This is a genomic window from Allomuricauda sp. CAU 1633 (assembly GCF_017313225.1).
Classification (GTDB): Bacteria; Bacteroidota; Bacteroidia; order Flavobacteriales; family Flavobacteriaceae; genus Flagellimonas.
Genome location: NZ_JAFLNE010000004.1, coordinates 403701 through 461371, shown reverse-complemented (window position 1 = coordinate 461371; position 57671 = coordinate 403701). Strand labels below are relative to the sequence as shown.

The 57671-nt window shown below is 41.7% G+C and carries 58 protein-coding genes and 2 tRNA genes (2 of these 60 cut by a window edge); 29 read left to right on the top strand and 31 right to left on the bottom strand.

The genetic code is table 11. The features are described from left to right. Together J0X14_RS14210 and J0X14_RS14205 are read left to right on the top strand one after the other, a co-directional pair. On the top strand, positions 1–795 hold the end of the coding sequence (locus J0X14_RS14210; protein WP_207098457.1) for a hypothetical protein. It extends 1425 nt beyond the left edge of the window; only the last 795 of its 2220 coding nucleotides appear in the window; its start codon lies off the left edge, out of view; it ends in the stop codon at positions 793–795. Continuing rightward, positions 792–2921 carry a hypothetical protein gene (locus J0X14_RS14205; protein WP_207098456.1) on the top strand — a complete coding sequence of 710 codons (2130 nt, stop codon included), beginning with the start codon at positions 792–794 and terminating at the stop codon, positions 2919–2921. The genes J0X14_RS14210 and J0X14_RS14205 overlap by 4 nt, the downstream gene beginning before the upstream one ends. Here the strand turns inward: J0X14_RS14205 and J0X14_RS14200 are convergent. Next, a complete protein-coding gene (locus J0X14_RS14200) occupies positions 2856–3089 on the bottom strand; it encodes a hypothetical protein (RefSeq protein WP_207098455.1) in 234 nt (77 codons plus the stop codon). The two genes, J0X14_RS14205 and J0X14_RS14200, sit on opposite strands and share 66 nt — an antisense overlap. Before the next feature lie 91 nt (positions 3090–3180). Here J0X14_RS14200 and J0X14_RS14195 point away from each other — a divergent pair, with 91 nt between their 5' ends. The 11 genes from J0X14_RS14195 (at position 3181) to J0X14_RS14145 (ending at position 11318) form a co-directional block, all read left to right on the top strand. After that, positions 3181–3672, top strand: a complete 492-nt coding sequence (locus J0X14_RS14195) for an NUMOD4 domain-containing protein (protein ID WP_207098454.1) — start codon at positions 3181–3183, stop codon at positions 3670–3672. A gap of 11 nt (positions 3673–3683) precedes the next feature. Next, positions 3684–3980: a hypothetical protein gene (locus J0X14_RS14190; protein ID WP_207098453.1), complete on the top strand. Its 297-nt coding sequence runs from the start codon at positions 3684–3686 to the stop codon at positions 3978–3980. A gap of 86 nt (positions 3981–4066) precedes the next feature. Next, a complete protein-coding gene (locus J0X14_RS14185) occupies positions 4067–5851 on the top strand; it encodes a hypothetical protein (RefSeq protein WP_207098452.1) in 1785 nt (594 codons plus the stop codon). Further along, a complete protein-coding gene (locus J0X14_RS14180) occupies positions 5848–6393 on the top strand; it encodes a hypothetical protein (protein ID WP_207098451.1) in 546 nt (181 codons plus the stop codon). Before J0X14_RS14185 ends, J0X14_RS14180 begins: the two co-directional genes overlap by 4 nt. Before the next feature lie 3 nt (positions 6394–6396). Continuing rightward, the gene (locus tag J0X14_RS14175) at positions 6397–8166 is read left to right on the top strand and encodes a hypothetical protein (RefSeq protein WP_207098450.1); all 1770 of its coding nucleotides are present in this window, start codon (positions 6397–6399) and stop codon (positions 8164–8166) included. Continuing rightward, entirely contained in the window at positions 8166–8723 is a 558-nt protein-coding gene (locus J0X14_RS14170; RefSeq protein ID WP_207098449.1) for a hypothetical protein, read from the top strand. Before J0X14_RS14175 ends, J0X14_RS14170 begins: the two co-directional genes overlap by 1 nt. Position 8724: 1 nt before the next feature. Continuing rightward, complete coding sequence (locus tag J0X14_RS14165; RefSeq protein WP_207098448.1) at positions 8725–8955, top strand: hypothetical protein; 231 nt, start codon at positions 8725–8727, stop codon at positions 8953–8955. Then, positions 8955–9116, top strand: coding sequence for a hypothetical protein (locus J0X14_RS14160; RefSeq protein ID WP_207098447.1), 162 nt, complete (start codon positions 8955–8957; stop codon positions 9114–9116). The genes J0X14_RS14165 and J0X14_RS14160 overlap by 1 nt, the downstream gene beginning before the upstream one ends. Before the next feature lies 1 nt (position 9117). Then, positions 9118–9528, top strand: coding sequence for a DUF5675 family protein (locus tag J0X14_RS14155; RefSeq protein ID WP_207098446.1), 411 nt, complete (start codon positions 9118–9120; stop codon positions 9526–9528). Between the two features lie 280 nt (positions 9529–9808). After that, positions 9809–10819, top strand: a complete 1011-nt coding sequence (locus tag J0X14_RS14150) for a hypothetical protein (RefSeq protein ID WP_207098445.1) — start codon at positions 9809–9811, stop codon at positions 10817–10819. After that, positions 10806–11318: a hypothetical protein gene (locus J0X14_RS14145; RefSeq protein WP_207098444.1), complete on the top strand. Its 513-nt coding sequence runs from the start codon at positions 10806–10808 to the stop codon at positions 11316–11318. Before J0X14_RS14150 ends, J0X14_RS14145 begins: the two co-directional genes overlap by 14 nt. A gap of 207 nt (positions 11319–11525) precedes the next feature. Here the strand turns inward: J0X14_RS14145 and J0X14_RS19130 are convergent, their stop codons facing one another. Together J0X14_RS19130 and J0X14_RS14140 are read right to left on the bottom strand one after the other, a co-directional pair. Further along, entirely contained in the window at positions 11526–11660 is a 135-nt protein-coding gene (locus J0X14_RS19130; protein WP_262897103.1) for a hypothetical protein, read from the bottom strand. Between the two features lie 260 nt (positions 11661–11920). Continuing rightward, positions 11921–12853 (bottom strand): IS1595 family transposase, encoded by a 933-nt coding sequence (locus tag J0X14_RS14140; protein ID WP_207098443.1) that lies wholly within the window; start codon positions 12851–12853, stop codon positions 11921–11923. Between the two features lie 80 nt (positions 12854–12933). On the opposite strand from J0X14_RS14140, the gene J0X14_RS14135 reads away from it, so the two are divergent. Further along, entirely contained in the window at positions 12934–13140 is a 207-nt protein-coding gene (locus J0X14_RS14135) for a hypothetical protein (protein WP_207098442.1), read from the top strand. Here J0X14_RS14135 and J0X14_RS14130 read toward each other — a convergent pair whose 3' ends face one another. Beyond that, positions 13141–13353, bottom strand: coding sequence for a hypothetical protein (locus tag J0X14_RS14130; protein ID WP_207098441.1), 213 nt, complete (start codon positions 13351–13353; stop codon positions 13141–13143). It abuts the gene before it with no gap. Positions 13354–14306: 953 nt separating this feature from the next. Between J0X14_RS14130 and J0X14_RS14125 the strand changes: the two genes are divergently transcribed. Together J0X14_RS14125 and J0X14_RS19125 are read left to right on the top strand one after the other, a co-directional pair. Beyond that, positions 14307–14771 carry a hypothetical protein gene (locus J0X14_RS14125; RefSeq protein WP_207098440.1) on the top strand — a complete coding sequence of 155 codons (465 nt, stop codon included), beginning with the start codon at positions 14307–14309 and terminating at the stop codon, positions 14769–14771. Between the two features lie 148 nt (positions 14772–14919). After that, positions 14920–15045, top strand: coding sequence for a hypothetical protein (locus J0X14_RS19125; RefSeq protein ID WP_262897102.1), 126 nt, complete (start codon positions 14920–14922; stop codon positions 15043–15045). A gap of 205 nt (positions 15046–15250) precedes the next feature. Here J0X14_RS19125 and J0X14_RS14120 read toward each other — a convergent pair whose 3' ends face one another. Both J0X14_RS14120 and J0X14_RS14115 read right to left on the bottom strand, forming a co-directional pair. Further along, positions 15251–16612 carry an RtcB family protein gene (locus tag J0X14_RS14120; RefSeq protein WP_207098439.1) on the bottom strand — a complete coding sequence of 454 codons (1362 nt, stop codon included), beginning with the start codon at positions 16610–16612 and terminating at the stop codon, positions 15251–15253. A 98-nt stretch (positions 16613–16710) separates the two neighbouring features. After that, positions 16711–16784: transfer RNA gene (locus tag J0X14_RS14115), tRNA-Met, on the bottom strand. Positions 16785–17014: 230 nt separating this feature from the next. Here J0X14_RS14115 and J0X14_RS14110 point away from each other — a divergent pair. Further along, complete coding sequence (locus J0X14_RS14110) at positions 17015–17398, top strand: START-like domain-containing protein (RefSeq protein ID WP_207098438.1); 384 nt, start codon at positions 17015–17017, stop codon at positions 17396–17398. Between the two features lie 54 nt (positions 17399–17452). Further along, positions 17453–18298 carry an aminotransferase class IV gene (locus tag J0X14_RS14105; RefSeq protein ID WP_207098437.1) on the top strand — a complete coding sequence of 282 codons (846 nt, stop codon included), beginning with the start codon at positions 17453–17455 and terminating at the stop codon, positions 18296–18298. Here J0X14_RS14105 and J0X14_RS14100 read toward each other — a convergent pair whose 3' ends face one another. The 5 genes from J0X14_RS14100 to J0X14_RS14080 form a co-directional block, all read right to left on the bottom strand. Then, positions 18299–18859: a YqgE/AlgH family protein gene (locus tag J0X14_RS14100; RefSeq protein ID WP_207098482.1), complete on the bottom strand. Its 561-nt coding sequence runs from the start codon at positions 18857–18859 to the stop codon at positions 18299–18301. 126 nt (positions 18860–18985) lie between these two features. Beyond that, on the bottom strand, positions 18986–19258 hold the full coding sequence (locus J0X14_RS14095; protein ID WP_207098436.1) for an HU family DNA-binding protein: 273 nt from the start codon (positions 19256–19258) through the stop codon (positions 18986–18988). 177 nt (positions 19259–19435) lie between these two features. Then, a complete protein-coding gene (fmt, locus tag J0X14_RS14090) occupies positions 19436–20401 on the bottom strand; it encodes a methionyl-tRNA formyltransferase (protein ID WP_207098435.1) in 966 nt (321 codons plus the stop codon). Then, on the bottom strand, positions 20379–22274 hold the full coding sequence (locus tag J0X14_RS14085) for an ATP-dependent DNA helicase RecQ (RefSeq protein WP_207098434.1): 1896 nt from the start codon (positions 22272–22274) through the stop codon (positions 20379–20381). The genes fmt and J0X14_RS14085 overlap by 23 nt, the downstream gene beginning before the upstream one ends. After that, a complete protein-coding gene (locus tag J0X14_RS14080) occupies positions 22274–22843 on the bottom strand; it encodes an AAA family ATPase (protein WP_242528036.1) in 570 nt (189 codons plus the stop codon). Before J0X14_RS14080 ends, J0X14_RS14085 begins: the two co-directional genes overlap by 1 nt. Positions 22844–22924: 81 nt before the next feature. On the opposite strand from J0X14_RS14080, the gene J0X14_RS14075 reads away from it, so the two are divergent. The 3 genes from J0X14_RS14075 (at position 22925) to murA (ending at position 25263) form a co-directional block, all read left to right on the top strand. Then, positions 22925–23212 (top strand): DUF493 family protein, encoded by a 288-nt coding sequence (locus J0X14_RS14075; RefSeq protein ID WP_207098432.1) that lies wholly within the window; start codon positions 22925–22927, stop codon positions 23210–23212. 83 nt (positions 23213–23295) lie between these two features. Beyond that, positions 23296–23940, top strand: a complete 645-nt coding sequence (locus J0X14_RS14070) for a DUF4290 domain-containing protein (protein ID WP_207098431.1) — start codon at positions 23296–23298, stop codon at positions 23938–23940. A 15-nt stretch (positions 23941–23955) separates the two neighbouring features. Further along, positions 23956–25263 carry a UDP-N-acetylglucosamine 1-carboxyvinyltransferase gene (gene murA, locus J0X14_RS14065; RefSeq protein WP_207098430.1) on the top strand — a complete coding sequence of 436 codons (1308 nt, stop codon included), beginning with the start codon at positions 23956–23958 and terminating at the stop codon, positions 25261–25263. Between the two features lies 1 nt (position 25264). Here murA and J0X14_RS14060 read toward each other — a convergent pair whose 3' ends face one another. From J0X14_RS14060 to J0X14_RS14010, 11 genes are all read right to left on the bottom strand, one after another. Next, a complete protein-coding gene (locus J0X14_RS14060) occupies positions 25265–25681 on the bottom strand; it encodes an SRPBCC family protein (RefSeq protein WP_207098429.1) in 417 nt (138 codons plus the stop codon). Between the two features lie 10 nt (positions 25682–25691). Further along, positions 25692–26072 (bottom strand): DoxX family protein, encoded by a 381-nt coding sequence (locus tag J0X14_RS14055; protein ID WP_207098428.1) that lies wholly within the window; start codon positions 26070–26072, stop codon positions 25692–25694. A gap of 11 nt (positions 26073–26083) precedes the next feature. Continuing rightward, a complete protein-coding gene (locus tag J0X14_RS14050; RefSeq protein ID WP_207098427.1) occupies positions 26084–26581 on the bottom strand; it encodes an SRPBCC domain-containing protein in 498 nt (165 codons plus the stop codon). Continuing rightward, positions 26581–27039: an SRPBCC family protein gene (locus J0X14_RS14045; RefSeq protein WP_207098426.1), complete on the bottom strand. Its 459-nt coding sequence runs from the start codon at positions 27037–27039 to the stop codon at positions 26581–26583. Before J0X14_RS14045 ends, J0X14_RS14050 begins: the two co-directional genes overlap by 1 nt. Continuing rightward, positions 27011–27352, bottom strand: a complete 342-nt coding sequence (locus tag J0X14_RS14040; RefSeq protein WP_207098481.1) for an ArsR/SmtB family transcription factor — start codon at positions 27350–27352, stop codon at positions 27011–27013. Before J0X14_RS14040 ends, J0X14_RS14045 begins: the two co-directional genes overlap by 29 nt. 129 nt (positions 27353–27481) lie before the next feature. Beyond that, a complete protein-coding gene (locus J0X14_RS14035; RefSeq protein WP_207098425.1) occupies positions 27482–29452 on the bottom strand; it encodes a tetratricopeptide repeat protein in 1971 nt (656 codons plus the stop codon). 178 nt (positions 29453–29630) lie between these two features. Then, on the bottom strand, positions 29631–30635 hold the full coding sequence (locus J0X14_RS14030; protein WP_207098424.1) for a pirin family protein: 1005 nt from the start codon (positions 30633–30635) through the stop codon (positions 29631–29633). Positions 30636–30637: 2 nt separating this feature from the next. Beyond that, positions 30638–31522, bottom strand: coding sequence for a VOC family protein (locus J0X14_RS19075; protein WP_242528035.1), 885 nt, complete (start codon positions 31520–31522; stop codon positions 30638–30640). Positions 31523–31532: 10 nt separating this feature from the next. Further along, positions 31533–32966, bottom strand: a complete 1434-nt coding sequence (locus J0X14_RS14020) for an amidohydrolase (RefSeq protein WP_207098423.1) — start codon at positions 32964–32966, stop codon at positions 31533–31535. A 99-nt stretch (positions 32967–33065) separates the two neighbouring features. Next, positions 33066–34382, bottom strand: a complete 1317-nt coding sequence (locus J0X14_RS14015) for a cryptochrome/photolyase family protein (protein ID WP_207098422.1) — start codon at positions 34380–34382, stop codon at positions 33066–33068. 5 nt (positions 34383–34387) lie between these two features. Further along, on the bottom strand, positions 34388–34885 hold the full coding sequence (locus tag J0X14_RS14010; RefSeq protein ID WP_207098421.1) for an SRPBCC family protein: 498 nt from the start codon (positions 34883–34885) through the stop codon (positions 34388–34390). A gap of 188 nt (positions 34886–35073) precedes the next feature. Between J0X14_RS14010 and J0X14_RS14005 the strand changes: the two genes are divergently transcribed. Further along, positions 35074–35922, top strand: a complete 849-nt coding sequence (locus tag J0X14_RS14005; protein ID WP_207098420.1) for a DUF2911 domain-containing protein — start codon at positions 35074–35076, stop codon at positions 35920–35922. 46 nt (positions 35923–35968) lie between these two features. Here J0X14_RS14005 and J0X14_RS14000 read toward each other — a convergent pair whose 3' ends face one another. From J0X14_RS14000 to J0X14_RS13975, 6 genes are all read right to left on the bottom strand, one after another. Further along, entirely contained in the window at positions 35969–37681 is a 1713-nt protein-coding gene (locus J0X14_RS14000) for a sodium:solute symporter (RefSeq protein WP_207098419.1), read from the bottom strand. Between the two features lie 110 nt (positions 37682–37791). Next, the gene (locus tag J0X14_RS13995) at positions 37792–40323 is read right to left on the bottom strand and encodes a PIG-L family deacetylase (protein WP_207098418.1); all 2532 of its coding nucleotides are present in this window, start codon (positions 40321–40323) and stop codon (positions 37792–37794) included. Between the two features lie 105 nt (positions 40324–40428). Further along, positions 40429–41385 carry a septum formation inhibitor Maf gene (locus J0X14_RS13990; protein WP_207098417.1) on the bottom strand — a complete coding sequence of 319 codons (957 nt, stop codon included), beginning with the start codon at positions 41383–41385 and terminating at the stop codon, positions 40429–40431. Positions 41386–41418: 33 nt separating this feature from the next. Beyond that, positions 41419–42015, bottom strand: a complete 597-nt coding sequence (locus J0X14_RS13985) for a Maf family protein (RefSeq protein WP_207098416.1) — start codon at positions 42013–42015, stop codon at positions 41419–41421. Beyond that, positions 42008–42535 (bottom strand): KdsC family phosphatase, encoded by a 528-nt coding sequence (locus tag J0X14_RS13980; RefSeq protein ID WP_207098415.1) that lies wholly within the window; start codon positions 42533–42535, stop codon positions 42008–42010. The genes J0X14_RS13985 and J0X14_RS13980 overlap by 8 nt, the downstream gene beginning before the upstream one ends. Beyond that, positions 42519–43280, bottom strand: coding sequence for a Rossmann-like and DUF2520 domain-containing protein (locus J0X14_RS13975; protein ID WP_207098414.1), 762 nt, complete (start codon positions 43278–43280; stop codon positions 42519–42521). The genes J0X14_RS13980 and J0X14_RS13975 overlap by 17 nt, the downstream gene beginning before the upstream one ends. Positions 43281–43416: 136 nt before the next feature. Here J0X14_RS13975 and ccsA point away from each other — a divergent pair, with 136 nt between their 5' ends. The 4 genes from ccsA (at position 43417) to bshB1 (ending at position 50106) form a co-directional block, all read left to right on the top strand. After that, a complete protein-coding gene (gene ccsA / locus J0X14_RS13970; RefSeq protein WP_207098413.1) occupies positions 43417–46587 on the top strand; it encodes a cytochrome c biogenesis protein in 3171 nt (1056 codons plus the stop codon). 172 nt (positions 46588–46759) lie between these two features. Next, the gene (locus tag J0X14_RS13965) at positions 46760–48172 is read left to right on the top strand and encodes an MATE family efflux transporter (protein WP_207098412.1); all 1413 of its coding nucleotides are present in this window, start codon (positions 46760–46762) and stop codon (positions 48170–48172) included. Positions 48173–48208: 36 nt separating this feature from the next. Next, the gene (locus J0X14_RS13960; protein ID WP_207098411.1) at positions 48209–49375 is read left to right on the top strand and encodes a trans-sulfuration enzyme family protein; all 1167 of its coding nucleotides are present in this window, start codon (positions 48209–48211) and stop codon (positions 49373–49375) included. Between the two features lie 8 nt (positions 49376–49383). Further along, complete coding sequence (gene bshB1 / locus J0X14_RS13955; RefSeq protein ID WP_207098410.1) at positions 49384–50106, top strand: bacillithiol biosynthesis deacetylase BshB1; 723 nt, start codon at positions 49384–49386, stop codon at positions 50104–50106. Here bshB1 and J0X14_RS13950 read toward each other — a convergent pair whose 3' ends face one another. Further along, positions 50107–52203 carry a tetratricopeptide repeat-containing sensor histidine kinase gene (locus tag J0X14_RS13950; RefSeq protein WP_207098409.1) on the bottom strand — a complete coding sequence of 699 codons (2097 nt, stop codon included), beginning with the start codon at positions 52201–52203 and terminating at the stop codon, positions 50107–50109. 315 nt (positions 52204–52518) lie between these two features. Here J0X14_RS13950 and J0X14_RS13945 point away from each other — a divergent pair. Next, a tRNA-His gene (locus tag J0X14_RS13945) sits at positions 52519–52594 on the top strand. Positions 52595–52724: 130 nt separating this feature from the next. Here J0X14_RS13945 and J0X14_RS13940 read toward each other — a convergent pair. Both J0X14_RS13940 and J0X14_RS13935 read right to left on the bottom strand, forming a co-directional pair. After that, complete coding sequence (locus tag J0X14_RS13940) at positions 52725–54260, bottom strand: putative metal-binding motif-containing protein (protein ID WP_207098408.1); 1536 nt, start codon at positions 54258–54260, stop codon at positions 52725–52727. 225 nt (positions 54261–54485) lie between these two features. After that, entirely contained in the window at positions 54486–56042 is a 1557-nt protein-coding gene (locus J0X14_RS13935) for a M28 family peptidase (RefSeq protein ID WP_207098407.1), read from the bottom strand. Positions 56043–56154: 112 nt separating this feature from the next. Between J0X14_RS13935 and J0X14_RS13930 the strand changes: the two genes are divergently transcribed. Together J0X14_RS13930 and J0X14_RS13925 are read left to right on the top strand one after the other, a co-directional pair. After that, positions 56155–57081: a dihydrodipicolinate synthase family protein gene (locus tag J0X14_RS13930; RefSeq protein ID WP_207098406.1), complete on the top strand. Its 927-nt coding sequence runs from the start codon at positions 56155–56157 to the stop codon at positions 57079–57081. 126 nt (positions 57082–57207) lie between these two features. Continuing rightward, a protein-coding gene (locus J0X14_RS13925; protein WP_207098405.1) for an NAD(P)/FAD-dependent oxidoreductase crosses the window boundary here: on the top strand, positions 57208–57671 show its 5' portion. The gene runs 793 nt beyond the window's last position; the window shows 464 of its 1257 coding nt (coding positions 1–464); it begins with the start codon at positions 57208–57210; its stop codon lies off the right edge, out of view.

Sequence of the window (57671 nt, the reverse complement as noted above, 5' to 3'; positions counted from 1 at the left end):
GGTAAAAAGACCACCACCTATATCCAGCCCTCATCAAAGGTCAAACGTAAAGCGTTGAAGGACAATTTTTATCGAACAATCATATTGGGAAGTGACAAGGGAGGCAGCAAGTATGAAGAGGTGGCCGGATTACAGTCAATTTCCGGAAGGGCCAGCTGGTCAACAGTGAACAATAAAAGTGAGGCGGAATACAAAAGATTAAGCCCTTATAGGTTAGGGGATGTAGATATTGAACTTGCAAGGAGAAAACCATACTCCGATTTCCCGGATGTTGACACACAATATGACAGTGATCTAATGGTGCTGGACTGCAAAAAAGTTGGAACAGGGTATTATTTAAAACTTTGGCAAGATGTTTTTGAGTCCGCACCAAAGAACGTCTACAGGGTCGATACGGCCTTCAATCTTGAATTTACCCCTGCAAGGTTCTTTCTCAACCACTCATCCGAGATAAATGTGGGGCTCTACCACCACAGCCAAGAGAGCGTCTACTTTGATTCGAGCAACTGCAACAGTTCATTTGAAAGTAAAAAATCAGGCGAACTCTTGTTAAGGGAGGACGCGCCCATACCACATTCAAGGCTCGACCTTCCAAAGATACGTCCGGTAAGTGTTGATTTTAACCTTGAAGTGGACGAAGAGCTTGAAGAAAGGATATTGGGTGAAACGGGCGGTATCCCCAATTGGTTCGGGGTGGTTGCTGTGGATACGGGACTTGGCATCGAATATATGAGATTGGTCATGGTCGATACCAATAAAGAAGGAAAACATAAACTGGTAGAGGCATTCCTATGAGCACTATAAAACTTACATTCCAGACACAGGCACTTGATTTCAGCCCACTGACCAGGGGCAGTGTGACCATTATCCACAATGATGGGAACATGGACATCCCATTGACATTGACCCTTGACAGCATCTCGGTTTACAAAAGGTTTTTAGAGGTCGCTTGGGTGGACGGGATGAGTGAGGAGGACGAAGATCAGGCGAACAATTATCGACTGTCCTTCAACAGGGACTATAAGGATGTCGGAGGGGTCAAGAACCTTGGGGCAACTGTGGACGGGAACGAAGTGACCATAACCGCAAAGACAGGGACCTTTTCGGCCGGAAGTTCATACTCAGGGAATGTTCTGATAGTGAATGGGTTCACCATTGACAACACAACAACGGTATTGAATCCTATTATAACAGCAAACCTTACAGGGAACGGTGACTGTACCAATGTGGAGCACTCATTGACGGCGACCGAAGGGACATCTCCATATATTTTAAAACAGGGGACTACGGTAATAGATGCCGCTTGGGACGGCACTGAAGAGCTTGTCGATGTTACAAGGGAATCGGGACAGGTGTCTTTCAGTGTAACTGACTCGAATGGATTGGTTACCTCAAAGACTGTCATTGTCCCCAGAAAACTGAAGCCCGGAGAGTTCAAGCAGAGGATAACACAGGGAATAGGTTCATCGGATGTCCTGATAGAGTCGGTAAATCCCGTGTCCAACACTGAGCCCATAGAATACTCATTGGATGTTCAGGGAACATTGACGGGGGGCAATTACCAGTCGAGCAATGTCTTTGCAGGGGTGTTGCCCGGATTTTACGAGCTGTTCATCAAGGACAAATATGATTGTGAGGTAACCAAGACCATACAGGTCACTTCTTATCAGGATGCCACCGAAGAGCAGAACCCTAGATATTTTGATGTTCCAAAGGGCAACTCAATCATCATGTCCGAGTGCGTTGCATTTGATAAAGATATAAGACCCAACTACAACAACACCCTATCATTAAGTGAGCTTTCGGACATCAATTATAGGGTGGTACAATATTTCGACCCAACAGATTTTGAGCCGATTCAATTTAAGTCAAGTTATCCGTACCATGTGGCAACGCTACATAAATCCAATGGAACGAAACAAGACCTCTCCATAGTATTGGTACAGGAAAACCTAGGGAGCAAGGAGAAGGTCGATTGCGAGCTTTTCCCGCTTGACGGTCGGACAGCGGTGTATTTTGACGGTGGCAACGAATACGAACCCGATACAACAACGGTCATAGGAGCATCCGATTATACACAGTTCCTGCCTTCGTGGGCAGTGGAGGGCCAATTGGTGACAATAGACGGACTTGGAGTGAACGAGATTGTTGAATTGGGCTATGATTCCACATTACAACGGGGGTATTTTGTAATTGACGTCTATACGGCATCCTCGACCAGCGGACTTGTACAAGTGGTCTGGAACATACAGGATTACAATGTGTTCGAGGTGTACGTGCCATTTGACAATATGGTCAGGGGCAGGGTGACCATTGAAAAAGGGTTTTCCTTTTCTGAAATCGACGGGAACAAATGGATAAGTGAATTGCTTGAGGCTAAAGAAGTTGAAAAGGACGACCTATTGATTGAATGGAGCAGCACCAAGAACCAAAGCGATATAGTCTTTTTCTCAGGGGTAAAGTTCAAAAAAAGGATAAAGGGAAAATTCAGGCCGATTTTCCCCAATTCATCAGAAATATCGGAGGGAGATTCAAGGGCCTATTCACTTGACCAAGAACTGTATCAGCACTATAGGTTGGAACTCCAAAAGCTCAGCGCAAGGGAAATTCACCAAATCCTGATAGCCAGTAAAACGGACGGTTTCAAGGTGAACGGGGAAAACTTGATAAAGAAACAGGATGTCGAGCCTGAGATATTGGGGGAATCCAATATGTACTCATTTACCTGTGATTATGCGTACGGCGGAAACAATGCAGCGGTTCAACCTGACTCACTTGCACTCAATAGCAGTACGGGAGTTGTTGGGGGCGGAGGAACCGGAAAACCAGGGGCACCGCCAACCTATGACGACAAGTTAAGGGTCAATATCGGAGGCGGATTCATTACGGTCTCTGAGGATTTTATCTCCGTCGATGAATAAGGTTCGGTTGTCGTGGTAGTGGTGGTGAACCGAGTTATCGATGTATTTGGAAGGTCGGTAAAAATCATCTTCCTGTTTTGTGAACAGATCAAAAACATAGGTAAAAAGGAAGTAACCAAGAACACCTCCAGAGAGGATAAAAAGAAAAATAAGGACGAGTTCTATCATAACAGGTCAATGACTTGTAAAGATATGAAATAAAACTGTTTAAAAACTAATTTGGAATTAGTCTAAGTCCAAATAAATTAATTTTGAAGATATGGAGATTTGGAGGAATATAACTGGTTTTGAAGGAGATTATCAAGTTTCCAACATGGGCAGGTTGAAGTCAATAAAATTCAGAAAAGAGGTGATATTAAAGCCCCGAGATAGAAAAGGGTATGACAGTTATATCCTTTATGGTCATGAAATTCCTAAAACAGTAAACGGACATGTAATTGTCGCCAATGAATTTTTAGATAGACCAAAAGGTAAATTCATTGTTGTAGACCATATAAACAATAATAAAAAAGACAATAGGCTAATTAACCTGAGATATGTGACCGCTATAGAGAATGTAGCAAGATATTACAGGAAGAAAAAAGGTTCTGTTGGTGGGCAAAAACATTCTTCAGGAAAATACCAGTCCACGATTTCATTTAATGGCAAAGACTTCTATTTAGGCATTTTTAAGACAAAAGCAGAGGCTGTGGCCATATACCAGAAGAATTTAGAAAGGGTTAAGAAAGGCATAGCCCCATTACAAACTTAAAAAAGATAAAATTGGCAGCGACCCCAGAAGAAAAGGCGATAATACTGAACAATCAATCATTGATTCAGCAAATAATGTCGGGCACGGTGGCAATTACTGCACTTTCCGGCACACAAAAAAGACAGGTGATAGAGAACGTTTTCCCCAACGGGGTGGCGATAGACGTGAACGACCCCAACATCAAGGTAGGGGATTCCGTGTTCGGTGAGAAAGCGGGCATCAACTCAGGGAAATGGTTCTTTGGGGTGGTCACCACCGCACCCCCTACGGCAGATGGGCACATAACCTTTAAATACAGGGTGATATAATGAAAAGGATATTTTTAATAGCGGTCTTGTTGGTTGGATTTATTTCCAATGCACAGTATTTCGAGGACGGGCATGTCGATGTGCCGATGACCACAACGGAAATGAATGCCATAGCCAGTCCTATTGAGGGACAGACAATCTCGAACTCAACCACTAATTCAAAGTGGGTATACCTGAACGGTGAATGGCGGGAAGCAGGGGGAGGAAGCGCAACGACCGACGCATCCGAACTCACTTCTGGGGTATTGGCGGACGGAAGGGTACAGGAAACCAATGTTACACAGCACGAGGCGGCGATTTCCATAACGAAGAGCCAGATAAGCGATCTTGGGACGTACATCCCCACTTCCGATATAATAGACGAGGACGACATGACCTCGGACGATGATACAAAAGTCCCCACACAACAGAGCGTGAAGGCGTATGTCGATGCAAATTCAGGGAGCGGAACAGCGGAAAATGCCGTTGTCAACATATTGGACGGAGCCACCATTACATTGAATTACAGTATTTATGAAGAGGGGAATGCATTAAAAGAATATGTTCTTATAAAATCAAATACTGGAACTGCATCAACATTTACAATAGATACATTTTCAAATGAGGCTTTTCCAAACGGCACAAGATTTACCGTTATAAATAATGATGATGACCCGCTTACATTTGACCCTGTTTCAGGAGTGAGCATAATAGGGCCTGATGGCGCAAATCTAGGCGATGGAGTAGCATATAACGCCCCAGCAAACTCAACTGGTATATTGACAGTATCTGGAACAAATGTTTGGACTTATCAATACACAGGGCCAAGTACAGGCGGCGGCTCCGGTGATGTTTCAGCGGCATCCAACTTCGGAACGGACAATGTGCTCATAAGGGCCGATGGGACAAGTAAAGGCGTTCAGGCATCGGGGATCACGATTGATGACAGTAACAATGTGACAGGGGCAACAAATTTAGCAACGCTCACAGGCTCACAGACATTGACCAACAAGACATTGAATGCCGCCAACAACACCATATCCAATATAGGGAGTGCGGAGATAACCAATGCTAGTATTGCGGTCGCTGACATTGCCAATGGGACGCATGGACTTTTGGGATGGGCATCGGGAGGGGCAGCATTTAACTACACAATGGCAAGTGCTTTTCAATCTCTTTATTCAGAGGCTTCGCTTTCCACGTCAGCCCCCGCTGCGGCCGACCTTTTTGTTTGGAGACAGTCATCGACCCCTTCAAATGTCAATTTTGCGACACTCACACAGTTACAGACCATAGATGCAAGCGGATTTGTTGGAAACCTCACGACCGATGACGACACCCTACAGGAGATAGCGGATGCGGTGGATGCATTGGCAACGGGCGGAACGGACGACCAAACTGCAAGCGAGGTCAACATAACCGATTCAGGGGCACACTACACGGGAACTACTGTAGAGGCAATGGGTCAGGAAATCGGGGATTCATTGGCAGTCAAGGTCACCATACACCCTGATAGCGGGCTTGTCCCAAGGTTCGGACTTGGGGACGATACGGATTTGGCAGGGGCGACCATAGAGGACAGGGATGTTTTTTTCTGCACCACCTGTGATGTAACGCCAACCTTTTCAGGGACAACAATACCCCTTAACAGCAACCTCCAAAAGGACGATTCGACAACTGACACCGCCACTTGGACATTGGGGTCGGATGTGAGGAACGGGGCAACGGTCGAACTTGTGATAGATATTGCAAGTGAACCCGCGCCTTTTTCAAGTGACACAGGCGTTACGGAGATACCCGGTACAACTGGATTCCAAGCAAACACGCTTCAAGTGCTCACATTAAAGGTGATAGCCGATACGGTCTATTATTTCTATACATCTTTGGAATGAGAAACATTGTCTATATAACATTTTTGTTATGTGCTTTTTCCCATGCACAGGTTCCAGACCTTTTATTGGCGAGCCAGCAACAGGCAAGCGCTTCCAGTTATGTGTACAATGAGCAGGATGCTGCGGACCCTAACAATGAAACTGATTCTGTAGGGGCAAATTGGAGTAGCGACCCCACCATAGACATCACAAGCTCAACAGGTCAGGCAGACAATGGGACGTACTCCCTTAACATAGACTGTAACGCAACCGCTTCATTGGATGTGGCCTCGTTGACATTGGTAAATGTGGACAACGGGGACAACGTGACCATATCGGGAAGGATATATGAGAACCAGGGCAACTGGACGGTAAGATTGGAAACCGCAAACGGATGGGACTCCGCTGTCAACGATTCAGGTTTCACGGACAATACATGGGTGGATTTCTCGGTAACGGGAACGGCAGACCAAGACGACCCTGTTGTGGATTTCAGGGCACCTTCAACGGCTGTTTCCGGCTTTGATATTTTCATTGACGCGATAACCGTTACAAAAAACTGAAAAATGAGGTATTTACTTTTCTTTGTTCCATTTATCTGTTTCTCCCAGTTCTATACAAGTTCAGGGGAGAGGTTACAGGTCTATGGAAGCAGTGGAAGGGTGTCAAGTTCATCGATTTCCTATACCGTTCCGCCATCAGGCCCGACACCGGGAGCGGCAAGAACCGCGATACCCGATTACACAGGGCTTACCATAGTCGATGTTGCGGCGACCTATGGATGGAGCGCAGGGGACATGACATCTGCGATAAATTCAGCGATAGCGGCCAATGATTCGCCCGGAACACCAGTCGTTCTGAAATTTGACACCGATAACGGCTCAACTTGGGAGATAGATAGTCCTATAAACGTCTCTGACGTATCAGACCTATATTTTCAGTTTGACAGTGGCCTTACCCTACAACAGGGGGACGGGGAATGGGGAGCTGGTTCCCCCGATGACCTTTTCAGGTTCGATGATGCCGATAATTTACGGTTTTATGGCTACGGCGCGACACTCCACATGGAAAAGACGGATTTTACCTCTGGCGAGCACGCACACGTTTTCATAGCCGATAATGGAAACGATGTGGAACTTTGGGGGCTTACCTTGGAAGATTCCGGGGGTGATGGTATCTATGTGAACGAATGGACGAACTTTAAGTTGATGGATTTGGTATCCGACAACAACTCACGTCAGGCACTCAGTATCATAAGTGGGGCAAACGGGGAGGTCAATGGATGTTCATTGCAGGGAACCCAGCCCAACGGAGTGGGGGCTGCAGCAAACGGCCCTTGGGACGGTCTTGATTTTGAGCCAAACCCGACAAGCAGCACATTCGATAATATCTTGGTAAAGAACATCGATATGATTGACAATGATGCGGCCTTTCTTGATTTTGCTTGGGGCAACTATGACGGTGACGGGAACGCACTTGATATAACCATAGAGGACTGTTACGCGAGCCTGAACCACCAGAACCCTTGGACAACGGGAACAGGGGAGATACGGTTCACCTGTGCTTCCGACATGACGGGAACGGTGGATTTTACAAGGGTGTTCATTGATGGTTCAACCTATCCTGGAATCTACTCTATAATGGAAGCTGATGGGCCTTCGTTCACCTATGAGGACGTTGTACTGTACGATACCAACTCAACGGCCACCACCGCCTCTATAAGGTTCAGGAGGATAGGCGCGCCCTGTAGCGATGAGAATACCCTTGGGGGGTTTTTCTTCGATAACCTTACCATCTACAACAATGTGGATGATGATATAATTGATGTTGGCGACCTTGGAGGCGGCGATGTTTTCAAGAACGTGACGGGGAATATAAAGGGGATCACGGACTATACCTCAAACACGATAAGCTATAAGGACTCCTATGATTCGGGCAACAATGTGAACGTAACGTTATCATTGGACATGGACTCATCCCCACCAAGTACTACACTCAGTATAGAAGCGACCACAGCGATAGGTGCGGAAGATACCCAGAACGATATTGTGTTCACGGTGACAAGGACTTCGAGCGAGGTTGACTATGCACTTCCGTTCAGGGTGGCTTATTCCGGAACTGCCGATAACAGGGACGATTACCACGGATTACCGAGCGGTTTTGTGATACCCGCAGGGGCGAGCACCTTTGAGATAACGGTAGTACCAAGGAACGATGAATGGACGAACCCTTCCTCTGAGGGAGATGAAACGGTGATAATAACATTGCAGACAATGACCGATGCCTATACGATAGGAACGGCATCCGATACTGCAACGATAAAGGAAACTTTGTAATGTACGGGACAAGGCTTAGAACGGTTGTATTTGCGCTTTGCGCCATCTGCTTTGGAGTGGCAATGGCAACACTGGACTATGCGGGCAGTTGGTCGCAGTACGCACTTACTGCACTTGGTTTTTTACTTGTCATAACATTGCTGCCCGTGGTGTTCATGTTTTGGGAAAGGGCGTTGCAGCATCCACGGAGATATGATGTTTTCTATAAGATTGGTCTGAATATAAGGTTGGAACATCTAAATAGGTTCACGGCAATATGTTTTGGATTGGTATTGGCGACACCCGTCACCTATACTGAAATGTTCGACAATTGGGTGGGGATATGGATAACGAACCTCCATTTACTTTTTACTGGACTGGCGGTGGCGGGGATATATTTCGAGGTGATAAGGTATTATAAAGGGGCTGGAAAATGGTTCTTTTCGATAATGATGAACCTTGCGGTCTTCAACTTTATATGTGCGCTCTGGATTAGGCACATGAGTGTTGGATGGGGCGAGACGATTATAATGGTGGTTGCGGTGATGCACTACCTGAACACCAATAAAAAAGAGTGATATGACGAAGATAAAAGAACAATGGGGGGATTACTCCTTTAGGGAAAAGGTTGCGATAGTGATAGGTACGGTAGGTTTGGGGATACAGGTCTTTAGGTATGCTACTGACACACTTTCAGAAAATACAAGTGTCGAGGTCTTTGCCTTTGTCGCCTGTTTTCTATTGATGTTCGCCCCTTATGTAATAGTGAAGATAATCAAGGCCAAGAAAGGCTTAAAGGACGAGGAATAATGGAAAAGTTGGGAATTGCATTGATTGGATTATTGGGCACGCTGTTATCGTTCATGATTGACAACGGGGACATACTTTTCAATTCCGCAAGATGGATTCCCGTAACGCTTTCCACGCTCTATATCATTTGGAAGTGGAACAAGGAAAGGAAAAAGAAATGATATGGTAAAAGGCATTCTTATACGGCATACGCACGAGGATAGGCAAACATTGTCCAACCTTTTCCTGTTCGATGGTGACGGGCTTGATTTTTCCTGTAAGGCACTTGAACTGCCCGATGAAGGGAACGAACGGAACGTAAGTAGGATTCCTTCGGGAAAATATACTTGTAAGAAACGCACAAGCGATAAGTACGGCCAACATTACCACGTCACGGATGTTGACGGACGCAGCCTTATCCTCATACATGCGGGAAACTATTACACACAGACAAGGGGCTGTATTCTCGTGGGACAGGACTATTACGATATAAACAACGATGGGTATATGGATGTCACCAGCAGTAAGTATACCATGAGGCTTTTGTTGGATTTTGCGTTCGATGAATTTGAGCTTACGATAATCGACCTATGATAGACGAACTGGAGGACATAAAATGGCAGTCCTACCAAGAGGGCGATGAACAAGGGGCTATGGCAATACAAACAGCCATTGATGAGATAATGACAGAGAACCGTTATGCAGTTTAAGGCAAAAGTTACACCAGTCCCCAATAAAGAGGACTATTACGACCTTGATATCAGAACCTATAAAGGTGAGATAATCGGAAGGTTCGAGAGGTCTGAGATAAGGCACTTAATGGAAATCCTTGACAACGGAATAAATGTCGGGTGCAAATAAAACACCCCGTATAATGCTTTCCGAAGAGGAATACGACCTTATACAAGGGATACGCAACGCAGGGAAGGAGCACGGGATTGGACTCAACCATATCCCCGATGGATGGCTGAAGAGCAAGAAATCGTCCCTCCGCTTCAAGAACCCGATGTACGGCCTTGAAACGGACTTGGAAACGGTAAGGGAAGCCCTTAAAGGTGAATTTACCAAGACCTATGAATATAGGGAAAGTTCCTTTAAAAAAGGTGAAGCCGCGTTAAAATGGGCCGACCTTCATTTTGGGGCGTACATCAGAAACTTGGTATTGACACAGGACTTTGATTCCGACATTCTCTATAACGGACTGATGGAAAGTGTGGATTATGTCAATACGATGCTCTTTGAAAAGGTTCATGTACATATAGGTGGGGATTTGATAGAGTCCTTTAGCGGCCTGAACCACATAAACAGCTGGATGAGCATGGACCCGTCACAGATAGGCGCAAACTCCGTTAAACTGTGCTGTGAGATGCTCGATAAGGTTCTTTCACAGACATTCAATTTGGGAAGTATAAAGATAGTGGCCGGAAACCATGACAGGACAAGTAAAAATAACGATGAGGATGTAAAGGGCGGTGCGGCCGAACTCATCGCTTGGGGACTTCAATTAAAAGGCTATGATGTGGAGTTCCATCCCATGATAATAACGCACGAGATCGAGGGCATAAACCACATCAATCTCCACGGGCATTTCGGGATAAGCAAAAGGCCAACGGAGCAGATACTTTGGAAGTACGGAAAAAAGGGAATGTTCAACTATATCAGCGAGGGGCATCTGCACAGTATAATCCAAAAACTGACGACCAACCAAAGGAAGAACTTCAAGACGCTGAAGGACGATGCGATTGACCATAGGAGAAGCCATTTGCCACCGTTCTTCACGGGAAACTATTACTCGGAGACATTGGGATTCGACACCAATGCGGGATATGAGGTCGTATGGGACAATGGAAAAGGCAAACCAAATGTGTTCAATGGAAGTGTATAGGGTATTTAAACGATTTTTTGTGTTATCGCTGTTATTGGCGATAGTGGGCTGCGGCTCAAAGAAGAAGTCATTGGAGGTACATAAAGAGGAATCCAGGGAGAAAAAGGACTTGAGCGTTTTTGAGCGGAAGGATGTAAACTCAAACGTTTACTTTTCGTCTGATCTGTCAACCTATAGGTTTACACCGGTAGACCCAAAAAGACCCATCAAGATAAACGATATGGAGATTGATAATGCAGTTGTGGAGGTTTCAAGGAAAAAGGACACTTTGCAAAAAATGCAAAATACTAATACCACAATAAAAATGAGCGACAAAGGCGAAACTAATAGCTCAAAAGAAGAAAAGAGAGTGAATGTAGAGACTGAGGGAGCGGATGAAGTGAGCAATGACATCAAATGGAGTGTTTGGGGGATTGCGTTTATAGTTCTGTGTGTTTTATTGGTTATGTTCTTTGGTAGGATAAAATCAGGTGTTAAAAAGTTCAGGGAGTGGTTTTAAATTGGCACCTATATACAATATGGGACAGGATAAAATGATTTTCCTGTGTTTTACCGTGAAGTAATTTTTTTTGGCGGAACCTCCCTTTGTGGTTAGATGCCCACTGATTCAGGCAACCAGAGCAACGGGGTAACCTACGTACCCTACGAAGGGACTACCGCATTTTAATGAGCGTTGCGACACTTCTCCAATTCAAGCTAACATTGGTCAGTTATCGCCCTTCTTCTTATCAACGGATACCTTCAGTACATCTTCCAACGTTCCGTTGATCTTCAGCTTCTTTTCGTACTTTTTCTCTTTATTTGTTTCTTTCCTATCGTTATCTTTCTTCTTTTCTTCCATACGTCTAATTTACGATCTTCACAAATATTATTGATAACTCTTTGATATTTTGTTTATCAATTGTTTTTTATTGTTGCTCCCTATGTTTATTTTTGGTGTGTTCTTGTCGTTTTAGTTCCTGACAAAACATTGGTAGGGAAGTGCCGTTTCCCTTACTTAGGGTGTTAAAACGCAAACAAGTAGACCCTTATACTTCATAATTGCGTAGCACCCAAAACATTGAATCAAAAGCCCCAATAAAGGGGCTTTTGTCTTTGTTGTTATAAAGTAAGTCTTTTATATGAAAGAACTCTTTCCGCATCTTCCAAGAACCCGTCAAACCTTTCCTGCGGCGTAAGTTCCCTAGTATTGAACCTAGCGGCAAATTCATCAAGGTAACGGCTTACGTGCTTATCACTTACTTGATGGTAGATACCATAGATACCACGCTTTAGGATGCTCCAAAAGTTCTCGATTGTGTTCGTGTGTACATCACCATCGACATATACATTAAGGGCATGGTTAACGCTCCCATGCGTATAGGTCTTATGTAATTTCTTGTACACTGATGATTGGTCGCTATAAACAGTTGAACCTTCGGGAACGTGCTTTTTGATGAATGATACCATATTCTTGGCATCTGCTCTAGGCACATACTTCAAAATAACTTTACCGTTGCGCTCGATAAGCCCTACGATCACTTTTTTGGATTTATACGGCTTACCCTCGTTTGTAAAATTCAAGTCCTTGTCAGAGCGTCTTTTGTTGTGGTGCTTATTCTGTTCCTTGCCACCGATATAGGCTTCGTCAGCCTCTACCATTTTGCCCTCTCCCAACATATCAGGGGATTTGCTCTTTAGCATTTCACGGATTCTATGAAGAACGAACCACGCAGTCTTCTGGGTTATGTTCAATTGTGTTGCCAATTGTACGCTGCTTATACCTTTCTTACTAGTGGTGGCCAAATAGATGGCAGCGAACCAAATACGGAAGGATATTTTACTGTTCTCAAAGATGGTTCCAACTTTAACGGTAAACTTCTTGTGGCATTCCTTGTCACGACATTTCCAACCCCTGTTTGTCTTATATGGATTGGTACAGCCACAATGCGGACAGGCAGGCTCATTGCCCCAACGCAAACGCTCATAATATTCTATGCAAGTTTGTTCGTCCTTGAAGTAATCTAAAAGCTGAATGAGTGACTTGAAATCCATCTGTTTTAATTATATATACAAATATACTCGAATATATTGATATATACAAATATTATCGAATTATTTTGTATTTTTGACCTATGGCTACATACAAGGAACAGCAAAAGGACAAAAAATACTATGTTCTCATTGAGGATGGTGTACCTTTAGGTACGTTCGGGAACCTTAAAAAGGTTGTTGAGTTTATGGTCGGGAAGGAATTTCCCAGTTATTGGACGTTGGTAAGGAAAGATGAAAATCCAATACATATCAACCAGTACTCAATCTACAAAGTACCACATCATTAACTACTTTACCTTTTGGAAATAGTAGCTTTTCTTTAAATGGTCAATATGCTCAATGACCTTCTCATCTTTAAATTTCTTTTGATAGTACGGATAGCTTTTAACCTGAGTGACAAGTTGGCTCATGGTTCGCACGAACTCTGATAGCGATGTCGAAGCGTGTACCACTTTATTGTCATTTATAGCCACATACAGGTTTCGTACTTGTTTGTTCATTTGGTGGTTAAACCAACAAAATTACAAATTATCAAGATATTTAATAATTATTATCATATATCTTGATATTTAATATTATTTTGTTGTAACTTTGTGACACAACAATTTGGATATATTGTTGTGCGTTCTTTATTTTTACACCCTTCGTGTCATTTTACACGTTGGTTTTGGAAACAAAAAAACCCAGTGCTGACACACCGGGTTTAAATAAAGAGGGTTGAAACATGCTAAGCCTCAGCTAGGAACAGCTAATGAGACTGCCTTCGCCCCCTCTTAAAAAAGGTAGACTGCTTATGGAAGTTGCTTCAAACACAAATTGAGCATTGCTTCTTACACAGTCCACCAAACTTAATGAGCGCCCCCATACAACAGGGGCAATGGTCTAAGCAAAATACTATTGTTCAATTGCTTAGAGAACTGCACCTACCAAGTGTAGGTTGTGGTTTGGGTTTTAACCTTCACTGGGGCACTTTTAGTGCCTCTTGAGGTTCTTACCCTAACACGTACAGTTTTCGTAGATGTCCTGGTCGACTTACGCATAACTAAAACGGGTTTTTTAAATTGGACAATGTCGGATACGGACTTTCCGCATCCCTTACAAATGGGTACGCTCCAACGTGCCCATTTGCATTTTATAAAGAACACTTCATATCTAAAGTGTTTAATGTTAAGCTTGAAATTTGCCGTACCAAGCTAGACCCTGATACAAAATTTAGAAAAATTTGTTAAATCTTAAAGGGTGTTTTGTCAAAACGAGGACAAAGTTTTTAACACGTGCTGTTGAAATCTTGGGCAAGCCATTATTTTAGTTGGGTTCAGTAGAAATGGGAGTTGATAGATAAATGACACTGTTTTTTAAACATACCTTTCGGTATTGTATAAAATACCTCCTAACCTGTATAAAAAATCAATAAATTCGAGGACATTCATTTGTTATGTCCAATCACACCGAATTGTTATCCGCTGTATTTGAAGCCGTAAGAAAACATGGAAAAATGCATTATACTGAACTACGTACAAAAGTGGAAGGTTATAGTTTGACGGAAATTGATTCAGCACGAACGGAATTAAGGGATAAATACAAACTCTTCAATATTACAAACCAAGACATATTGCTTTCTGCTGAAGGTGAGAGATATAAATCCTTCAAACAATATCTGAGGACAAAAAATAGAAGGTTCACACCATATCAAATATCATATCTTACTTTTTTTGTTCTTTTTGGACTATTTGGTGCCTACCAAACCTTTTTCGCTACCCCATCCCTGAAAGAGTTCAATTCTTTGAAAAATGATGTAATCTCTCTAAGGACTCAGCTTGATCTGCTGAGTGCTGAATATGATTCTGTTTTATCTCGCTTAGATTCTCTAATTTCTTCTTCAATCCAAGACCCCAAAAAAGAAACCATATCGCCATAATCAAAGCGGCATGAGCCATTACAAACCAAAAAGTCACCCTTTCCCCTAAAAATCTCCTTTCATTTTCCATCATCTAACATTTAGTTTGTCCCATATTGTATATAGGTGCCTTTAAATTGTTAAAAAAAATAACAACACCCCAAGCAATATGGATAAAAAAGCAGACGCAATGGTTGCTGTTTCCGGTGAATTATATTTAATCAAAATTATGTTGTTCAATTTATGGATACCAACACATCCTAAAAAAGCACCAAAAATAAGTATGAATGTGTAAATAATTTCCATAATACCTATTGTTTTTCCATTTAATTGCAATCAGGGTATCTGCAACCATTGTACAAGGGACAGCTTTCCCCAAATCTTTTTATGTGGGAACAACCATACAGTCCGTCCCTTTCGTCTTCCTGCATGATCTCTATCAATAATTGTTTTTGTTCTTCCTTTTCCATGTTGTTATCCCTGTGATGGGGAGTTAAAAGTTATTTCCAAATAACATCTTTTTTCCAGTCTCCTGCCATTATGCACCCGTAGGGCATTATTCTATCCACAACCTCTCCCAACCCAAACTTATTCATTTGCTCTTGTACATTTTCAGCATTCTTATAAGCTGAAGGAAGTTCTGTAATATCAATGTTGCCACTAAAAAACCTTACATCCAATCCTTGGGTTTCCTCTTTAAAAATACTTTCTATAGTTTGCCCTGATTTCTTTTCCTTGTGGGCTTTCCTACTAATATTTCTTCCCGCGCCATGAGGGGCGAAACCTAAGTTAGTATCAGTGGAATTTCCTTTTACCACTAAGACTGGTTGGCTCATATTCAATGGAATCAATCTCAATCCATTATATGAATCAGGAACAAACTTGTCATCCAATGGAGTTGCTCCCTTGGCGTGATAAAAATGTTCACCATCCTTAAAAACTGAATTATGTTCGTTCCAAAAAGTTTCTTTTGTTTGGTGTTTTACTTTGTCAAGGGTTTTGTTGTGTATAACCGAATGGTTCAACTTTGTCCAATCCCTGATTATTTGAACGGCATCCCAATATAGCTTACCTTCTGTTTCAGTAAATGGAATCCAAGCATTTCTTTTTAAGGTTCTTGGCGATAATTCTTTTCTGTATCGTTCAGCAATTGACATACCTTTTTTATATACACTTGCACCAAATCCCCTAGAGCCGTGATGCGTTACCATGTATGTATCTCCAGTAGTTTCAGAAACCCCAACAAATAAAAAATGGTTTCCATCACCTTGTGTGCCTAAATGGGCACACGCCTTTTCAATATAGTCCTTAGTAAAGAAATTATCTAAAATCCGTTCATATAAAGAACTATTCTCTAAAATTCCTGAAAAATCCTTATAACCTTTCCTTCCTCCTGGGCCAAAATGGGTTATTGAATGTGCTGCGTCAAGAACTTTCTTAGGTTCTATCTTTCCGAAATTTGTAGCAAAAACAGAACAGCACATATCAGACGAGTGCATTGATGGATGTATTGCGTTTTTAGCAACGGCAACTCCGCCAACAGGAATCTGCCCTTTTTCTCCAGTAGGACAAGCATCAGGCATAATTGAGCCGTTAATCAATGTTGGGGTCTTCATTAACTCATCCATTGTCTCAATAACTTGATTGATATTATCAAGCTCCTCTTTATTATCAGCTTCTATATTTCTATAATAACTAACAGGCTCGTTAAACGGATGCACAGGAGCAGAGGGCTTAACTTCCTCAATTAATGAAATAAGGGAATCCCCGCTTAAATTTTTATTATTGGCCTGTTCAATAACATAGCCAAACCATTTAGCGGGTTTATAACCCATTCCAATCAATGTATTCCCGTCAATCATAACAGTTAAAAATACAAAAAAGCAGGGAGAAAAAGAAGGAAAGTTTCACAAATGTTGCACAAAAAAACCCTAACTGTCTGATAGTTAGGGTATTTCCGTAGCGAGAGAGGGACTTGAACCCTCGGCCTCCGGGTTATGAATCCGACGCTCTAACCAGCTGAGCTACCTCGCCTTATCATGGGTTGTTTTTAAAAATCGCCAAAAAGAGAATCTGACGCTCCCTGCCCGAACGTGCCGTTCGGGTAACCGCCTGAGCTACCTCGCCATGATTCGTTTTAGCGGGTGCAAATATAGAGTTTAATTTTTGCTGAATCAAAATTCAGGATTAATTTATTATTTGATATTTATTTTTTTATCTTCCCAAATTATATCTATTGTTGAAAAGGATTAATTGCGCGCTACATGAGTGATAAGGTTAAATTTGAAATTGAATTTGTTATCCAAGCTTCCCCACAGTTGCTTTACCAATATATTTCCACCCCATCCGGTTTATCTGAATGGTATGCCGATAATGTAAATTCTCGAAGCGAAATATTTACATTTATTTGGGATGGAGCCGAGGAGCAGGCCAAAATGCTAAAACGAAAAAGCGAAGAGTTTGTAAAGTTTACTTGGATTGAGAATGAGGATGATTCGTTTTTTGAAATGCGCATTATTGTAGATGAAATTACCAAGGATGTTTCCTTGTTCATTACCGATTTTGCCGAAGAGGATGAGGTCGATGAGGCCAAAATGCTTTGGCAGAACCAAATTTCGGATTTAAAGCAAGTCCTGGGTTCCACCTAAAACGGATTCTCAACTATACCGTATCTTTGATCCCGATTAAAATCGGGATTTTTTATGATCAATTGTAATGGCTCGCTCTTTCCAGAAGAAAAGGAAATACTGACCTATGCTAATAGAGGATTAAAATACGGTGATGCGCTTTTTGAGACGTTACGCTGTGTAAATGGAACTCTTTTCTTTTGGGAAGACCATTATTTTAGGTTAATGGCCTCCATGCGTACGCTTCGTATGGAGATTCCCATGGAATTCACCTTGGAATTTTTGGAAGAAGAAATCAAAAAGACCATTACCAAAAATGAGTTAGAGAATAAGGCTGTCCGAGTAAGATTGACCATTTATCGGAATGAAGGTGGATTGTATTTGCCCGAAACCAATGCTATTTCCTACCTTATTGAGACCACTCTTTTGGATTCTCCGTTTTATATCATCAATGAAGGAGATTATGAGGTGGAGCTCTTTAAAGATTACTATGTAAACAAGGATTTGTTGTCCACGCTGAAGACCACCAATACCATTTTAAATGTGGTAGCCAGCGTTTATGCCAAGGAGAACGGTTATGCCAATTGTCTTCTCGTGAATACCGACAAACAGGTGGTGGAAGCTATTAACGGCAACCTTTTTGTAGTAAAGGGAGATACTATAAAAACCCCTCCTTTGGGTGATGGTTGTTTAAATGGCATTATTCGTAAAAAATTAATGGAGGTTATTGAGGCAACCGAAGAATTTCAGATGGTGGAAGAATCCATTTCACCCTTTGAACTGCAAAAGGCAGATGAACTTTTTATTACCAATAGTATTTTGGGCATTCAACCCATAAGCAAATACCGGAAGAAACAGTTTGCAAATACAGTGGCTAAAAAATTAGTGGGAAAATTAAATGCAAAGGCCAGAATGACCTAGTTAATTAAGGGATGGATTTTCAGGGGAATTGGACCACAATAAATAATCCCCGCCCAATTCAACCATTTTTTCTTTCCAAAAGGCTATCGATGATTTCTCAATGATACCACTTTCATATTCATTTTTCACCACCACCCATGATTTGGATAGTAATTCTTGGTCCAACTGTTGCGAGCCCCAACCCGAGTAGCCCAAAAAGAATCGGATATCCTGTTCGGTGATCACCCCATTATTGATGAGCTCAACGGTTTTCTCAAAATTGCCTCCCCAAAATATCCCATCTGAAATCTCGATGCTGTCATGAATCAGGTCGGGAACCTTGTGGATAAAATAGAGATTATCCTGTTCCACGGGCCCTCCATTAAATACTTTAAACGGGATGGTAATTTCAGAAATAAGGTCACAAATGGTGTAATCCAAAGGCTTGTTGAGGATAAATCCAACAGAGCCCTCATGGTTGTGCTCAGCAAGTAAAACCACAGACCTGTTAAAGGAAACGTCTCCAGTAAGCGAAGGTTCCGCAACAAGTAACTTACCTTTTTGGGGCTTATGGCTCACCATTTCCATAGAGTTAGTATTTCAAATCGTTGTATAATATACAATTTTTCCAAAAAAATTGAAATGTCCTAAAATAAAAAAGCACTTCTCTGCGGAGAAGTGCTTTACTTATAGTATAAAAATAATTGATTAGTTTACTGCACCGCTCAATTCTGCTCCTGCCTTGAACTTTACAACGTTCTTAGCTGCAATTTTGATGGTTTGTCCAGTCTGTGGATTTCTACCTTCTCTGGCGCTTCTTTTGGAAACTGACCAAGAACCAAAACCTACTAGAGAAACTCTGTTCCCTTTTTTTAGTGATCCCTCTACATTTCCCAAGAAAGATTCCAATGCCTTTTTGGCTGCTGCCTTAGTGATGCCAGCATCAGCTGCCATAGCATCGATTAATTCTGTTTTGTTCATAATGGAATTAAATTAATTGTTGTTAAAATAATTTTAATGCTGAACAAATTTATATGGATTTGCTATTAACGCAAGTAAAACCTAGGGAAATAGGGGTTTTTGTTAATAACTTGAAACGTTTGTTGATAAAGTCGGAAAAAAACGACAACTTTTAGCCAGCCCAATCATAGCAAGGGGTTAGCAAAGGTGTGCTGTTTCATCAAGGTCAAGACCATTTAAAACCGCTGAAGTTTCCATTTTTCGTTTCCCGGGCAGTTGTATTTCCAACAAATGCAAATAGCCATCCGAAACTGCAACCTTGAGTGTTTTTTTATCAGCAATCAGCTTTCCAATTTTAGCATTGTGCCGAATCGGTTCTTTCTGGGTTGCATAGATTTTGATGGACTCCTTTTTACCATGGTTTTCTAAAAAGGTCCAAGCAGTTGGGTATGGACTCAATCCCCTTATGAAATTATGGATGGTGTCCAGTGAAGCATCCCAATCTATTCTGCATGTGTCTTTATGAATCTTTGGAGCGGACTTCAAATCTTCAAAATGCTTCTGTGGCATACTGGATACTTTGCCCGAAGCAATCTGTTTACAGGTTTCCACAACAAGTGCTCCACCGAGTTCCATCAAACGGTCATGCAAACTACCCACATTATCGTCTTCGGTGATTTTCTCCGTCTTTTGAAGAATAATACTGCCCGTATCAATTTTCTCGTCAATAAAAAATGTGGTCACACCCGTTTCTGTTTCTCCATTGATGATGGCCCAATTGATGGGAGCTGCGCCGCGATATTGGGGAAGGAGGGAAGCATGCAAATTAAAGGTGCCATACTCAGGCATCTGCCATACCGCCTTGGGCAACATGCGAAAAGCCACCACTACCTGCAAATTAGCCTTAAGGCTTCTGAGTTCTTCAAGAAAGCTTTCGTCTTTAAGATTGGTAGGTTGCAATACCTTTAAGTTATGCTGAACGGCAAATTGTTTTACCGCAGACTCCTGTACTTTTCTGCCTCTGCCCGCAGGTCTGTCTGGGGCGGTGATGACCCCTACAACATCAAAACCTGCATCAACGATGGCCTTTAAGCTCGCCACCGCAAAATCCGGGGTACCCATAAATACGATTTGCAATGGATTATTCTCTGAGGGTATATTCATTCATTTCATTTAGTTGGACCACTTCGTCCTCAAGTAGTTGTTGCAAGACTTTTAAAAGTGTCTTTTCATCTGCTCCTGTTGCTTTTTCCAATTTTCTGGACGTACTCGGGGCAATCCGCAATAGACCTATCACCCGTTCCTCCAGTTTAATGGGAGAGCCCTGCTTTTCTTTCTTGGTGCAAATATCGCATGTACCGCATTTTTCAGCAGCGTTTTCACCAAAATATTTCAACAAGTATACACTTCTACAGACCTTTTTGTTTTTAATATAGCCCAGCATGGCCGCCATATTATTTTGCTTCACCTGATTGAAATCCTGCACCTTTTTGGCAAAAGGGTTTATGGTGTGGTCATCCTCTCGGGGAACCAAAAAGGTGATTTCCAAATCACTAGTTGTGTTTTTATACTCGGCAATGCCGTCCTTTTTAAGTTGCTTCAGTATTTTTTTGAGGGATTTTTCATTCTCACCGGTCTTCTTGGAAAGGAGATGAAGGTTGATTTTGGTCTCATACTCCGTAATGCCCCCATACGTTCGCAATATGGTTTGAATGATGGGTGCTGTTTTGCGGTTTTTATCCAAATACTCAAAAATGCCTGCTTTTGAAGCCACAAATTGCAAAGTGGTTTTTTCTTGAAAGTTCTCCGATAAGGCAATGACTGAGTTCTGGTCCAAAATACGAAGCGCATTATAAGCCATGTTTGGATTGAACTCATATCGTTTACAAAACGCATTGAACTTAAAGGCTATGGGCTCCAATACCAATTCCCCGTAGGAAATCTGAAAAAAGGTATTCAGCTTGGAATATACTTTTTTGATGAAAGCGATATCGGGCAAGGAAGATAAAAATTGTTGTTTGGCTCGTTCCTCATCCTCCTTGGTAGTGATAGTAATAGCGGTGGATGGTTTTCCGTCTCTACCAGCACGTCCAGCTTCTTGAAAATAGCTTTCCAGACTATCGGGAATTTGATAGTGGATTACCAACCGAACATCAGGTTTGTCCACGCCCATTCCAAAGGCATTGGTGGCCACCATTACGTTTACCTTTCCTGCCAACCAATCCCTTAGTTTTTTCTCTTTTTCAGATTTTGAAATCCCTCCATGGAAAAAAGAAGCTTTAAAACCGTTCTTGTTCAAAAATTCTGAAAGGGAAACTGACATTTTCCGAGATCGGACATAAACAATGGAACTCCCAGGAATCTTACCCATGTATTTTTTAAGCTGATAGAGCTTGTCTTCCGTCCGCTTTACTTTAAATACAATGTTAGATCTGGAAAACGAATCTTTATAAATGCTAACATCTTCCAGTTTTAGATTTTGAACGATGTCATCCACAACTTTGGGCGTTGCTGTGGCCGTTAAGGCAATCATGGGGATGTTGGGAATAAGCTCCTTTAAAATGGAGCACTCCAAATAAGCGGGTCTAAAATCATTGCCCCATTGCGAAATACAGTGGGCCTCATCAATGGCAATGAGGTTGACGTCCATTTCCTGTATACGCTCTTGAATCAGGGATTGCTGCAATCGTTCCGGTGAAAGGTATAGAAACTTATAATTTCCATAGAGACAATTGTCCAATAGGTCGTTGAGTTCCGTAAAAGGGATTCCACCGGTGAGGGCAATGGCTTTTATCCCCCGAGCCTTTAATTGATTTACCTGATCCTGAATCAATGCCACCAATGGAGAAACTACAATGCATAGACCTTCCATGGAAAGTGCTGGAACCTGATAACAAATGGATTTCCCACCTCCGGTGGGCATCAAGGCCAGAACATCTTTTCCAGAAAGTACCGTATTGATAATGGTTTCTTGAGATCCCCTAAAATCATCATGACCCCAGAATTCCTTTAAAATAGCTTTGGTTTCTTTCCGCACTAAAGTTGATTAAGGGTTTCCAAAACAAAGTCAATCCGTTTTTGGATTGCATCTTTTGGCACTGAGATGGGGTGGTAGCCAAATTGGGTATAGGTGTTCATCAATGCATGATGTATGCGCTCTGCCTCTTCATAGGTTTCAAAACGTTCTCCATCAGACACATAAATTTCCTCCCAGGGCGGTACTATGAACACGATATCATACCGATGATCTATACAAATATCAATAAATTCCTTTCCATAGGTTTGTCCAAAAAAATCCATATAAGCAAGAACATCAGGAATACCACGGTCAAAAAAACTTATGGGAACCTTGGTGCCCAACGATTCTTTATAATGTTTGGCCCTGCCGTGCAGCAAATCCCTATTGAACTGCATAGCGTCATCAACAAAGACCAGGGGATTGGACACAAAATCAGTGGAATTTCCATCCTGTTTGGCCTTTGAGGTCATGTCCCGAATAATTTCATGGAAACAATGAAACCCCCTATTCTCCAATCCAGTTATGATGGAGGTCTTACCTGTTCCCGGAGCCCCTGTTATGACTACTTTGTTCTTTCCCAAACACATTAATTTAACACTACAAAGTAATGAAATAGCCCCAAAGAAAAAAAATTGCAGGTTAAGCCATATATTTGTAAAAAAATAGGCATGGCGAAGGAGAATACGGATGAGTTTTATGAGAGGCTTAGAGAGCAACTGTTGGAAAATACCAACTGGCCTTCAAACTACCTTTATAAATTCATTGTTCCAACAGATGAAGATCGTATTGCACAGATTCATGATATTTTTGACAATACTGGCGCAGTAATCGAGTCCAAAAAATCAAAAAAGGGCACCTACACCAGTCTTTCCATAACAGTGCATCTAAAGAATCCGGATGAGGTAATCTTAAAATACAAGGAAGTTGCTGTTGTGGAAGGGGTAATTTCCCTTTAAATCCGCAGATTGCCATAATTTTATTATTTTGCAGACGTTATCGGATAGACTTCCCGTTAATTTAATTTCATAAACATTTTAATTTGAATACAGTAGAGAACTTAGAATATAATACAGAACGTTCACAGCTTATCATTCCTGAATATGGCCGTCATTTCCAAAAAATGGTGGACCATGCTGTTTCCATTGCGGATAGGGATGAGCGCAATAGAGTGGCTCAGTCTATTATCAGTGTTATGGGGAATCTTCAGCCCCACTTGAGGGATGTTCCTGATTTCCAGCATAAATTATGGGATCAATTGTTCATTATGTCCGATTTTAAATTGGATGTGGACTCTCCCTTTCCCATTACTTCCCAAGAAGTACTGCAACAACGTCCCGAGCCATTGGAATATCCACAGAATCATCCTAAATACCGATTTTATGGAAACAACATCAAACGGATGATTGATGTGGCGGTAAAATGGGAAAAAGGTGATATGCGTTCCGGCTTGGAATATGCCATAGCCAACCACATGAAAAAATGCTACCTGAACTGGAACAAGGACACGGTGGAGGATGTGGTTATTTTTGGACACTTGAAGGAGCTGAGCAACGGCGAGATTGATTTGGCTGGTGATGGTGAGAACTTGACCGAGAGTGGGCAATTCCTGAAGAACAGACAGTCCAAGTCCAACCGAAGCAACAATGGACAAAAAGGAAAACGCGGCAGAAAAAAAAGGTATTAAATTCCAAAGCAATACATGGGAACATTTCGAATAGAGGGTGGACACCAACTTCATGGTGAGATAACACCCCAAGGAGCAAAGAACGAGGCACTTCAGATTCTTTGTGCCGTACTGCTATCCGAAGAAAAAATCACCATAAACAATATTCCAGACATCCTGGATGTCAATAAACTCATTTCCCTTCTGGAAGATTTGGGGGTCAAAATCCAAAAAAAGGGTAGGGGTTCCTACACATTTAAGGCAGATGACATCAATTTAGAGTACCTGCAATCCTCAAAATTCAAAGAAGATGGCCGTGGTTTACGCGGTTCCATTATGTTGGTCGGTCCCCTTTTAGCCCGATTTGGAAAAGGATATATTCCAAAACCTGGTGGCGATAAAATTGGGAGACGTAGACTTGATACCCATTTTGAGGGATTTATTAAACTAGGTGCAAAATTTAGGTACAACAGGGAAGAGTACTTTTATGGTGTGGAGGCCGACAAGCTTAAAGGCACCTATATGCTTTTGGATGAAGCCTCTGTGACCGGTACCGCAAACATTATAATGGCTGCGGTTTTGGCCGAAGGCACAACCACCATCTACAATGCGGCATGTGAACCCTACCTGCAGCAATTATGCAAGATGTTGAACCGAATGGGAGCAAAAATCTCAGGTATTGGCTCCAATTTGTTGACTATAGAGGGTGTTGAACAATTGGGAGGTACAGAGCACACCATGCTGCCCGATATGATTGAAATAGGCAGTTGGATTGGTTTGGCCGCCATGACCCGAAGTGAGCTGACCATTAAAAATGTGAGCTGGGATGATTTGGGGCTTATTCCGGCGGTTTTCAGAAAGTTGGGCATTAGTGTAGAAAAAAAAGATGACGATATCTTTATCCCCAAACATGAAAAAGGATATCAGATACAGAATTTTATTGATGGCTCCATCCTTACCATTGCAGATGCGCCATGGCCAGGTCTGACCCCTGATTTATTGAGCATCATTCTTGTGGTGGCCACTCAGGCCAGGGGAGAAGTGCTTATCCATCAAAAAATGTTTGAAAGTCGTTTGTTCTTTGTGGATAAACTGATTGATATGGGAGCGAAGATTATTCTTTGTGACCCACATCGCGCTACGGTTATCGGGCACGATTTTAAATCGACTTTAAAGGCCACAACCATGGTATCTCCAGATATTAGAGCAGGGGTTTCCTTATTGATAGCAGCCCTTTCGGCCAAAGGCACATCAACCATCCATAATATTGAACAGATAGACCGTGGCTACGAAAACATTGACGAGCGCTTAAGAGCCATTGGTGCCAATATTGTTAGGGTATAGTTTAGTGTGATTCAGTGTATTTTTTGAAATTGTTTAGAATGGCCTGCCAACCATCTTTTTGCATGTCGATGGGGTTTTCCTTCTCAGCATCAAAAGTTATGGTCACTTTGGTTTTACTATTGGATTCCTCAAAAAGAATAATCGTTTTTCTTCCATCTCCAAGGGTGAAAACTATCTTATTTTTAGGAACGACCTCGTTATAAACAGCTTCAAAATCAAATCCGAAGCTGCCATCCTTGGCTTCCATTCGGGCAATGTATTTTCCACCTTTTTGTAAATCATTCTTAGCCGATGGGCAATGCCAGCTGTCATCGGCAAAATTCCATTGCGTAATGTGTTCAGGATTGGTATAAAAGTCCCAAACCTTATCCAAATTGGCAGTTATGTTGGTGTTTATGGTAATTTGTGGTGTTTCCATTTTTTCTGAATTAAGAGTATATGATTGGTCGGTATTTGGACCAGTTTTCAACGATAACCCATAGGTTAATAGCGGCAAATATGAGAGCTATGGGCAATCCTGAAATGTGGGTAATAGTATTTGTCAACAATATTCCCACCATTACAGGGAGAATAACAATGGCCCCAAGTGCCCTGGTTTTGTCGAAAATAAACAGGAAGCCACCTACAATTTCCACGAGGGCTACCAAAGGCATCAACCAACCAATGGTCATAATGGCCTGCATCATTTGCATAAGGCTTTCCGGGAGGTCTTCTGGAACGGGCATGTAATTAAAAAATTTGTTCAATCCTGCGTTAATGAACATCAAGCCAAACAATATGCTGAGTACTTTTGTTATTTTTTGTTTCATGGTTTTATAGTTTATGAATTTGACAATACCGTATCCAATCCAGACAAAGCCATAGAAAAGCCTTCTTTGAAGCCCATTTCAATTATTTTTTCCAAATCTTCCAGACTTTCGTGCGTAATGGTAATGTTGACCAAGGTGCTGTTTTCTTGATTCTCAAAATCCAAATTCCATTTGGATTGGGGAAATTCATCATTTTTGTTTCCATCGGAATCGCAAAATGCATCCGTAAACTGAAAATTGGTTTTAGGAGAGATGGAAGTAAAGTCGGCCAAAGCCCAATGCTCCTCACCATTAGGGCCACACATGGCATAAAGTCGGGTTCCCCCAACTTCAAAATTCATGGATTTGGTTTTTGACACCCACGGTTTTGGAGCCCACCATTGATCTAAAATTTCAGGTATTGTAAAGGCATCCCAGACCACATCGTTCACTGCGGCGAACTCTCGTTTTACGATAACCGTACTATTGGTCTTGTCGACAGTAAAATCAAATAACAGATTTGTGTTCATCACATTGGTTTTTGTTTAGATAAATAAGTTGCAAGTTTTTCTAGGTTTTGTTTTAAGCCCTCATCCGCTTTATGCGCTTTAATAACAGTTTGGAGCATTTTAGCCGTATCGAACACTACTGTCCAATCAATTATTGTTTCCTCTTCCTTGGCTTCAAATAACACAGTTGTTATAAAGTGGGGATTGAAATGTTCATAGACAATTTTTTCAAAGGGGACAATTTCCTTAAAAACACTTCTGTTCGGATAATTTTTGCCATCGGGCCCATGCATTATAAAATTCCACTCACCACCATCCTGAAAATCCATTTTGTGGATGGTATTGGTAAAACCACTGGGTCCCCACCATTGTGCAATGTGCTCAGGTTTTGACCATACTTCCCAAACTAATTCAATAGGAGCTTGGAGCGTTCTTGCTATATGTACCGACCTATTTTGTGTTTCCATTTTTTCTTTCATTTTGAATTTTAGCTAAATACTTGTCAAGGTTGTCAAATCGGTCTTCCCAAATCTTTTTAAACTGCTCCAACCACAGATCAATTTCCTTCATTTTATCAATCCTCAACTCATAATGAACTTCTCGCCCTTCCTGATTGGAGGCTACAAGATTACATTCGTCAAGTATGCGTAGATGCTTGGAAATGGTGGGGCGGGCTGCATCAAAATTCTGTGCAATTTCCCCAGCCGTCATAGTTTGGGTGGCCAATAACACCAAAATAGCTCTCCGGGTTGGGTCTGCTATGGCCTGAAAAGGATCTCGTCTAAGTTTCATCATGAAAAGTTATAGAAATATGAAGCTATATGGCTACAAATATATACGAAGTCATTTGGCTACACAAATTTATTTACTAAAAAATTTTTGATGATTAGAGATGATGGGGGGTAACAAGATATAAATGTCTTAATCCTTTGGAATTAGAATAGTAACCTTGGTACCGGTTTCTTTTCCATCATTCAAGTTTTCTACCCTGACCAATTCTTCATTGGAGAACTTTTTAAGCGCTTCAATTCTTTTGGCGGTAATGGACATTCCCCGAGATTGCTTTTCTGATTTTTTCTGATTTTTTTTCTGGCCAATTCCCACGCCATTGTCCTCTATCATGCACATGATGTGTTCCTTTTTATCTTTGAACGAAACCGATAATTTCTTTGCTCCTTCTTTGGGTAGGAGGCCGTGCAAAATGGCATTTTCTATATAGGGCTGCACAAGGAGCATGGGAACTTCATATTGGTATAGGTCTAAGTTTTCATCAACATTGAAAGTATAACTAAAAGAATTGTCAAAGCGTAGGGCTTCCAATTCCACATAGATCTTGAGCAGCTCAATTTCCTCATGCAGTACCAAACTCACATTGATGGAGGTCTCCAAAACTTGTCTAAGCAGTTTGGAAAATTTGTTCAGATAAGACAATGCGGATTCTTTGTCATCTGAACTCACAAGATACCGAATGGAGCTTAGGGAATTAAAGATAAAATGAGGGTTCATCTGGGCACGAAGCATGCGTTTTTCCAATTGGGTGTTCATGTCCTCAATGACCTCTTTTTGTTCGGAGATCAGCTCATTTTTCTCCTGAAGGACCTTATTTGACCGCTTCTTGCTTCTGTATCGGAAATAAAGCAAACCAGCTGAAAAAACCAACAATATGGTAATGATTACAAGGTATGTCAACCGCTTGTTGTTCAGTGCCACACGAGTATTCAGTAGAGCAAGTTGCAACTCATTCTCTCTAATCTCTTTATCTTTTAGATAGACATCGTGCTGTATTTGTAGGTCTTGGATTTCTTTGATTTTGGTCTCGTTCAAAAGACTGTCTCCATAGGCCATGGTTTGGTTGAGATGATGAATGGCCTTGGGCAATTGACCTGCGGCCTCATAGATTTTATAAGCAATTTCATGACCGTTCTTTTTTTGCTCATATCCTCCCATATTTTCCAGGGCATCAAGACTTTGATTGGAGTAGTGGACTGCTTCCTCAAATTTTTTCTGCCGAAACATTAGGTCGGCAAGGCGGTAGTAGGCCGTGGTGATTTCCTGTTTTATGGAGAGCTGTATGGCAAGGTCCAATGATTTTTGTAGATACTCATTGGCCAGTCTCCATTGTCCCAACTCTATATAACAACGCCCAATTTCAGAATAGCTATTGCATAGGTCAATATTATCACCTTGTTTTTCATCATAAGCAGCTACTTTCAGGAATTTTTCCAAAGCCTTTTCGAAATTCTCATTCTTAAAATCTATAAGTGCCAAATTAATCAGCACCGTACTTTCCCTTTCTTCTCGTTCATCCCCTTTATAGACCTCCAATGCCTTTTCATAGCTTTCTATAGCCTTGTCCTGTTCCCCCATTAAATCATAAAGCACTCCCAAGTTAATATAGGGTGAAGACGTATCTTGATCTAAATCTAATGAATCAATGAGCTTAATGCGTTTCAGGTAGTAGCTTTGACTGGTGGGATAGTCCCCAATGCTCTTATATACAATCCCCATGGAATTATAGATATAATTCATTCTTTCATAATCTTGATGCTCTTTGGCCAAGACCAAGCATCTATTCAAATAATCAAGGGATTCGGCATAACTTCCTGTCATACCATGGGTCAGGGCAATGGAATAGAGTCCCTGAATTTCTCCTTGGGCAAATCCAATCTGTTTGGATTTTTCCACACTTTTATGGAGATATTCAAGGGCTTTCTCTTTATCATGGGAACGCAAGCGGGCCCCAAGGATATTCATTGTATTGATTTCTGTGGTATCCTTGGCGGTTGTCAATACGTTTTGAAGGCTATCAATTTCATGGGTTTGGGCAAAACCTGTTTGTATGGCAAGCCAGCAAATGATAACTAGGCAGGAGGATGATTTGAGCAACGTCATACCCATATTTTGCCTATAAGGTAAGATAAACCAAATTAAATTGCTGCTTGAGGTTTATAGATATTGGCATAGTAAACCAAAACTGAAGGTTTCTCTTTAGCCTGATGTATTAACTTCTGACAAATTCAATCAATGCTTATTGGAGATTGGAGGTTGATGCGGTTTCGCAAGCTTTCAATCACCCTTTTTCGACCAATTTCCCGTCTGGATAAAGCGCAAAACGGCCTTTTTCCTTGTCGTGTACATTATCTGGGTAGGGCCAAGGCCAACCACCAAACTGGGTTAAGCGGTATTCTTCCATGGCTTGTTGGATTTCTTGTTCGGTGTTCATTACAAAAGGACCGTATTTGGCCACCGGTTCTTCAATAGGTCCGCCTTGGAGCAGTAGAAAATGGGCTTTTTTATCCCCCACCTTTAGGGCAACTTCTTGTGAAGAATCCAAGTCAACCCCAAAATTGGGAATGATTTTTCCGTCTTCAAAGAAAACTTCAGAACCTTCATAAAAATAAAGGGTACGATTTACCTTGGAGTCAGCCTTTGGGAGCATGTATTCAGAATTGGCCTCTACATGGATGTTCCAGATGGCTACTTCATTATCGAGATTGGCTGCCCAGGAATCGGGAGCGGGAGCGCTGGCTTGTTGGCCTTTATAATTTCCTGCAATGACTTTAATTTGTGCATTGTCTTCTTCAACAACAGGAATATCCTCATGCCAGAGCATTTTAAAATGGGGTTCCACAAATTTATGGGCTTTGGGCAAGTTGAGCCAAATTTGGAACAATTCCAGAGGGTTTTCCACATCGTCATGGAGTAGGGGAAACATTTCGGAATGTTGTACACCTCTACCAGCGGTCATCCATTGCACATCTCCTTCACCAAATCTTCCTGCTGCCCCCAAGGAATCAGAATGATCGCAATACCCTTTATTCACAATGGTGATGGTCTCAAATCCCCGATGGGGATGATACGGAAACCCAGGAATGGTCTGCCCGTGGTACATCCGCCATTTAGCTCCGGGATTGAAGTCATTTCCCAAACTTCGATCCTCAAGTAAGGATGGGTCTGGACCCATGTTTCCATTTCCATTGGGATAATGATCTAAATGGTACACACAAAATAAAAATGGGTCTTGGGTCTGCCAAGGAAAACCCAGTGGAAAAGTCTGTAGAATGGGGTTGCTCATAATTAATGAATTGCAGTGTTTATTTCAATCCAATAGCCTTCAGGATCTTGAATATAGATTTGTTTTACACCATCGGAACGGTCCGTGATGGAGCTTTTGTTTCCGGGCCAATCATAAAAATCGATATCATTGGCCATTAAATGTTCTATGAATTTTTCCAGATCTTGTGTGGCCAAGCAAAGGTGCATGCTTTTATTTTTGCTGAAGTCGGCCACTTCTTTTTTGATAAGATGTATTTGGGTGTTACCCTTTATCTGGAACCATCGGAATCCTGGAGCTTTATCGGGATGGGGAATTTCAGTCAAACCAAGAATATCTCGATAAAAATCACCGGTCTCCATAAGTTTGGTCACCACAATGGAATAATGGTCATACTGAAATCCAAAATCGAATGTATTGGCCTTGAACTGGGTTTGCAAATAGGTTTGCTTCCAAGCACCATCTTCGTAACTCCCCACAGTAAAATCATAGGTGTTGGCATCCACATATTTCCAGTAGTCAGTGACCATGGAACCTCCGTAATCATACGTATAGATGATGTCTCTTCCTTTTGTGGCAATAGTCCCCTGGGTAACGCCACCAAAAACGTCAAACTCCCAAAATTTCAACGAATTGCTTTCAGAATCAAATTTGCGAATTCCATGGTTTCTTGGTCCGAAAGTAGTTTGTTCCTGATTGGTGTATCCTTTGGATTCGGCCAAAACAAGGGTGCTATCCAAGCTATACGTGAACACGGTCTCTTGCTTGAACTTGGAACCATCTCCCCAAGAACCTTCGGCCTTCCATGTTTTGCCCAATAGCGGTTCAAAAACAGCAAGTTCCGATTGCTGCGCCTCTAGGTTGAAAAAGCCTGCAAGGAGCAGGCTTATTGACAATATTTTTTTCATATTAATTTTATTACCCTCCAATTCCATTGATTGGAGGTGGGCCATCAATCATGGGTTCATATTTTTCATCCCCTTTTCGGGTTTTGAATTCTTCTTTCACCTCTTCAACCAGCTTGGGGTCTTCAAAAAGGTCCAGCATGGTCATGGCCATGGCTTTAGAGGCATATACCAACCCTTTGTGACCAATACTCATACTTCCGCAGGCTACAACGGCCCAGGAATGCCAAGGGGTATCCTTTGGTGCCACGGTAACGCTTAGGTTGATGTTGGGTACATTCCAACTTACATCACCCACATCCGTGGAACCCCCTCCAGGAAGCTCTTCGGTTTCTTTTAGGGGCTTGATTTCACTGTCCATGCCCACCTCGGGTTTTCCAGTGGCTTTTTGAATTCCTTTTCCAAAAGCAATTTCTTCATCGGTATAGGTAATTGGGCCCAATAGCTCCAAGTTTTCCTGCATAATTTTACCACCGGCACGATTTACCAATACTTCATAAATTCCTGATACCAACGATATTTTATAATCTACATTGGCCATGATGGCAGCCCCTTCGGCCATTGCTTTAACCCTTTCGTAGGTTGGTAGCATCACTTTCCGCTTGGGGTCACGAACGCGTACCCATAATCTTGCATAGTCTGGCACAACATTCACTACTTGTCCGCCATCTTGAATATGATAGTGAATCCGTGAAGTTGGTTTTATATGCTCACGGTAGTAGTTGATTCCTGTAGTATATAGTTCCAAGGCATCTGAAGCACTTCGGCCATTCCATGGGTCACCGGAGGCGTGGGCTGCTTGTCCGTAGAATTCCACTATAAAATCCACCAAAGAAAGTCCGCTTTGTACATCTGCTTCGATATTGGCGCCAGGGTGCCAGCTTACATTTACATCAACATCGTCCCAAAGACCAGCTTCTACCATCCAAACCTTGGCAAAGTATTTTTCTTCAGCGGGAGTTCCCAAAAATTTGACAGTTCCTTTAATAGTTCCAGCTTCAATTTGCTCTTTTATGGCGATTGCAGCTCCCAAACTTGCAGCCCCAAACATGTTATGACCACAGCCATGGCCAGGAGCTCCCTCAATTCTTGGGTCTTTGGTAGGCACCGCTTTTTGGGAAAGCCCTGGAAGTGCATCAAATTCACCCAATACACTGATAACGGGTTTACCAGAACCATAGGTAGCAGTGAAGGCCGTAGGAATATCAGCAACACCACGCGTAACGGTCATTCCATTTTTTTCAGCATAATCAGCCAAAAGTTCTGCAGATTTTGACTCATCAAAAGCAGTTTCAGCCAATGCCCAAATCGAGTCGCTGAGCATGATAAGGTTCTCTTTATGATTTTCAACGGATGCGATGATCGCTTTTTTATCCTTGGTCAATTTTTGAGCCGAGAGGTTCAATGAAATGAGACCCAATAGCAATACAATTGTGATTTTTTTCATTTTAAAAAACATTTGAGTTAGTTATTCAGTAATTCAACCTTCTGAGTTTTGGCCAAAACCCACAAAGGTCAAACGGGTACTAAAAATACTGAAAATGCATTAACCAACAGCCTGTTTGTAGACTTTTAAGCACCGTTCACGGGCCATTTTGTGATCAACCATTTTTTGGGGATAGCTAAGTTCTTGTAATTCAGGCACCCATTGGTTGATGTATTTCTTTTCAGCATCAAATTTATCCACTTGGGTCATGGGATTGAAGATTCTAAAATACGGAGCGGCATCTACGCCACTACCAGCGGCCCATTGCCAATTGCCCACGTTGCTGGCCATTTCATAGTCCAATAACTTCTCGGCAAAGTAAGCTTCGCCCCAACGCCAATCAATCAGCAGATGTTTGCAAAGAAAACTGGCTACAAGCATTCGAACGCGGTTGTGCATATACCCGGTACGGTTTAGTTGCCGCATCCCTGCATCCACAAGGGCGTAGCCAGTTTGTCCTGATTTCCAAAGCTCAAATTCTCGTTCATTGTTCCGCCATTCAATACGGTCGTATTTGGGTTTGAAGGCTTTGTGAACAGTATCGGGAAAGTGCCAAAGAATCTGCATAAAAAATTCACGCCAAATAAGCTCATTCCAAAAAGTCTCATTCTTTTCTGCGATGGCTTTTTTGATCATTTCTCGGATGGAAACCGTTCCAAAACGCAAATGAGGACCTAGTCTTGAGGTGCCCTGCTCTTTAGCGGGGTAATTTCGGGTGCCTTCGTAATTTTCTATAAAGTTTGGAGAAACATGGTAGTCAGGCACTGCTATTTTAGAAGGTTCAAAACCAATATCACTGAGACCAAGATTGGGTAAGGTTGTATTTTTATAAAGTCCTTTCCCTAGTTTCGATTGGATTTCATACTCCACAAGATCTGTAGATGGATTAAATTTTGCCTTCCATTGTTTCATGTAAGGCGTGTATACCACGTAAGGGTCACCATCTGACTTGACGATTTCATCTTTTTCAAAAACAACCTGGTCCTTAAATGTTTCAAAAGAGATGTTGTGCTCTTTTAAGAAATCGTGGACATGGGAATCCCGTTTAATGGCATACGGCTCGTAATCGTGATTGGTGAAGACCGTATGAATCTCATATTCTTGCTGCAGTTTTTTGAAGACGGAAACCGGATGGTCAAAAAAATGGGCAATCCCACTTTGAAATTCTTTTTGGAGCTGATTATGTAGTTTCTGAAGCTGTTGATGGATAAAAGATACCCGCGAATCATCTTTGGGAAGCTTATCTAAAATTTCTGGGTCAAATATAAAAATGGGGAGTACAGGGTGTTCACTTTGGAGGGATTTGTACAACCCCATATTGTCATCCAACCGTAAATCGCGCCGAAACCAAAAAATTGAAATTCTATCTTTTTTCATTATCCTTAAATGCTTCTGAATTCCAAGCTGCTTTGCAGATTGTTTGCCTTGCCAAAGAGATGGGTCAATTTTTGTTCTCTGTACGCAAAAATTTTTTGCAGTTGTTTTTTTATGATAAGCGAGTGAAATAATTGGCCTAAAATTCCAAAAGGTAATTTATAATCAATGATGTCCTTCATTTCAATGCCCTGGGATGTTTCCCTTATAAAATGTTTGTGGTGCCAAAGTGCGTAGGGACCAAATCGTTGTTCATCTACAAAATATTCACCTTGTATTAAATGGGTGATTTCAGTAACCCATTTTGTGGACATAAAAGGAAATGGCTTAACTACGTATTGAATAATCTGCCCAGAATACATGGGCTCATCACCGCCAGATACTATATGGAAACCCATGTGGGGCGGAGTGATGGTTTTCAAATTTTTGGGATTTGACAAAAACTCCCAACCCTCTTCCTTTGAAATGGGCAAGAATTGTTTTGCACAGAGCTGATATAATTTCATCAATACGATTTGTACAAAAATACAAAATGTTTAACTATATTTATAAAAAGTTAAACAAATTTATTGATTCTTGACTTCAGGTCAAGATGAACTAGCGCTGTCTGATGTGTTCTTTTATGAATTTCTTAACGCTTGTAATTTTCATTCTAGTTAGTTTTGTTTAGCTAACAATTTAAACACTATTTCCTATGAAAAAATTTGTATTATTTATGTTTGTTGCTCTGCTTACCATATCGTTGGAAGCACAGATTCAGACACCGGCCCCCAGTCCTTTTTCAGTATTGAAACAGACTGTTGGGTTAACAGAAGTTACCGTGGAATATTCAAGACCTTCAATGCGGGGTAGGACTATTTTCGGGGATTTGGTTCCTTATGACGCCGTTTGGCGAACAGGTGCCAACATGAATACCAAAATCACTTTCAGCGATGACGTAAAAGTGGAGGGTAAGGACTTAAAAGCTGGAACCTATGCCATTTATACCAGACCTACCGAAGCGGTTTGGGAAGTTATTTTCTACACAGATTCGGAAAATGGCGGATTACCACAGGAATGGGATGCTTCTAAAGTTGCGGCTACTGTAAAAGTGGAAGTTTATCCTATACCTATGCCTATTGAAACGTTCACCATTTCCATCGATGACATGCACAATGATGGAGCTAGCTTGGGATTGATGTGGGAAAAAGTATATGTAGGTGTTAAGTTTGTTGTTCCTACGGTGGCTAAAGCTACCGCTAGTATTCAAAAGGTAATGTCTGGTTCGGACATTTCCGCCAACGACTATTTTGCTGCCGCCCAATATTACTATCAAGAGGGTATGAATATGGGAGAAGCCAAGCAATGGATAGACAAAGCGGTTTCCATGAATGACAAAGCGTTTTGGATGACACGTGTACAATCCTTGATCTACGCAAAAACAGGAGATACCAAAGGAGCTATTGAGGCTGCCAAAAAATCTTTGGTAGAGGCCCAGGCTGCCGGAAACGCGGACTATGTGAAAATGAACAAAGAGTCCTTAAAGGAATGGGAGATGCAATAAAAAGCATTTAAACCTAGATAAGAACCCACTTTATAAGTGGGTTTTTTTATGACTCTATTTCAGGATGGGAGTTCCCTAAAAAATTATCAAAAGCTTGTGTAATCATAGCCAAAAGAATAACCAGAACACATCCAAAAGCATTGAGCCATAAATAAGACATCCAGTCCAAATACCATCCAATGATCACGATTATTTGGGTAACGATGGCCGCAACAAATACTGCGTTGCCTCTCACAAACTTAAAGAAGAAGGCCAAAAGAAAAATACCCAGAACATTGCCGTAAAATATGGAACCGATAATGTTCACCAATTGGATGAGGTTATCAAAAAGATTGGCCACACATGCTATAATGATGGCAATGATTCCCCAAAGTAATGTGAATCCTTTTGTGGCCCATAGGTAATGTGCGTCGTCCTGTTCTTTTTTGTTGTTTCTTTTGTAAAGGTCAAGTGCGGTAATGGTGCCAAGTGCGTTCAATTCAGATGCCGTAGAAGACATGGCTGCTGATAGAATTACCGCCAATAGTAATCCAATAAGCCCCACGGGCAGGTTGTTCAAGATAAAATGGATAAAGACATAATCTTTGTCATTCGTCTCTACAACAGAGTCGGCCTGGGCAATCAGTTGCCGGGCAGCTTCCCTGTTTGTGCTTTCCCTTTGATTTATTTTAATGATATCCTGTTTTGCCTGTTCAATGGCATTGTACTCTTTAAGTTCAAGAGCAGCCGAAAAGGCATTTTGGGCAATCTTTTTTTCCATTTCCAATCCCAAATGGTCTTGCTCCAAAGCTTTGTAATCGTCAACATATTCAGATTCCAGAACAGCTTGGGTTGCGGCGGGATTAAAGTTCAAGGGTGAGGCATTGTATTGATAGAACACAAACACCATCGCCCCGACCAATAGAATAAAAAATTGCATTGGGATTTTAAGGATACCGTTGAAAATAAGCCCCAATTGACTTTCCCGGACAGATTTTCCGGAAAGATACCGTTGTACCTGACTCTGATCGGTGCCAAAATAGGCCAAGGCCAAAAAGAACCCACCTGTGATTCCACTCCAAAAGGTGTACCGATTGTTGGTGTCAAAAGTAAAATCCAGAATTTCCAATTTGTTGTTGGCGCCTGCAATTTTTAGGGCCTCCCCAAAAGAAACCCCAGTAGGAAGAGAGCCCAGAATAAAGAAAAAGGCAAAGAACATCCCCGTCATTATAATGAACATCTGCTGTTTTTGGGTCACACTAACCGCTTTGGTCCCTCCAGATACCGTATAGATAATTACCAAAATTCCAATGATGATGTTCAGCGTGCGCAAGTCCCATCCCAAAACAGCTGATAAGATAATGGAGGGTGCAAAAATGGTGATACCTGCAGCAAGGCCTCGTTGAATCAAAAATAAAATGGCAGTTAGGGTACGGGTTTTTAGGTCGAACCTGCCCTCCAGCATTTCATAAGCAGTAAATACCTTAAGTTTTTTGTAAATAGGTATAAAAACCAGACAGATGACAATCATGGCGAGGGGTAATCCAAAATAGAACTGCACAAAACCCATCCCATCATGAAAAGCTTGCCCTGGAGTGGATAAAAAAGTAATGGCACTGGCCTGTGTGGCCATCACGGAAAGCCCAATGGTCCACCACTTGGCATCATTGCCACTGAGGACGTAGTCATCAACGTTTTTGCTTCCGCGGGTTCTCCAAACGCCAAATCCAACAATGAACAGCAGTGTGCTACCTAGAATGATCCAATCTAATAATCCCATTAAGGTTTTAGTTATTTAATATCATGATGAGGTAAAAAGCCAAAATATAAATGGCATTCAAAAGAATGACAACAGTGTATTCCTTTTTCCACTCTATTTTGGTATTCATGTTATCCTTTGACATTACTTTCTTTTTTTACGTCATCTTTTCCAATGGAAAGCATATTTGCAAAAAGTTTATAGGCCCCGGAGACCCCAGCAGGGAGTTCCCTGAAAAAACTCAGACCGGTGTAAATATAATGACCTTCTCCGTAAGGTGCTACCAAAAGACTACCTTTTGAGGGTTCGTCATCTTCATCGTGCATGGAAAGTACAGGGGTAAACTCAGCGCTCCATTCACTTGGGTAATACAATCCTCTTTCCTGTACCCATCCATCAAAATCGCTTTCTTTTATGGCATTGGGATAACTAACCAACGCATTACTCGGAGCAATAATATCCACTTGAGCAGCTTCATCGGTTACCCGATCTCTGGAAATGGTTAAATCGTAAGGAGCAATATTTTTGAATTGGTCCGCCCATCTTCCAGCAGTGTTGTACTGTACTATCATATTTCCGCCGTTTTTCACATAATTGAAAAGGATGGGTTGCTTGAATTTTAAGGCATCCACCACATTGTAAGCACGAATACCCACAACTATGGCATCATATTTATCCAGTTCACCTTCTTGAATATCATTTGGGTCGATGGTATGTACCTGATACCCTATTTGCTCCAAACTTTCAGGGACTTTGTCACCTGCTCCCATAATGTAACCAATGTGCTCACCAGATTTTCGAATATCCATGCGAACCACTTTGGCCTCGGAAGACAATAAAATGGATTGTTTAGGAATATGGTCGTAATTGATTTCTACAAGTTCTTTTTGATACGTATTATTCCCAACGGTGATGATGGGAGAAATTTTACCCTCACTCTCAATGGATGGTGGGGTTACTTTAAAAGTAATGGTCTGTTCTTGTCCTTGTTGGGGAATAGAAAATGAAAAATTCTGTGGTGATACCTTCCATCCCGCTGGATGGTCTAAGGCCACTGTTCCAGAAACATTGTTCTTGCCGGCTCTTACCTTAACTTGGACATCTTTGGTAGCAGCATCGGCAAAAATCAAGACCTTTTCATCAATTTTTGAGGTAGCTACTGGAAGTACGGCAAAGGGCTCAAACAATTCACCTTTGTCTGGCTTGGAAAATCGATGGATGACCGGTTTTTCAAATTCCATTACTGTACCATCAAAATCCAAGCTGAACTTGGTATGGAAAACCGCTGGCGTCTCGGGTTTACCGATTAAGGTTTGATCATCGACCTTGTACATGCCCAAGGTTCCGGGTTCGTTCAGCCAATAGGGACTAGAATATCCAATGTCATTGGGGACAGTAAGATTAATTTCAAAATTCTTTTTCTCATTATTGGCCAGTACCTCGTTTGGAGAGAGAGTGGCATCAGCATCTACTAACTGAATTTTTTTAAGGACAATTTTCTGAGTGCTTCTATTCAGCACCTCAAAGTTCACTTTTGTTTCACTTCCCGGAGTAGTGGAAGCTGAAGCAGCGTTTGCTTCCAAATACAATCCGGCACATGCTTGGATAATATCTTTAAGTTCTTTTGATTTTAGGGTTTTCCAATGCTCATCTTCAATCTGCTGTAAGAGTTGATACGCCTCAATTAATTGAGGAACATGTTTTGAAGGATTTCGGAAATCAAAGTTTTTTTCAACCTCATATAAAATGGCACCTACAGCATCACTACCTTCAACACGGGACCAAGAAGTGTTTATACCATCAAAAAGATAATTGTTGCTGGGTTTTTCACCTTTTAGAAACTCAACATATTCATCTTCAGAACCCCGCTGACTCAATCTACCAAACCCTTGGCATAAATGCTGACTGCTGGCCAAAGAAGCTATTTCATTATTGGAAAGCCCCAAAAGTGGGTAATACGAACCGATATCCATCTTGATCATGTTGGATTTATCGGCTTTTTCAAAATTTTCAGGACTACCATAGAACCACCAAGAGGTGTTGAAAAATATGCGTTTGGGCTGCCAAGTTGAGGTGAGTTCCAACTGGTTTGGATAGGCATTTGGGTCATTTGCCATGTCAAATGCTTCCATGCTCAGCATAGCGGATGAGGTATGGTGCCCATGTGTGGAACCGGGCGACCTGTGGTCAAAACGGTTGATGATGACATCGGGTTTTATATTTCGAATGGCCCAGATGACATCGCCCAGGACTTCTTCTTTGTCCCAAATTTTAAGGGTTTCCTTGGGATGTTTGGAATATCCAAAATCATTGGCTCGTGTAAAACGTTGCTCACCACCATCAATGCGTCGGGCCGCCAACAATTCTTCTGTGCGCAAAACACCCAAAAGCTCCCGCAATTCTGAACCGATGAGGTTTTGGCCACCATCACCCCGGGTCATTGAAAGGTAGACCGTATGGGCTTTATCATGATTGGATAAATAGGAAATCAATCTCGTATTTTCATCATCAGGGTGCGCAGCGACATAAAGTGCGGTACCCAAAAAATTAAGTTTTTGGAGATTGTGATAAATTTCTGTGGACGATTGTTTTTTGGGTTGTTGTGCAGTAAGATTGCTAAATGTGCCCAATAAGGCAAGAGTGCAAACCCAAAAGTATCGCATAATTGGTTGTTTTAGTGGTTGTGCCAAATATAGAAAGATATAAATCAGTGAATATTGAATTTAGAACATCTTTAACAGGGTATTTCATAAAAAAATAGGCAACCCTTATAGCCTCAAACTATCCCTTAAGATTAAATCGTCATTATCGTGTTGTCCCCAATAAGCGGTTTTTATGGACTTCATCTTTATGGCTTTGGTGGTCAATGTTTTTGCATTTGCACCAAATCCGCTTTTGGATTCTTCCGTCCAACTTTCAATGGCATATGGGAAGTTTGATGTGAAATTAACCCTCAAAATTCGTTCCAATTTCGGGTAGGATAGGGTGTAAGTGGTGATTCCATTTTCCGAGGATACTGAAGCGGTGGCTTCATAAGCTTTCAATTCTTTGTGGGCCAGCCGCAAATACTCCAATGAAGGAATTACGTTAAGGTTTCCTGTGGGCAAGTCTTCTGGGTGAATCCGAATTTTGGTCCAGATTTCATTTTCAAGAAGCTGTTTGTCCAACATAAAATTTTGGTCTGCCTCACCTTCAAAATAGGAATGGGAAGTGAATTCAAATTGATTCCGATTGTTAATTTGGGAATAGACATGACCACACCATTCTTGAACAGACAAACTAGTCTTTATGGCATGTTGGTTGTCGTGCACAGGATAAAATGTACTGCCCATGATAGAGTAGGGGTAAATTCCTGTCAAGAACTTTTTGGTCGCGTTCAGCTTTAAAACGGAAACATTATCTGGATTATTCCCATCTGCTTTTACTTGTACATCAGCTAAAAAAGGTTCTGTTACGTAGATTAAAACAGCGTGACCTTCATGTATTTCGCCATATCTGGCTTGCTCCAATTGATACGAAGTGATTTCGGCATCACCAGCATACCAATATCCTTTAAAATCTTCGGAAAGGGGTTTTTTGGGATTTTTTGGAGTCGCTTCTTCTGTTGAATGGTCCATCGCCATTTCCCTTTCTGGAGCTTTGGTTTTTTCGCCGCAGGAAAGCAATGTCATAAGAAATAATGTCAGGAATAGGCCAAAAAAGCCTTGAGTGTATATCTTCTTCATAAACTTGGTTTTCGTAAAGTTACATATCGAAACTCAGGAAACCATGTCCATTAACGTTTTGTAAACCAGATGGGTGGGCAGACCAACCACATTGGTATAAGAACCTTTTATTTCTGAAATGCCAATCATTCCAATCCATTCTTGGATACCATACGCGCCAGCTTTGTCGAAGGGCTGGCATATTTCGATATAATAATTGATTTCTTCATCCGTAAATTCCATAAACTTGACCAAAGTGGTACAACTCACGGTTTTTTGGGCTTCCAAAGTAGTAAAGCAGACCGATGTAATCACCTCATGCCAATCACCGCTTAAGGTATGCAGCATGTAAAATGCCTCCTCACGGCCAGCAGCTTTGGCCAATGAAACACCCTTGTGCCAGACTACGGTATCTGATGTGACCACAATTTCTTTGGGTTTCAACTCCAATTTGAACGGTGAAGCCTTCAATTCGGCCAAAAAATTGGAAATTTCTTTTCCTTGTAAATGATTTGGGTAGATTTCCTCCACAGATTTCGGTCGGACTTCGAAATCCAATCCCATTTCCTCCAAGAACATTTTTCGTCTTGGAGAGCCAGAACCTAAAATAAGCTTATATCCCTTGAGTTTCTCTTGAAGCGGATTAGTCATTTTTGGCACTGAAGTTATCGTTCCAATCGCCACGAACTTTCAACACCTGCTCCACAATATCTCGCACACAGCCATCCCCTCCGTTCTTGTGGGAAACATAGTCTGAAATGGCCTTTACTTCCTGAACAGCATTTTGAGGGGAAGTGGCCAAGGCCACCATTTTCATGGGTGGGATATCGGGCACGTCATCACCCATGTAAAGCACCGTGCTCGGGTCAATGTTGTAGATATCCAAATATTCTTCCAAAGGCTCTTGTTTATGGTGGGCTCCCATATAAAAATCGGTTACTCCGAGTCCTTTCAACCGTTCTTTGACCCCTTCGTTGGTTCCTCCGGTGATGATACACACCTTGTACCCCTTTTTTATGGCGGTCTTAATGGCATAACCGTCCTTTACGCTCATACTGCGCAGTAGCTCTCCCTTCGAGGTCACCAAAACGGTACCATCCGTGAATACCCCGTCCACATCAAAAACAAAGGTAGTAATGTTACTTAGCAGTTCTTTATAATTTTTCTTCATAAACCTTTTTTATGGCTTCGCTGAACAGCTTATATAGTTCTATTTGTTTTTTATCATGCAATAGTGCCAAATGGGCCTTCATGGTTTTTTTATCTCCTCTTCGAGCGGGACCTGTCTGTGCTTCCTTGGGCGACATCACTTGAATCTTTTCCGCAGTTTCAAGGATTAAGGGTTTTAGTAAATCAAAAGGTAGCCCTTCCTCTTCGCATAATTTTTCTCCTACTCCATAGAGGTAATTGGAAAAATTATTCACGTACATAGCTGCAAGATGCAACTTTTTCCGTTGTTGTGAATCAACATCAGAAACAGAATCTGATAGATAGCCTGCCAACACTTTCAGCGTTTCAGCAGCATCTTCCTTTTGTGCTTCAATACAAAAGGGAATGGTTCTAAAATCCAACGGCCTTCCTTCAGTAAAGCTTTGCAAAGGATAAAAAACACCCCGGTTTTCCATAGGTAGGCTGTTCATGGGTGTGGCACCGGAAACGTGGGCCACAATTCCTTTTTTGTCAAAAATATGTCTTGAAACTTCAACAATGGCATCGTCCTTCACTGCAATAAGGTATATATCAGCGTCCATGATTGCTTTAAAATCAGTGGAGATGGGGGCAAAGCCGGAAAACCACAGCAACTGCTCTTGGTTTCTGCCCACGACTTGGGCCAACCGAACTTCCTTTACTTTGGAGAGTGCGCCCACCAAATGCTTTGCAATAGTTCCAGTTCCGAGAATGACGATGGAAAGCATGTTGCAAAACTACAAATTTAGCTGATGATCCCTTATGGAAAGAATTAACAAATCTGTTGGATTTTTATGCAACTTGTAAACAAGGAAGTTATAAAAAGGCCGTATTTTTGCATGCTGAAAAGCACATCAGGATTCAATGATTGACATTCTTAAAAAGACCCTTTTTTCCACAAGACTTATGGCCGTTCTTTTTTTGGTTTTTGCTGCTGCAATGGCCATTGGAACCTTTGTGGAAAGCTGGTACAGCACTGAAACAGCCCGAATTTATATTTATAACGCAACTTGGTTTGAGGCCATCATGGTCTTTTTTGTGATCAACTTCATCGGGAATATTTTCAGGTACCAATTACTCAGTTGGAAAAAGTGGCCGGTACTTCTTTTACACCTGTCTTGGATATTAATCATTCTTGGTGCTTTTGTGACCCGTTACATTAGTTATGAAGGGATGATGCCTATCAGAGAAGGAGCGGCCGAAAATCAATTTTACTCAGATAAAACCTATCTGACGGCTTTTGTTGATGGTGATATGAACGGAGAGACCAAACGGAAGGTGTTGGAAGATGATATCATCGTTACACCCGAAGGTTCTCGTTCCAGTCTTCCTTGGAAATCGGATTTTAACGGACAGCCTTTTACCATTTCCTATGTGGATTTTATTGATGGGGCAGAAGAGGGGTTGATTCCCAATGAAAATGGAAAGGAATACCTGCAGATTGTTGAAGCCGGAAATGGGCAACGCCACGAACACTATCTGGAAAATGGTCAGGTGGCCAGTATTCACAACATACTTTTTGCATTGAACAAAGAGACGGATGGTGCGGTCAATATTTTCTATACAGATAGTATTGGGTATCAGATAAAATCACCTTTTGAGGGTAATTTTATGCGAATGGCAGACCAATTTCAAGGGGAGGTGGCGCAAGATAGCCTTCAAACTTTGCAATTGAGGTCGCTCTACAATATGGCTGGAATGCAATTTGTGATTCCGGAGCCCTTGGTGAAAGGAAGTTATGGCGTGGTCAAGGTTCCTGAGGAAGAAGTAACCGAAGCTACCCAAGATGCTTTGGTGGTTTCTGTTTCGGCCAATGGCGAAACCAAAGAAATTAGATTGTTGGGCGGCAAGGGAACTTCCAATTTTTCAGATAAGATTCAAGTAGGTGGGTTGGATTTTTCCTTGAGCTACGGCTCAAAAGTGTACGAATTACCATTTTCCATTAAGTTGAACGATTTCATAGCCGAAAAATATCCGGGCACCGAAACAGGTTATGCCTCATTTATGAGCAGGATTACCGTTCAAGATGAGCGGATATTTGATTACGATATTTACATGAACCATGTGCTGGATCACAGGGGATATCGATTTTTCCAATCCAGTTTTCACCCCGATGAAAAGGGAACCGTCCTTTCCGTAAACCACGATATGTGGGGGACTTGGATTACTTATATTGGATATTTTCTATTGTACATTGGTTTGATGGGCATTATGTTCTTTGGGAAGACCCGCTTTAGGGATTTACAGCAGATGTTGGAAAAAATCAAGTCAAAAAAAGCCGCATTGACCACACTGGCCCTCCTTTTTGCAACTACATTATTGAGTGCCCAAGAAACGGATACTAACCACGAGCATTCGGGAATGCCAACACAGCATCAAGTAGATTCAATCATTGAGTCTACTGTGGTGGCCAAGGAACATGCCGAAAAATTTGGTGCCTTAGTCATTCAGGATGAAGGGGGGCGGATGAAACCCATCAACACCTTTGCTTCTGAGCTTTTGCGAAAACTGAGCGGGGAGAATCATTATAAAAACTTATCCGAAAATCAGGTGTTCCTTTCCATGATGATGAATCCTGGGATTTGGTACAATACGGAATTTATCGCATTGGGCAAGAAGGAGAATGACAGTATCCGAAAAATTATAGGTGTTCCAAAAGGAACCAAATATGTTAAGGCCACGGACTTTTTCGATTCCAAAGGTGCTTACAAGCTTCAACCCTATTTGGAAAAAGCCACATCAACCACCAACCCTTCAAATTTTGAAAAGGATTTCAAGAAAGTAGGGGAAAGGCTCAGTTTGTTGAACATAGCGTTGAGCGGTCAGATCATAAAGATATTCCCATTATTGAACGATGAAAACAATAAATGGGTCTCTGCTGTGGAATATCGCTCTGGACAATATCAGATTCAAGATTCGCTGTACTCCAACTTTGTACGGAATGCCATGCCCTATTATTTGGGGTCCTTGCAAAGTTCAATAGCCACAGGAGATTATTCCCAACCCGATCAATTGTTGGCGGCCTTCAAACAAAATCAACTCAATCACGGAGAGGAGGTTTTACCTGCTGAGAACAAGATAAAAACGGAAATTATCTACAATAAATTGGACTTGTTCAATCGCTTGTACAAGTACTACGCCATGGTGGGCGTGTTGCTGTTATTCGTTTTGATTGCGAAGATTTTTAAAGAGCGCAAATTTCTAGATGCCTTCGCGTATCTGTTAAAGGGAACCATTATTCTGTTCTTTATATGGCATACGATTGGGTTGATATTGCGCTGGTATATATCTGGGCATGCACCTTGGAGTGATGCCTATGAAAGTATCCTTTATGTGGCATGGGCCACAATGGGTATTGGATTGGCACTGGGCCGAAAGAGTGAATTGACCATTGCGGCCAGTGCTTTTGTAACCTCCATGTTGTTGTGGGTTGCACACCAAAGTTGGGTGGATCCCGCGATTGCCAATTTACAGCCCGTACTCGATAGTTATTGGTTAATGATCCATGTGGCCGTTATTGTGGGAAGTTATGGTCCGTTGACCGTAGGGATGATTTTAGGCGTGGTTTCCCTTTTTCTGATGATTCTTACCACATCATCCAACAAACAACGGATGGATTTGGCCATCAAGGAATTGACTGTCATTAACGAATTGGCACTCACTGCGGGATTGGTAATGCTGACCATCGGGAACTTTTTGGGTGGCCAATGGGCCAATGAAAGTTGGGGTCGGTATTGGGGATGGGACCCCAAGGAGACTTGGGCCTTGATTTCAATTATGGTCTATGCTTTTGTACTGCACATGCGACTGGTTCCCGGTCTTAGGGGTAAGTGGAGTTTTAATTTTGCAAGCATCATTGCTTTTGCTAGTATTATGATGACCTATTTTGGAGTTAATTTTTACTTGGTGGGATTGCACAGTTATGCCAGCGGAGACCAAGTGATAACCCCTAATTTTATCTGGTATACCGTGCTTGGTGTGTTTGTTTTGGGAGGAATAAGCCTATGGCGATATAAAGCCCACTATGCCAAATAAATCACTTTTTTTGGGTTACGCTTAAAAAAAAGTTGCATATTTGCCCCATCATGAAGTTATAAGAATTATGTACGCTATAGATGTCACCATTGGCTTTACGCCAAAAAAGTAACCGAAACTCTTGTTCGGTCGGTTGACATTTTCTCTTTTGTTTTATTCATAATTCTTTAAAATGACACACTCAAATACTACACTTTCATTCAAAAAACTAGTTAATTATTTCTGGATTGCTGTATCCGGCAAGGAAACAGAGTTTACATCTGGGAGTATCCGCAAGGCCATCTTTATGCTTTCCATTCCTATGATTTTGGAAATGTTGATGGAGTCCATTTTTGCACTGGTGGATATTGCCTACGTATCCAAAGTAAGCGTTAATGCCGTGGCAACCATAGGTTTAACGGAATCCGTGATTACCCTAATATATGCCCTTGCCATTGGATTAAGTATGGCGGCTACCGCAGTAGTGGCCCGCCGAATTGGGGAAAAAGATGTCCAAGGTGCAAAAGAAGCAGCCGTACAGGCCATAAGTTTGGGCGTGGTGGTTTCCATTGTCTTGGGAATAGTTGGTATTATCTACGCTCAGGAAATATTGGCACTCATGGGCGGCGAACCTGATCTAATTGCGGAAGGATACGGCTATACCCAATTCTTGATCGGAGGGAACATCACCATCATGCTTTTGTTCCTAATCAATGCCATTTTTAGAGGTGCGGGAGACGCTTCCATAGCCATGTGGACTTTGGTGCTCTCCAATGGACTCAATATAATTTTAGACCCCATTTTTATATTTGGATTGGGCCCAATTCCCGAATATGGGGTAATGGGAGCCGGAATTGCTACTAATATTGGTAGGGGTACCGCAGTGCTGTTCCAACTGGGGATATTGTTCTTTGGTTGGGGTAAAATCAAATTGATGTGGAAAGATTTGGTACTAAATCTCAAGGTGATGAAAAATCTTGTTCGGGTTTCATTGGGTGGAATCGCCCAGTTTTTGATCGGAACCTCAAGTTGGGTTTTCCTCATGCGAATCATGTCCGAATTCGGTAGTGAAGTATTGGCGGGCTATACCATAGCCATTCGCGTGATGATGTTCACTTTGATGCCATCTTGGGGCATGAGCAATGCTGCGGCCACTCTGGTAGGTCAAAACTTGGGAGCAAAACAACCCGATAGAGCCGAAATATCTGTTTGGAAAACTGGAAAGTACAATGCCATTTTTATGGGAACGGTATCTCTGGTCTACCTCATTTTTGCCAAGAGTATTGTTTCCTGGTTCAATACTACCCCAAGTGTGGTGGAGAACGGCGCCCTTTGTCTACAAGTAATAGCGGCGGGCTATATATTCTATGCCTATGGGATGGTAGTTAGTCAAGCTTTTAACGGTGCAGGGGATACCAAAACACCGACCAAGATCAATTTAATCTCATTTTGGTTGTTCCAATTGCCTTTGGCCTATGTGGCCGCAATGGTGCTCGGATGGGGTGCCAAAGGTGTTTTTATTGCCATTACATTAGCTGAAGTGCTGTTGGCCATTATTGCCATGGTTTGGTTTAAAAAAGGAAAATGGAAAGAGGTGCAAGTATAGCGGGTTTCGTATCTTTAGCTATCTAAAGCAAAGAATATGAATTCCAGCAAAAAAGGGCTGAACACCCTCTGCACCCATGAAGGCGATTTAGAGGACACCAAATTTAAAGGGGTTGTTTCTCCTTTATATATGGCTACGGCCTATGCCTTTGATGATGTTGATATAAAACGATACCCACGATATTTTAACACGCCCAACCAAGAAGCGTTGTGCAAAAAACTGGCAGCCTTGGAACACACCGAGGCTGCTTTGATTTTTGGTAGTGGAATGGCTGCCATCAGCACAGCTTTAATGGCTTTCTTGCAAGCAGGGGACCATATTGTACTTCAGCAGACCATGTATGGAGGCACTTATCATTTTGCGGTCACACAATTGAACAAATATGGCATTGAGTACTCCTTTACCGATGGATGGCAAGTGGAGGATTTTGAAAAGGAAATCCAATCGAACACCAAGGTGATTTATATGGAAACCCCTTCCAATCCATTGTTGACCATTACCGATATTGTTGGTGTGGCCCAACTGGCCAAAAAGCACGGAATGGTTTCCATGATAGATAACACTTTTGCCAGTCCCATCAACCAAAACCCCATTGATTTTGGGGTAGATGTGGTATTGCACAGCGCTACCAAATATATGGGTGGACATTCAGATATTTGTGCCGGGGTGGTTGCTGCTTCTCAAGAGCATATCGATACGGTATTTCAATCTGCCATTTGTTTTGGGGGAAGTTTAAGTGAGTATACGGTTTGGCTGTTGGAGCGAAGCATCAAAACCATGGCTATTCGGGTGAAGGCACAAAACGATAATGCAATGAAAATGGCCGAATACCTCGTAGGGAATGAAGATGTAGGGCAGGTGTATTATCCTGGTCTGGAAACCCATCCTGATCATCAATTGGCCAAATCACAGATGAATGGGTTTGGGGGCATGCTCTCTTTTGAATTGCCCAATATGGACACATCCTTGTTCTTCAAACACTTGAGATTGATAAAACCCGTAATGAGTTTAGCCGGGATAGAGAGCACCATGATTTCTCCGGTGACTACATCGCATGCGCTTATGAGTCCAGAAGATCGTGAAAAGCAGGGCATAAAGGATTCCCTGATTCGGTTTTCGTTGGGTATTGAAGAAATGGACGACTTAATTGAAGATATAGAGCAGGCGATCGCAAAGATTAAATCAATGACGGTGCCAGCATAATAGAACCTATGAAATTAGACATTTTAGTATTTGGGGCCCATCCAGATGACGCAGAGCTTGGAGCAGGTGGTACCATTGCCAAAGAAGTTGCCCGAGGCAAAAAAGTGGGGATCATCGATTTGACCCGGGGCGAACTAGGTACCCGGGGTACCGCGGAAATACGGGATGCCGAAGCAGCAAAAGCAGCCAAGATTTTGGGCGTTGCGGTACGGGAGAATATGGAATTTGCCGATGGTTTTTTCATCAATGATAAATGGCATCAGCTGGAAGTCATTAAAATGATTCGGAAATATAAACCCGAAGTGGTTCTTTGCAATGCGGTGGAGGATAGGCATATTGACCACGGAAAAGGAAGCCAACTGGTCAGCGATGCCTGCTTTTTAAGTGGGCTGATAAAAATTGATACCCAACTGGATGGTGATGATGAGTGGCAGGAGCCTTGGCGACCTAAACGAGTGTATCATTTTATTCAATGGAAAAATTTGGAGCCGGATTTTGTAGTTGACGTATCTGGATTTATTGAGAAAAAGAAAGACGCCATTTTAGCCTATGAATCGCAATTCTATGACCCAGATAGTCAGGAGCCTGAAACGCCCATCAGCAGTAAAAATTTTACGGATAGTGTTATTTATCGCGCCAGGGATTTAGGAAGATTGGTAGGTGTGGAACACGCTGAAGGCTTCAATGTGGAACGCTATGTTGCGGTTGATAATCTGGATGATTTAATCTAATCAACTCGCTTTTTGGTACTTGCTCTCAGCCTTGGGCAAGGTAAAGAAGAATGAAGTGCCTTTACGCGGAACACTTTCCACCCAAATTTCACCTTTGTTTTTTAAGACCATTTCCTTACATAGTGAAAGTCCCAAACCGGTACCTTTCTCATTATTGGTGCCATAGGTGGTGATATTGGTGGAATCTTCAAAAATTTTCTTTTGAATTTCCTTATTCATTCCAATACCTGTATCCCGGACAGTCACCTGCCACATGCCCTCTTTTTCTTTTGCTTCAATGTTGATCAATCCGTTGTCCGGGGTAAACTTAATGGCATTGCTCAGCAAGTTTCTTACCACAATGTCTATTTGGTTTTGATCGGCCCAGATGAGTGGGTTTTCGGGTAATTGGTTTATGATTTTTATGGATTTGCTTTGCGCCAACTCCGTCAGTAGTTGAATATTGTTCTCCACAATTTTATCCAAGGATATTCTTTTGGGTTTGGTTACTACGCCATTAAGTTGGTTTTGCCCCCATGTCAACAAATTATTGAGTGTAAATGCAATGTTTTCAACATCGGCTTTTAGCTTAGGGATAAACGAAATAAACTCATTTTTGGTAATCTCACCATCAGTAAATAATTTTAAAAGCCCTTGTAATCCACCAATGGGACCCCTAAGGTCATGACCTATTATGGAAAACAGTTTGGTCTTGGTCTTATTGATTTCGTTGAGTTGAGCTTCCCTTTCACTCACTGCCTGGGATTTTTCCTTAAGCTCAATGTTTAATTTTTTCTGGATTTTTTCGCTACGCCGAATTACAAGTATGATAATGCTTAGAATAAGCAGAATGATAAGAGAAAAATAAATGTAATTCCGTTGTTTGGCCAGAGCTGCTTGGTTGGATTCTATGAGTTCCTGTTTTTCCTGCTCATACTGCAACTTGGTTTCCAAGAGAGACAGACTCTGTTTATTCTTGTCCTTGAACAAGGAATCAGACAATTTTTTGAATATTTCAAGATACGATAGAGAGGCAATATGGTTTCCTTGTTTTTTGTGGAGTTTGTACAAGGTTTCGGAACAATCTATCTGTCCTTGAAGGGATTTTATCTTTTTGGATAGTTGAAGACCTTCTTCGGCATAGATCATGGATAGACTGTCCCTCTCCAATCCGAAATGCACCTTGGCCATTCCGTTCAATAATTGGATATGTATCCTGTCGTCCTCAATTTGGTTCTTGAAGAGCATATTACTCTGATCATACCAATATAAGGCCCACTGGTATTTTTCTTGTTCCAGATAGATGTCCCCTTTTACTTCATAGGCATAGGCCAACCAATCGTATACTTTGTTCTTTTCAAAAGTATTGATGCTTTGGTTAATGTTGAACATGGCATGCTTAAAGTCCTTGGCATCTTTGTACAACGAAGCCAGGTTACTTTGGGTTTCGGCATCTATGATTTCATCACCTATTTTACGATTGATTTTTTGAACTGTATCGTAAAAAACGAATGCATTTTTAAAATCTTTTTGTTCTGCATACAGACTGGCAATATTCTCGTTGAGAATAGAGAGCATTTTATTGCAATTGGTTTGCTTGGCAATATCTATTCCTTTTAGATTGAGATTGAGGGCTTCAGCATAATTGCCTTCATAGCTGTAGTTTTGAGCCAATGCATTGATAATGTCCAACTCTGCCATTTTATCATCAATTTTTATGGCCAAGTCAAGGGCTTTTTCAAATATGGGCATTGACTTTTTTCGGTCTCCCGTATTGTAATAATAATTGCCAAGGGCGCTCATTGCCTTTACTTCACCCCGACCATAATCTACGGCTTGACTGAGTTTGAGTACCCGCTCCGCTATGGAACGTAAGCTATCGTTATCTATGTATTGGTAGGCAAAGGCAAGGTCTATCAATAATTTTATATGCGTGGTGTCCTTTGGGTTAAAACGATGGGTAGACTCCAAACGCTTTAATTTATAAGTAAGACTGTCTTTTTTGGTAAGCTGAGCCTGTGTGTGAGTGGGGTAGGCGATAGAGAGTATGCAGAGGAAAAGAACTATTTTTCCAAGCACGGATATAAAGGACAAAGAACATGCTTTTTGTTGAGGCATTTTTCTCTTGATCTACAAAGGATAAAAATACCTTCATGGTGGTGTTCATGGAATTAAATGTTGTGAAAAGCCAAAAAATGTGTGTTTTGTCTGACAAAAGACGCATTTCATCGATGTTTTATACGAAAATGATGATTGGGGTATCAATAGAGATTTAACACTCTAAAGTAGGAAAAGAGCATCCATCCCAAAAAAGTATTGGTTCCGATTAGGAAGTATTAAAATCTTTTGGTTGAATCAATACAAAGAAGTATTTTTGCACCCGCCTGAATGAAATTGAGCATCAGCTTTTTTAGGGTCAGGTTAGCTTTACATGGTGGTTGTAGCTCAGCTGGTTAGAGCGCTGGATTGTGGTTCCAGAGGTCGCCGGTTCGAACCCGGTCTTCCACCCTGAAGTTTTAAAAAAATCCCGATCAAGGTTTTTGGTCGGGATTTTTGTTTTTTAGAAATAAGGACCTTTGCCTAATGGAATAAAAAAAGCCTTAGATTTCTCCAAGGCCTTTTTAGGTTGGTTGTTGATTTTAATTATTAGGTCTAGATCGTATATACGTCATTCCATTTCCTTGGTTCACATGGGGAATATCCGTAAAAGTAAGGGTGAAATAGATATCTTCTTCCATCAACCATACGCCCAAGGTAATGTTCTCTAAACTATTAACAACATTCCCTGCAGTATAATCTTCTGCTTCTTGAGGAATTCCAATAGTGTTGTCAATTCCAAAATCATCTACAATATTTAGGGGTGATTCATTATCATTCAAAAGTGCGCAAATGGTCACAATATTGTTGAGACTATAAAAATGGGTAGGGTCTCCTAATTCGCCGTACCAGTTAAAATTATCCCAAGCTGCAGTATTGCCTCCTTGTTGTAAAATGGCCCAACGAACTCCTTGTGGTCCGCCGATTGGTTCTGCATCACCTACATTGGCAGAAGGTGGGTTTTGAGCTTTTCTACCAAAATATTCCCAAGGAAGGTCATTTGTTTCGTTAGGAAAAACTCCGATCACATCAACCCACCATTTAATATTGGTGATATAGCCTTCTGTGGAGCGTGTGAGGTAAATGTTCTCCGTAAGTTGATCCTGGGAAAAAGGGTCTTTGGCCCAATCTGCATTGGCTGCTTTGCTGAACTGAAAATCAGGTCCTGACCAAATAGTGGTTTCATGTACTCCATCACAATTACTGTCTATTCCATCATTGGGATTGTCTTCTGCATCAGGGTTTATACTGTCATCGCTGTCGTTACAATCTCCACCTTGTAGGGCATAGTCAAATTGGGGAGCAGGATCACAGGCGCTTCTTGTTTCAAATTCACCATCAAAACCATAGCCATCATGATCAGCATCAAGGTAGTAGGTAATATCTTCAGCACCGGGATAGGCCAGTAGATTGTTGTCGTCACAGTCCGTATCGTTGGCAACGTATCCTTCAGGAACATCATCACATCCTGCTATGGAGATTGTTTCCCCATTTAAGTCACCATGACCATCACCGTCATTGTCTGGATAATAGATTATAAAAACATCTGGATTGATGTTGGGATCAGTATCATCACAATCAAAGGCATCGTCAAAATCGGTGTATTTGTCCTCATCTGGATTTTCACAGAAATTAAGAGGTTCTCCGACACCAAAACCATCATTGTCCTCATCCAAATAAAAGATTAAGGTACAACCCGGATTGATGTTGGGGTCGTCATCATCCTGATCACCACCTACCAAGACATAATCGCCTTCTGGCTCGACACAGGAAGCAATGGGATTACCGGCACCATATCCGTCCCCATCAGTATCTGAATAATAGTCTGTAGTGACGCAGCCAGGAAATATGTCTGCATTGGTATCATCTGGATCACCATTTTTAAGGACGTACTGACCTACAGTTACTTTAGGTGGACTGCAGGCGGTAACAGCTTTACCCGTACCATAATTGTCCTTGTCCTTGTCCAAATAATAGGTTTTGGTCTCGCAGCCATCATCTTTGCTGCAGGCGACCAACATTATAAAACCAAGGCCCATACTCATGGCGATTAAGCCAAAATAATTGTTCTTTCTCATGAGATTGTACTTTTAAAGGGGTTAATATTTCCCTAAAAGTAGCTTGGGGCAATTGCCCAAAGACCCCTCAATTGATGGATGATGACTTTGGCTTGACCTAACCTAGATATGAAGCAATTTGCAGATTAAAGCATGGGAGGATTACCATCTTAAAGTGTTGCCATGCTTTTCAGTAAGAATATGGTTTATAGTTATAGGGATATCATCACTATGGAAGTCGAGAATTTAATCTGCAATTTTATCAACCAAAACCTTTTCAGGTCTATTGGCCACTTCCCAAGCCGTATGGAAAATCAATCGTGCACGATTTTCCAAAAGATCGTAGTTTATTTTATCCGGAGTATCTCCCGGGCGGTGGTAGTCTGCATGGGTGCCATTAAAATAGAAGATGATGGGAATATTGTTCTTCGCAAAGTTGTAGTGATCACTCCGATAATAAAACCGATTGGGGTCGTTTTCATCATTGTACGTGTAGTCCAACTCCAAGTTGGTGTACCTGGCATTGATTTCCTCGGAGAGCTTATGGAGTTCCGTACTCAACTTGTCAGACCCAATGAGATATACGTAGTTTCGATTTCCATTCCGTTTGGGATCAATGCGCCCGATCATATCAATATTAAGATTGGCAACGGTTTGTGATAAAGGAAGAATTGGGTCCACATCAGTATAATATCTTGATCCCAAGAGTCCTTTTTCTTCTCCGGTAACATGTAGGAACACGATGGAACGTTTAGGACCTTCACCAGCATCAGCGGCTTTTTTAAAGGCCTCTGCAATTTCTAGCATAGCCACGGTTCCAGAACCATCATCATCGGCGCCGTTATTAACATCTCCATTTCCACTCACCCCGATATGGTCCAAGTGCGAAGAAATAACAACATACTCATTAGGCTTTTCAGTTCCTTTAAGAACAGCGACCACATTTTCTGAATCGATTTTATCATTTCCACTTGCAATGTTAAGCTTTAGGTTCGTCGAAATGGGTTTAGGGACATGGTCATTCTCAATATCATTTTTGAACGCCTTGGCAGCTGTTTCATTGAGAATAACAATAAAATTGTCAGCACTGTTTTCCGCCAACTCCATTTTTTCACTATTGTTGGCCTTCATAAACTCAAAATATCCTTTATATCTGAGGAAATTTTGGGAATCCCAGTACAGAATCCCTTTAGCTCCCTTTTCCATGGCAAGAGTGGCTTTTTTTTCCATGGCTTCGGACATGTTGCTCCACGCTGATTTTTTGGAAGACCCCGAGAGGATATAATTTCCACTTTTATCCATGGGCTCTCCAGATTTAATGAGCACTACCTTTCCATTTACGTCCAAGCCCCCATAATCAGAATAATTATCTGCCTCAATACCATATCCAACATACGTTACTTCATTAAAATTGCCTTCAGCCATAGTGAATGCCAAGATGTCTTTCCCCAGTTCAAAAACGGTGTTGTTAATGTTGATGTTTCCTACTGGAACTTTTGCCACTTCCAAAGGAACTTTTTGGAAATAATCCCCATCTGGTTTTGCAGCAGGGATTCCCAGGGCCTTATATTGTTCCCTTAAATATTCTACCGCCTTTTTTTGACCTGGTTCCCCTGTTTCACGGCCTTCAAATTCATCCGATGCATAGGTGAACAAATGCTCTTTTAATTCCTCTTGTGTGATGGTCTGTGCATAGGTCACCGGGTCTGTTTCTACTAGGGATTTTGGAGCTTCTGATACTGTTTTTTGTGAAGAATTACAGGAAAATAGAAAACCCAAAACAAGCAGGGCAAATTTGTTCATAATGGAATATTTTATCAAAATTCTCCAAAAATACTCAAAAGATTGATAAAAAAATTTATTGACTTTTCAAGTGAATGTGTATATTGAGCACTTCTAAATAAACACGCCATAGATGAAAATGAATTGGGCCGGGGTAATGCCGGCAATAACGACGAAATTCACCAAAGAAGACCAATTGGATATTGATATGTTCTCCACGAACATCAAAGCCCAGGTTGATGCAGGGGTACATGCCATAATATTGGGCGGGACCCTTGGAGAGGCAAGTACGCTTACCCAAGATGAAAAACGAATTTTGATGCAGCATACGGTGGACTTGGTGGAAGATAAGATTCCCGTAGTGATCAATATTGCAGAGCAGACTACCAAAGATGCTATTCTTGCCGCTGAAAAAGCCGAAAAATACGGTGCTAAAGGAATAATGATTTTACCACCCATGCGCTATAAATCGACGGATTATGAAACCGTTGCCTATTTTAAGGCTGTGGCCCAAAGTACATCCTTGCCCATGATGATCTATAATAATCCTGTGGATTATAAAATAGAGGTCACTCTGGACATGTTTGAGGAATTGATTGAGCATGATAATATTGAGGCTGTAAAAGATTCTGCTCGGGACATTACCAACATTACCCGAATGCGAAACCGATTCGGGGACCGATTGAAGATTTTATGCGGTGTGGATACGTTGGCCATGGAAAGCATGTTGATGGGAGCAGATGGATGGGTGGCCGGTCTGGTGTGCGCTTTTCCAAGGGAGACCGTTGCCATTTATGAATTGGTAAAAGCCGGAAAAATCAAAGAGGCCAAAGCTATTTACAGGTGGTTTATGCCCTTATTGGAGTTGGATATTAGCCCGCAATTGGTACAGAATATAAAACTAGCCGAAGTGGCAACTGGGATTGGCACTGAATATGTTCGTTTGCCCAGAATGCCCCTACAGGGCAAAGAAAGGGAACGGGTAAAGGCCATTATTGAAGAAGGCATGCGAACAAGACCCGAAATCGCAGATTTGGTCCGCACCAAGGTAAAGGTTTAAACACAGCTTGGGTACGACCAACCCAAAATCAGTAAAAATTTGGCTAAACTTCTATCCGTAAAAATTATTTAGGTTCTACATTTGCTAGAAAATTGAACACCTAAATTTTAATAAGGGCGATAGGGTATGGGCAAAAACAAAAATGTGATTATTGTTGGTGGAGGAATTGTTGGACTCTCAACAGCATATTTTTTACAGAAAGAAGGGCATCAGGTAACGGTTTTGGACAAATCGGATATTTCTTCAGGTGCTTCCTTTGTCAATGCAGGCTATTTAACCCCGAGCCATATTATACCCTTGGCCTCTCCCGGAATGATTTCAAAGGGGATCAAATACATGTTCAATTCTTCCAGTCCGTTTTATATGAAACCCAGATTAGACCTTGACTTTATAAAGTGGGCCTGGTATTTTAAAAAATCCTCTACAAAGGCCAAAGTGGAACGGGCCATGCCTATTATTAAGGATATTAATCTGATCAGTCGAAAGTTATATGAAGACATGAAATCTTCGGGTGATTTAGGGGATTTTCACTTGGATGATAGAGGGTTGCTCATGGTCTATCAAACCGAAAAAGCACGGGACCACGAGTT

Bases quoted from the DNA above. Each gene is read 5' to 3' on its own strand.
- J0X14_RS14200 (WP_207098455.1), bottom strand. From the start codon at position 3,089: ATGATAGAACTCGTCCTTATTTTTCTTTTTATCCTCTCTGGAGGTGTT.
- J0X14_RS14105 (WP_207098437.1), top strand. From the start codon at position 17,453: ATGATCAATTGTAATGGCTCGCTCTTTCCAGAAGAAAAGGAAATACTG.
- ccsA (WP_207098413.1), top strand. From the start codon at position 43,417: ATGATTGACATTCTTAAAAAGACCCTTTTTTCCACAAGACTTATGGCC.
- J0X14_RS13980 (WP_207098415.1), bottom strand. From the start codon at position 42,535: ATGAAGAAAAATTATAAAGAACTGCTAAGTAACATTACTACCTTTGTT.
- J0X14_RS14100 (WP_207098482.1), bottom strand. From the start codon at position 18,859: ATGGTGAGCCATAAGCCCCAAAAAGGTAAGTTACTTGTTGCGGAACCT.
- J0X14_RS14050 (WP_207098427.1), bottom strand. From the start codon at position 26,581: ATGAACACAAATCTGTTATTTGATTTTACTGTCGACAAGACCAATAGT.
- J0X14_RS14010 (WP_207098421.1), bottom strand. From the start codon at position 34,885: ATGAAATTATATCAGCTCTGTGCAAAACAATTCTTGCCCATTTCAAAG.
- J0X14_RS14150 (WP_207098445.1), top strand. From the start codon at position 9,809: ATGCTTTCCGAAGAGGAATACGACCTTATACAAGGGATACGCAACGCA.
- J0X14_RS14205 (WP_207098456.1), top strand. From the start codon at position 792: ATGAGCACTATAAAACTTACATTCCAGACACAGGCACTTGATTTCAGC.
- J0X14_RS13960 (WP_207098411.1), top strand. From the start codon at position 48,209: ATGAATTCCAGCAAAAAAGGGCTGAACACCCTCTGCACCCATGAAGGC.
- J0X14_RS14030 (WP_207098424.1), bottom strand. From the start codon at position 30,635: ATGAGCAACCCCATTCTACAGACTTTTCCACTGGGTTTTCCTTGGCAG.
- J0X14_RS14055 (WP_207098428.1), bottom strand. From the start codon at position 26,072: ATGAAACAAAAAATAACAAAAGTACTCAGCATATTGTTTGGCTTGATG.
- J0X14_RS13965 (WP_207098412.1), top strand. From the start codon at position 46,760: ATGACACACTCAAATACTACACTTTCATTCAAAAAACTAGTTAATTAT.
- J0X14_RS14005 (WP_207098420.1), top strand. From the start codon at position 35,074: ATGAAAAAATTTGTATTATTTATGTTTGTTGCTCTGCTTACCATATCG.
- J0X14_RS14015 (WP_207098422.1), bottom strand. From the start codon at position 34,382: ATGAAAAAAGATAGAATTTCAATTTTTTGGTTTCGGCGCGATTTACGG.
- fmt (WP_207098435.1), bottom strand. From the start codon at position 20,401: ATGAATATACCCTCAGAGAATAATCCATTGCAAATCGTATTTATGGGT.
- J0X14_RS13995 (WP_207098418.1), bottom strand. From the start codon at position 40,323: ATGCGATACTTTTGGGTTTGCACTCTTGCCTTATTGGGCACATTTAGC.
- J0X14_RS13940 (WP_207098408.1), bottom strand. From the start codon at position 54,260: ATGAGAAAGAACAATTATTTTGGCTTAATCGCCATGAGTATGGGCCTT.
- J0X14_RS14165 (WP_207098448.1), top strand. From the start codon at position 8,725: ATGACGAAGATAAAAGAACAATGGGGGGATTACTCCTTTAGGGAAAAG.
- J0X14_RS14000 (WP_207098419.1), bottom strand. From the start codon at position 37,681: ATGGGATTATTAGATTGGATCATTCTAGGTAGCACACTGCTGTTCATT.
- J0X14_RS14060 (WP_207098429.1), bottom strand. From the start codon at position 25,681: ATGGAAACACCACAAATTACCATAAACACCAACATAACTGCCAATTTG.
- J0X14_RS14095 (WP_207098436.1), bottom strand. From the start codon at position 19,258: ATGAACAAAACAGAATTAATCGATGCTATGGCAGCTGATGCTGGCATC.
- murA (WP_207098430.1), top strand. From the start codon at position 23,956: ATGGGAACATTTCGAATAGAGGGTGGACACCAACTTCATGGTGAGATA.
- J0X14_RS19130 (WP_262897103.1), bottom strand. From the start codon at position 11,660: ATGGAAGAAAAGAAGAAAGATAACGATAGGAAAGAAACAAATAAAGAG.
- J0X14_RS14040 (WP_207098481.1), bottom strand. From the start codon at position 27,352: ATGAAACTTAGACGAGATCCTTTTCAGGCCATAGCAGACCCAACCCGG.
- J0X14_RS14080 (WP_242528036.1), bottom strand. From the start codon at position 22,843: ATGTGTTTGGGAAAGAACAAAGTAGTCATAACAGGGGCTCCGGGAACA.
- J0X14_RS14130 (WP_207098441.1), bottom strand. From the start codon at position 13,353: ATGAACAAACAAGTACGAAACCTGTATGTGGCTATAAATGACAATAAA.
- bshB1 (WP_207098410.1), top strand. From the start codon at position 49,384: ATGAAATTAGACATTTTAGTATTTGGGGCCCATCCAGATGACGCAGAG.
- J0X14_RS13985 (WP_207098416.1), bottom strand. From the start codon at position 42,015: ATGACTAATCCGCTTCAAGAGAAACTCAAGGGATATAAGCTTATTTTA.
- J0X14_RS14020 (WP_207098423.1), bottom strand. From the start codon at position 32,966: ATGAAAAAAATCACAATTGTATTGCTATTGGGTCTCATTTCATTGAAC.
- J0X14_RS14075 (WP_207098432.1), top strand. From the start codon at position 22,925: ATGGCGAAGGAGAATACGGATGAGTTTTATGAGAGGCTTAGAGAGCAA.
- J0X14_RS13930 (WP_207098406.1), top strand. From the start codon at position 56,155: ATGAAAATGAATTGGGCCGGGGTAATGCCGGCAATAACGACGAAATTC.
- J0X14_RS14180 (WP_207098451.1), top strand. From the start codon at position 5,848: ATGAGAAACATTGTCTATATAACATTTTTGTTATGTGCTTTTTCCCAT.
- J0X14_RS14155 (WP_207098446.1), top strand. From the start codon at position 9,118: ATGGTAAAAGGCATTCTTATACGGCATACGCACGAGGATAGGCAAACA.
- J0X14_RS13935 (WP_207098407.1), bottom strand. From the start codon at position 56,042: ATGAACAAATTTGCCCTGCTTGTTTTGGGTTTTCTATTTTCCTGTAAT.
- J0X14_RS14120 (WP_207098439.1), bottom strand. From the start codon at position 16,612: ATGATTGACGGGAATACATTGATTGGAATGGGTTATAAACCCGCTAAA.
- J0X14_RS19075 (WP_242528035.1), bottom strand. From the start codon at position 31,522: ATGAAAAAAATATTGTCAATAAGCCTGCTCCTTGCAGGCTTTTTCAAC.
- J0X14_RS14045 (WP_207098426.1), bottom strand. From the start codon at position 27,039: ATGAAAGAAAAAATGGAAACACAAAATAGGTCGGTACATATAGCAAGA.
- J0X14_RS14170 (WP_207098449.1), top strand. From the start codon at position 8,166: ATGTACGGGACAAGGCTTAGAACGGTTGTATTTGCGCTTTGCGCCATC.
- J0X14_RS14110 (WP_207098438.1), top strand. From the start codon at position 17,015: ATGAGTGATAAGGTTAAATTTGAAATTGAATTTGTTATCCAAGCTTCC.
- J0X14_RS14185 (WP_207098452.1), top strand. From the start codon at position 4,067: ATGACCACAACGGAAATGAATGCCATAGCCAGTCCTATTGAGGGACAG.
- J0X14_RS14145 (WP_207098444.1), top strand. From the start codon at position 10,806: ATGGAAGTGTATAGGGTATTTAAACGATTTTTTGTGTTATCGCTGTTA.
- J0X14_RS13990 (WP_207098417.1), bottom strand. From the start codon at position 41,385: ATGAAGAAGATATACACTCAAGGCTTTTTTGGCCTATTCCTGACATTA.
- J0X14_RS14140 (WP_207098443.1), bottom strand. From the start codon at position 12,853: ATGGATTTCAAGTCACTCATTCAGCTTTTAGATTACTTCAAGGACGAA.
- J0X14_RS19125 (WP_262897102.1), top strand. From the start codon at position 14,920: ATGGATAAAAAAGCAGACGCAATGGTTGCTGTTTCCGGTGAATTATAT.
- J0X14_RS13975 (WP_207098414.1), bottom strand. From the start codon at position 43,280: ATGCTTTCCATCGTCATTCTCGGAACTGGAACTATTGCAAAGCATTTG.
- J0X14_RS14135 (WP_207098442.1), top strand. From the start codon at position 12,934: ATGGCTACATACAAGGAACAGCAAAAGGACAAAAAATACTATGTTCTC.
- J0X14_RS14175 (WP_207098450.1), top strand. From the start codon at position 6,397: ATGAGGTATTTACTTTTCTTTGTTCCATTTATCTGTTTCTCCCAGTTC.
- J0X14_RS14160 (WP_207098447.1), top strand. From the start codon at position 8,955: ATGGAAAAGTTGGGAATTGCATTGATTGGATTATTGGGCACGCTGTTA.
- J0X14_RS14035 (WP_207098425.1), bottom strand. From the start codon at position 29,452: ATGACGTTGCTCAAATCATCCTCCTGCCTAGTTATCATTTGCTGGCTT.
- J0X14_RS14195 (WP_207098454.1), top strand. From the start codon at position 3,181: ATGGAGATTTGGAGGAATATAACTGGTTTTGAAGGAGATTATCAAGTT.
- J0X14_RS13950 (WP_207098409.1), bottom strand. From the start codon at position 52,203: ATGCCTCAACAAAAAGCATGTTCTTTGTCCTTTATATCCGTGCTTGGA.